Origin of the sequence: Anaerotignum lactatifermentans (assembly GCF_016902535.1) — a bacterium.
In the GTDB taxonomy this organism is placed as follows: domain Bacteria; phylum Bacillota; class Clostridia; order Lachnospirales; family Anaerotignaceae; genus Anaerotignum; species Anaerotignum lactatifermentans_A.
In genome coordinates this window covers 57,672-115,342 of the sequence record NZ_JACSNY010000006.1, presented here as the reverse complement: position 1 = coordinate 115,342, position 57,671 = coordinate 57,672, and the positions used below count along the sequence as shown (strand labels likewise).

At 50.4% G+C, this 57,671-nt stretch carries 53 protein-coding genes and 1 pseudogene (1 of these 54 only partly in view); 33 read left to right on the top strand and 21 right to left on the bottom strand.

Annotated features, from left to right (window positions below; translation table 11 throughout):
- Window positions 1-150: 150 nt before the first annotated feature.
- The 6 genes from H9X84_RS06535 to H9X84_RS06510 form a co-directional block, all read right to left on the bottom strand.
- Complete coding sequence (locus H9X84_RS06535) at window positions 151-2,694, bottom strand: CheR family methyltransferase (protein WP_205133506.1); 2,544 nt, start codon at window positions 2,692-2,694, stop codon at window positions 151-153.
- A 20-nt stretch (window positions 2,695-2,714) separates the two neighbouring features.
- Window positions 2,715-6,812 carry an EAL domain-containing protein gene (locus H9X84_RS06530; RefSeq protein WP_205133505.1) on the bottom strand — a complete coding sequence of 1,366 codons (4,098 nt, stop codon included), beginning with the start codon at window positions 6,810-6,812 and terminating at the stop codon, window positions 2,715-2,717.
- A 625-nt stretch (window positions 6,813-7,437) separates the two neighbouring features.
- Window positions 7,438-7,797, bottom strand: a complete 360-nt coding sequence (locus H9X84_RS06525; protein WP_205133504.1) for a NifB/NifX family molybdenum-iron cluster-binding protein — start codon at window positions 7,795-7,797, stop codon at window positions 7,438-7,440.
- Window positions 7,798-7,821: 24 nt separating this feature from the next.
- Complete coding sequence (locus H9X84_RS06520) at window positions 7,822-8,691, bottom strand: 4Fe-4S binding protein (RefSeq protein ID WP_205133503.1); 870 nt, start codon at window positions 8,689-8,691, stop codon at window positions 7,822-7,824.
- Window positions 8,688-9,527, bottom strand: a complete 840-nt coding sequence (locus H9X84_RS06515; RefSeq protein ID WP_205133502.1) for a 4Fe-4S binding protein — start codon at window positions 9,525-9,527, stop codon at window positions 8,688-8,690. The genes H9X84_RS06520 and H9X84_RS06515 overlap by 4 nt, the downstream gene beginning before the upstream one ends.
- Window positions 9,524-9,880, bottom strand: a complete 357-nt coding sequence (locus tag H9X84_RS06510) for a NifB/NifX family molybdenum-iron cluster-binding protein (RefSeq protein ID WP_205133501.1) — start codon at window positions 9,878-9,880, stop codon at window positions 9,524-9,526. The genes H9X84_RS06515 and H9X84_RS06510 overlap by 4 nt, the downstream gene beginning before the upstream one ends.
- Window positions 9,881-10,326: 446 nt before the next feature.
- Between H9X84_RS06510 and H9X84_RS13285 the strand changes: the two are divergent.
- The 8 genes and pseudogenes from H9X84_RS13285 to H9X84_RS06470 all read left to right on the top strand — a co-directional run.
- Window positions 10,327-11,262: pseudogene (locus tag H9X84_RS13285) on the top strand (collagen-like protein); the annotation flags it as partial.
- Between the two features lie 172 nt (window positions 11,263-11,434).
- Complete coding sequence (gene thiS, locus H9X84_RS06500; RefSeq protein ID WP_205133499.1) at window positions 11,435-11,629, top strand: sulfur carrier protein ThiS; 195 nt, start codon at window positions 11,435-11,437, stop codon at window positions 11,627-11,629.
- Between the two features lies 1 nt (window position 11,630).
- Window positions 11,631-12,275, top strand: coding sequence for a sulfur carrier protein ThiS adenylyltransferase ThiF (gene thiF / locus H9X84_RS06495; protein ID WP_205133498.1), 645 nt, complete (start codon window positions 11,631-11,633; stop codon window positions 12,273-12,275).
- Between the two features lie 21 nt (window positions 12,276-12,296).
- On the top strand, window positions 12,297-13,061 hold the full coding sequence (locus tag H9X84_RS06490) for a thiazole synthase (protein ID WP_205133497.1): 765 nt from the start codon (window positions 12,297-12,299) through the stop codon (window positions 13,059-13,061).
- Window positions 13,062-13,076: 15 nt separating this feature from the next.
- Window positions 13,077-14,336 carry a 2-iminoacetate synthase ThiH gene (gene thiH / locus H9X84_RS06485; protein ID WP_334298062.1) on the top strand — a complete coding sequence of 420 codons (1,260 nt, stop codon included), beginning with the start codon at window positions 13,077-13,079 and terminating at the stop codon, window positions 14,334-14,336.
- Window positions 14,329-14,880 carry a thiamine phosphate synthase gene (locus H9X84_RS06480; RefSeq protein ID WP_205133495.1) on the top strand — a complete coding sequence of 184 codons (552 nt, stop codon included), beginning with the start codon at window positions 14,329-14,331 and terminating at the stop codon, window positions 14,878-14,880. The genes thiH and H9X84_RS06480 overlap by 8 nt, the downstream gene beginning before the upstream one ends.
- Before the next feature lie 156 nt (window positions 14,881-15,036).
- A complete protein-coding gene (locus H9X84_RS06475; RefSeq protein ID WP_205133494.1) occupies window positions 15,037-16,956 on the top strand; it encodes a YgiQ family radical SAM protein in 1,920 nt (639 codons plus the stop codon).
- A 70-nt stretch (window positions 16,957-17,026) separates the two neighbouring features.
- On the top strand, window positions 17,027-18,748 hold the full coding sequence (locus H9X84_RS06470; RefSeq protein WP_330612288.1) for a B12-binding domain-containing radical SAM protein: 1,722 nt from the start codon (window positions 17,027-17,029) through the stop codon (window positions 18,746-18,748).
- 48 nt (window positions 18,749-18,796) lie between these two features.
- Here H9X84_RS06470 and H9X84_RS06465 read toward each other — a convergent pair whose 3' ends face one another.
- A complete protein-coding gene (locus H9X84_RS06465) occupies window positions 18,797-19,294 on the bottom strand; it encodes a hypothetical protein (protein ID WP_205133492.1) in 498 nt (165 codons plus the stop codon).
- Entirely contained in the window at window positions 19,294-19,686 is a 393-nt protein-coding gene (locus tag H9X84_RS06460; RefSeq protein ID WP_205133491.1) for a DUF4430 domain-containing protein, read from the bottom strand. The genes H9X84_RS06465 and H9X84_RS06460 overlap by 1 nt, the downstream gene beginning before the upstream one ends.
- Before the next feature lie 543 nt (window positions 19,687-20,229).
- Here H9X84_RS06460 and sdaAB point away from each other — a divergent pair.
- From sdaAB to H9X84_RS06370, 18 genes are all read left to right on the top strand, one after another.
- Complete coding sequence (gene sdaAB / locus H9X84_RS06455) at window positions 20,230-20,892, top strand: L-serine ammonia-lyase, iron-sulfur-dependent subunit beta (protein WP_205133490.1); 663 nt, start codon at window positions 20,230-20,232, stop codon at window positions 20,890-20,892.
- 13 nt (window positions 20,893-20,905) lie between these two features.
- On the top strand, window positions 20,906-21,799 hold the full coding sequence (gene sdaAA / locus H9X84_RS06450; protein WP_205133489.1) for an L-serine ammonia-lyase, iron-sulfur-dependent, subunit alpha: 894 nt from the start codon (window positions 20,906-20,908) through the stop codon (window positions 21,797-21,799).
- Window positions 21,800-21,903: 104 nt separating this feature from the next.
- Window positions 21,904-23,133: a serine/threonine transporter SstT gene (gene sstT, locus H9X84_RS06445; protein WP_205133488.1), complete on the top strand. Its 1,230-nt coding sequence runs from the start codon at window positions 21,904-21,906 to the stop codon at window positions 23,131-23,133.
- Between the two features lie 151 nt (window positions 23,134-23,284).
- A complete protein-coding gene (locus tag H9X84_RS06440; protein WP_205133487.1) occupies window positions 23,285-23,575 on the top strand; it encodes a putative quinol monooxygenase in 291 nt (96 codons plus the stop codon).
- Window positions 23,576-23,601: 26 nt separating this feature from the next.
- Window positions 23,602-24,084, top strand: coding sequence for a DUF402 domain-containing protein (locus H9X84_RS06435; RefSeq protein ID WP_205133486.1), 483 nt, complete (start codon window positions 23,602-23,604; stop codon window positions 24,082-24,084).
- Window positions 24,081-24,770, top strand: a complete 690-nt coding sequence (gene radC / locus H9X84_RS06430; protein ID WP_205133485.1) for a RadC family protein — start codon at window positions 24,081-24,083, stop codon at window positions 24,768-24,770. The genes H9X84_RS06435 and radC overlap by 4 nt, the downstream gene beginning before the upstream one ends.
- Before the next feature lie 15 nt (window positions 24,771-24,785).
- Window positions 24,786-25,007 (top strand): PspC domain-containing protein, encoded by a 222-nt coding sequence (locus tag H9X84_RS06425; protein ID WP_330612286.1) that lies wholly within the window; start codon window positions 24,786-24,788, stop codon window positions 25,005-25,007.
- A gap of 27 nt (window positions 25,008-25,034) precedes the next feature.
- Window positions 25,035-26,036, top strand: coding sequence for a tryptophan--tRNA ligase (gene trpS / locus H9X84_RS06420; RefSeq protein ID WP_330612285.1), 1,002 nt, complete (start codon window positions 25,035-25,037; stop codon window positions 26,034-26,036).
- A 205-nt stretch (window positions 26,037-26,241) separates the two neighbouring features.
- On the top strand, window positions 26,242-26,823 hold the full coding sequence (locus tag H9X84_RS06415) for a TetR/AcrR family transcriptional regulator C-terminal domain-containing protein (protein ID WP_205133483.1): 582 nt from the start codon (window positions 26,242-26,244) through the stop codon (window positions 26,821-26,823).
- Between the two features lie 148 nt (window positions 26,824-26,971).
- Window positions 26,972-27,538, top strand: coding sequence for a hypothetical protein (locus H9X84_RS06410; protein WP_205133482.1), 567 nt, complete (start codon window positions 26,972-26,974; stop codon window positions 27,536-27,538).
- 12 nt (window positions 27,539-27,550) lie between these two features.
- Window positions 27,551-28,951 (top strand): radical SAM protein, encoded by a 1,401-nt coding sequence (locus tag H9X84_RS06405; protein ID WP_205133481.1) that lies wholly within the window; start codon window positions 27,551-27,553, stop codon window positions 28,949-28,951.
- A 212-nt stretch (window positions 28,952-29,163) separates the two neighbouring features.
- Window positions 29,164-29,475, top strand: coding sequence for a YbjQ family protein (locus tag H9X84_RS06400; RefSeq protein ID WP_205133480.1), 312 nt, complete (start codon window positions 29,164-29,166; stop codon window positions 29,473-29,475).
- Window positions 29,476-29,568: 93 nt separating this feature from the next.
- Complete coding sequence (locus tag H9X84_RS06395) at window positions 29,569-30,225, top strand: hypothetical protein (protein WP_205133479.1); 657 nt, start codon at window positions 29,569-29,571, stop codon at window positions 30,223-30,225.
- A 197-nt stretch (window positions 30,226-30,422) separates the two neighbouring features.
- Window positions 30,423-31,334, top strand: coding sequence for a CorA family divalent cation transporter (locus tag H9X84_RS06390; RefSeq protein ID WP_205133478.1), 912 nt, complete (start codon window positions 30,423-30,425; stop codon window positions 31,332-31,334).
- Between the two features lie 383 nt (window positions 31,335-31,717).
- Window positions 31,718-33,625, top strand: a complete 1,908-nt coding sequence (gene thrS, locus H9X84_RS06385) for a threonine--tRNA ligase (RefSeq protein WP_205133477.1) — start codon at window positions 31,718-31,720, stop codon at window positions 33,623-33,625.
- Window positions 33,626-33,795: 170 nt separating this feature from the next.
- Window positions 33,796-34,053, top strand: coding sequence for a hypothetical protein (locus H9X84_RS06380; protein WP_205133476.1), 258 nt, complete (start codon window positions 33,796-33,798; stop codon window positions 34,051-34,053).
- Between the two features lie 18 nt (window positions 34,054-34,071).
- A complete protein-coding gene (locus H9X84_RS06375; protein ID WP_205133475.1) occupies window positions 34,072-34,326 on the top strand; it encodes a phage holin in 255 nt (84 codons plus the stop codon).
- A 1-nt stretch (window position 34,327) separates the two neighbouring features.
- Window positions 34,328-35,092, top strand: a complete 765-nt coding sequence (locus H9X84_RS06370; protein WP_205133474.1) for an N-acetylmuramoyl-L-alanine amidase family protein — start codon at window positions 34,328-34,330, stop codon at window positions 35,090-35,092.
- A gap of 120 nt (window positions 35,093-35,212) precedes the next feature.
- Here H9X84_RS06370 and H9X84_RS06365 read toward each other — a convergent pair whose 3' ends face one another.
- The 3 genes from H9X84_RS06365 to H9X84_RS06355 all read right to left on the bottom strand — a co-directional run bounded on the left by H9X84_RS06365 (window position 35,213) and on the right by H9X84_RS06355 (window position 38,058).
- Window positions 35,213-35,638: a Fur family transcriptional regulator gene (locus H9X84_RS06365; protein ID WP_205133473.1), complete on the bottom strand. Its 426-nt coding sequence runs from the start codon at window positions 35,636-35,638 to the stop codon at window positions 35,213-35,215.
- A gap of 63 nt (window positions 35,639-35,701) precedes the next feature.
- Window positions 35,702-36,799 carry a pyridoxal phosphate-dependent aminotransferase gene (locus H9X84_RS06360; protein ID WP_205133472.1) on the bottom strand — a complete coding sequence of 366 codons (1,098 nt, stop codon included), beginning with the start codon at window positions 36,797-36,799 and terminating at the stop codon, window positions 35,702-35,704.
- A 107-nt stretch (window positions 36,800-36,906) separates the two neighbouring features.
- Entirely contained in the window at window positions 36,907-38,058 is a 1,152-nt protein-coding gene (locus H9X84_RS06355) for a hypothetical protein (protein ID WP_205133471.1), read from the bottom strand.
- A 345-nt stretch (window positions 38,059-38,403) separates the two neighbouring features.
- Here H9X84_RS06355 and nth point away from each other — a divergent pair, with 345 nt between their 5' ends.
- Together nth and H9X84_RS06345 are read left to right on the top strand one after the other, a co-directional pair.
- A complete protein-coding gene (gene nth, locus H9X84_RS06350) occupies window positions 38,404-39,051 on the top strand; it encodes an endonuclease III (RefSeq protein ID WP_205133470.1) in 648 nt (215 codons plus the stop codon).
- Between the two features lie 151 nt (window positions 39,052-39,202).
- Window positions 39,203-40,054 (top strand): DUF6612 family protein, encoded by an 852-nt coding sequence (locus tag H9X84_RS06345; protein ID WP_205133469.1) that lies wholly within the window; start codon window positions 39,203-39,205, stop codon window positions 40,052-40,054.
- A 165-nt stretch (window positions 40,055-40,219) separates the two neighbouring features.
- On the opposite strand, the gene H9X84_RS06340 is transcribed toward H9X84_RS06345, so the two are convergent.
- On the bottom strand, window positions 40,220-40,735 hold the full coding sequence (locus tag H9X84_RS06340) for a GNAT family N-acetyltransferase (protein ID WP_205133468.1): 516 nt from the start codon (window positions 40,733-40,735) through the stop codon (window positions 40,220-40,222).
- A gap of 225 nt (window positions 40,736-40,960) precedes the next feature.
- Here H9X84_RS06340 and H9X84_RS06335 point away from each other — a divergent pair, with 225 nt between their 5' ends.
- The 3 genes from H9X84_RS06335 to H9X84_RS06325 all read left to right on the top strand — a co-directional run bounded on the left by H9X84_RS06335 (window position 40,961) and on the right by H9X84_RS06325 (window position 45,714).
- A complete protein-coding gene (locus H9X84_RS06335) occupies window positions 40,961-42,484 on the top strand; it encodes a glutamate synthase-related protein (protein WP_243423581.1) in 1,524 nt (507 codons plus the stop codon).
- 154 nt (window positions 42,485-42,638) lie between these two features.
- Window positions 42,639-45,008, top strand: coding sequence for an endonuclease MutS2 (locus H9X84_RS06330; protein ID WP_205133467.1), 2,370 nt, complete (start codon window positions 42,639-42,641; stop codon window positions 45,006-45,008).
- Between the two features lie 16 nt (window positions 45,009-45,024).
- On the top strand, window positions 45,025-45,714 hold the full coding sequence (locus H9X84_RS06325) for a response regulator transcription factor (protein WP_205133466.1): 690 nt from the start codon (window positions 45,025-45,027) through the stop codon (window positions 45,712-45,714).
- Window positions 45,715-45,761: 47 nt separating this feature from the next.
- Here the strand turns inward: H9X84_RS06325 and H9X84_RS06320 are convergent, their stop codons facing one another.
- Entirely contained in the window at window positions 45,762-46,115 is a 354-nt protein-coding gene (locus H9X84_RS06320; RefSeq protein ID WP_205133465.1) for a hypothetical protein, read from the bottom strand.
- A 147-nt stretch (window positions 46,116-46,262) separates the two neighbouring features.
- On the opposite strand from H9X84_RS06320, the gene H9X84_RS06315 reads away from it, so the two are divergent.
- Together H9X84_RS06315 and H9X84_RS06310 are read left to right on the top strand one after the other, a co-directional pair.
- The gene (locus H9X84_RS06315) at window positions 46,263-47,681 is read left to right on the top strand and encodes a sensor histidine kinase (RefSeq protein WP_205133464.1); all 1,419 of its coding nucleotides are present in this window, start codon (window positions 46,263-46,265) and stop codon (window positions 47,679-47,681) included.
- A gap of 24 nt (window positions 47,682-47,705) precedes the next feature.
- Window positions 47,706-48,908 (top strand): MalY/PatB family protein, encoded by a 1,203-nt coding sequence (locus H9X84_RS06310; RefSeq protein WP_205133463.1) that lies wholly within the window; start codon window positions 47,706-47,708, stop codon window positions 48,906-48,908.
- A 141-nt stretch (window positions 48,909-49,049) separates the two neighbouring features.
- Here H9X84_RS06310 and H9X84_RS06305 read toward each other — a convergent pair whose 3' ends face one another.
- From H9X84_RS06305 to H9X84_RS06270, 8 genes are all read right to left on the bottom strand, one after another.
- Window positions 49,050-49,475, bottom strand: coding sequence for an aspartate carbamoyltransferase regulatory subunit (locus H9X84_RS06305; protein ID WP_205133462.1), 426 nt, complete (start codon window positions 49,473-49,475; stop codon window positions 49,050-49,052).
- Window positions 49,475-50,392, bottom strand: coding sequence for an aspartate carbamoyltransferase (pyrB, locus tag H9X84_RS06300; RefSeq protein WP_205133461.1), 918 nt, complete (start codon window positions 50,390-50,392; stop codon window positions 49,475-49,477). The genes H9X84_RS06305 and pyrB overlap by 1 nt, the downstream gene beginning before the upstream one ends.
- A complete protein-coding gene (gene pyrE, locus H9X84_RS06295) occupies window positions 50,389-51,036 on the bottom strand; it encodes an orotate phosphoribosyltransferase (RefSeq protein WP_330612284.1) in 648 nt (215 codons plus the stop codon). Before pyrE ends, pyrB begins: the two co-directional genes overlap by 4 nt.
- Window positions 51,036-51,743 (bottom strand): orotidine-5'-phosphate decarboxylase, encoded by a 708-nt coding sequence (gene pyrF, locus H9X84_RS06290; protein WP_205133460.1) that lies wholly within the window; start codon window positions 51,741-51,743, stop codon window positions 51,036-51,038. Before pyrF ends, pyrE begins: the two co-directional genes overlap by 1 nt.
- Window positions 51,740-52,654: a dihydroorotate dehydrogenase gene (locus H9X84_RS06285; protein ID WP_205133459.1), complete on the bottom strand. Its 915-nt coding sequence runs from the start codon at window positions 52,652-52,654 to the stop codon at window positions 51,740-51,742. Before H9X84_RS06285 ends, pyrF begins: the two co-directional genes overlap by 4 nt.
- Window positions 52,648-53,382 carry a dihydroorotate dehydrogenase electron transfer subunit gene (locus H9X84_RS06280; RefSeq protein ID WP_330612283.1) on the bottom strand — a complete coding sequence of 245 codons (735 nt, stop codon included), beginning with the start codon at window positions 53,380-53,382 and terminating at the stop codon, window positions 52,648-52,650. Before H9X84_RS06280 ends, H9X84_RS06285 begins: the two co-directional genes overlap by 7 nt.
- 17 nt (window positions 53,383-53,399) lie before the next feature.
- Window positions 53,400-56,573 carry a carbamoyl-phosphate synthase large subunit gene (gene carB, locus H9X84_RS06275; RefSeq protein WP_205133458.1) on the bottom strand — a complete coding sequence of 1,058 codons (3,174 nt, stop codon included), beginning with the start codon at window positions 56,571-56,573 and terminating at the stop codon, window positions 53,400-53,402.
- Between the two features lie 61 nt (window positions 56,574-56,634).
- A protein-coding gene (locus H9X84_RS06270) for a dihydroorotase (protein ID WP_243423579.1) crosses the window boundary here: on the bottom strand, window positions 56,635-57,671 show its 3' portion. 232 nt of this gene lie beyond the right edge of the window; the window shows 1,037 of its 1,269 coding nt (coding positions 233-1,269); its start codon lies beyond the right edge, outside the window — the gene reads right to left on this strand; the stop codon is at window positions 56,635-56,637.

The window sequence follows — 57,671 nt, the reverse complement described above, 5'->3', positions numbered from 1 at the left end:
TATAAAAAAGCGGTGTGTGAAAGCAGGTTCCCCATAAGAAAACGGCTCCAGTAAAAAATGCCGGAATCCTTGTAATAAAAAGGATTCCGGCATTTTTTGTTCTCTTCTGAAGATGGGGCTGACGCACCGCGTCCTATTTTTTATAGGATTTTATTTGTTTTTTGGTGCTGTGCCCAGACTGTCAATGATGGTAATGACCAGACCGCGGATGCTGTTTTCCGTGGTGCGGTAAGGGGCGATACGCAGTGTATAGCACCGGCCGTTGAGAGCCGTTACTTCCCGGTCGATGGAAACAAGATCCTTCAGTACTGTATTGGCGTCCCGCTCGATTTCCTCATCAGGGAAGCTATGGGCGAAAATCTGGATGGGCCGGCCAATATCGTGTTCCATCAGCTGGAATTCCCGTCCCACGTATTCGGTAAATTTACGGATATTCAGCTTGCTGTCTACAAAAAGGATGCCGATCATTGTGGAAGACAGGAAGTTAGACAGGTCGTTTGTCATCATAGTCAGCTCGTCCAGCTTCAGCTGATGCTCTGTATTGACGGTATAAAGCTCTTCGTTGACGGACTGCAGTTCTTCTGTGGAGCTTTGCAGTTCTTCATTTGCTGTCAGCAGTTCTTCGTTGGCGGCCTGCAATTCGCCGTTGACGGTTTCCAGACGCTGGATGGTAGCGCGCAGGTCTCTCTGGGATACCTGGAATTCCCGTTCCAGATCGGCGATACGCCGGGCGGCGGTGGCGTCGATCTCATATTTTTCTGTAATGCCTTCCGTTTCCGGATGCCGCCGCTCCAGGAACAGTACCGCTGTCAGTGTGCTTTCCTCGCCGGGGGCGGCGGGGATGGGCTGAACCATCAGATCAATGATTTTCCGACCGGAAGGACAGTCTACGGCAATATCCGTATAGGTCACTGGGATTTTTTCCACATGGCACCGGCTCAGCGCCGTAGAGGCTACCAGCGTCAGATCCTTATTGAGCATACTGAAGAAATTCAGGGTTGCCTTTCCGGGAGCCAGGGTAAAGTAATCGGCATAATTTCCGAAGAAATGGACTACACAATCATTTTCATCCAGTACAACGGATGCCGGCAGAAAGGCTTCCAGGAATTTGGTGTAGGCGATTTCCTTATTCCGGTCTTCCTGGGGACTGCCCATGGAATAGGAACTGCGCATGGAAATAGCCTGAATATTAGGGATATTGAAGGTGGGCGGCGTCAGATCCTCCACCTTGCCCTCGCCTTTGTGAAGATATATTTTTTCCGGTCCGCAGATGGGTTTGAATAAATTAGCGTATTCGCTGGCAGTTTCGCTTTTCCCTAAAAAGAGATAGCCGTTGTTTTTCAAAGCGGAGTGGAAAATAGCAAATAATCCCCGGCGCAGTACCGGCTGGAAATAGATCATCACGTTTCGGCAGCTAATCATATCCAGCTTGCCAAAGGGGGGATCGGAGAACATATTGTGGGGAGCAAATACGATCATCCTGCGGATCTGTTTGGAGATATGGTATTGATCGTTCTGCTTGATAAAGAACCGGGAAAGACGGTCCGGTGTAATATCATCAATAATATTTTCCGAATAGATGCCTTTGCTGGCCTGCTCGATGGCACGGCTATCCACGTCTGTGGCAAAGATCTTGATATCCCGCTTTACCTGAAGCTCTTCCAGTGCTTCCTGGAAGAGAATGGCGATGGAGTAAGCCTCTTCCCCGGTGGAACAGCCAACGCTCCATACCCGGATGGGCTCATCCTCCCGGGTGCGTTCGATGATTTTGTAAATCGCGTTGTATTTCAGTTTTTCAAAGAAAGGCGCGTCACGGAAAAAGTTTGTTACGCCGATCAGGATCTCTTTGATGAGGATATTGACCTCGTCATTGTTATTTCCCAGCAATCTGGCAAACTCCGCCAGTGTAGCGGTATGAGTGACCAGCATCCGCCGCTCAATGCGCCGCAGAATGGTGGAACGCTTGTAATAGGTAAAGTCAATTCCGCTGGCGTTTTTCAATATGATGTAAATATGGGAGAGGGTTTCTTCTTCGGAGAAGATTGCCTCTTCGTCAGCGGGACCGTCGATTCTGGGTGTGCGCAGCAGCAGGGGAGTCTGGGAAAAATTGAGAATCTCATCCGCCGCTTCCTCGGGAGAGAGGATGAAGTCCGCCAGTCCCGTCTGGATGACGCTTTTGGGCATACCATCGAACTTGGCTGTATCCGGGTCCTGAGCAATGACCAGACCACCGTATTCCTTGACCGCTTTGACACCATTGGTTCCGTCGGAACCGGTACCGGAAAGCACAGCGACGATGGCATGCTCCCGTTTTTCTTTGGCCAGAGAAGTAAAGAACATATCAATAGGATGATTTAGGCTGCCGGCGGCATAGTCCGCCAGAATCAGCTTTCCATCCTGTATGGTCATAAATTTTTTGGGAGGGATCAGATAAACCGTATCCGCCTCTACCTGCATTTCATTGGCGGCCTGTATTACAGCCATTTCCGTATGCTTGCCCAGAATATCCGCCATAAGGCTTTTGTAGTTGGGAGACAGATGCTGAACGACTACAAAAGACAGCCCGCTGTGATTAGGCATACAGCTGAAAAACTGCTGCAGCGCTTCCACACCGCCGGCAGAGGCGCCGATACCAATAATCAGCGGCTCCTGGGTTCGTTTTTTTTCGTTCTGGGGTTCTTTTTCCTTTGTCATAGATAAGCCTCCTAACCAAATCAAATGCCGCGATCCTTTTGGATGGGGCGGAGATATTTTTCTTCAAATTGCTGCACCGGCATGGGCCGGTCAAAGAAAAAGCCCTGGGCACAGGCACAGCCCGCGTCAGTCAAAATGGAGATCTGGGCCTGTGTTTCCACACCTTCGGCCACACAAAGCATATTGCTGCTGTGGCAGATATCTACCAGGTCTCTGACCAGCATCCGGCCGCGGGGGTTATCCGCCAGCTGAGAGATCAGGCTGCGGTCCAGTTTTACGCAATCGAATTTTACGTTAGTAAAGATAGAAAGATTAGAGTATGCGGAACCGAAGTCATCCAAGGCAAAACGGATGCCAAGCTCACGGAAGCGGTCTATGATATCCGACAGAGACTGGCTTTCCACGTTGATCCCGTGTTCTGTGACTTCCAGTTCCAGCAGATCCTGCGGCAGCTGGGTGTACCGGCTCTGGATAGCCAGCACAGAGGCCAGAACGGTAGGATCGAAAAGGGTGAAGCGGGAAAAATTGACGGAGATCCGTGTGGCGGGACGTCCTTCTCTTCTCCAGCGGTCCATGGTGGATAGTGTCTGATTCAGTACGAAAAGATCCAGCGCGCGGATATCGCCGTTTTTCTCCATTTCCCCGATAAAGCGGTCCGGGGTAATCAGATTGCCCGCTTCATCCAGTCCACGCACCAGCGCTTCCGCTCCCAGGAGCTCACCTGTAATCATATGAATCTTAGGCTGGAGAAAAATAGTAAAGCGGCCCAGGCGCACCGCGTCCGCTACGTTTTCCAGCCCTTCCTGAAGAAGGGCCGAGCGCAGCTTTGGCGTGTCTTCCACAGGCGCGCAGCGCATAATGGCCCGTGCTTCGTTGACCAGCGTCTTTCCGTCGAAGATGCCGTCAGACCAACTGTGTCCGATCCGCAGATCCTTGGGATAACGCCGCTGCAAAGCGGAGCGCAGACGGGTGCAACGACCGAGGAAGACCTGTCTGGTAATATCCGGGCACAGGGCTACAAATTCCGCGTCCCAGGTACGGAAAATAAAGGAATGACCAAAGATATCCGCCAGCGTTTTGGAAACGTACCACAGCAATTTGCTGCCATATTCAAATCCCTGGGTGCTGTTGATGGAGGACAAATTAGGAATGTCCAGACAAATGGCGCCCAAAGAACTATAACTGTCTGAATTCAGGGAGTAGATCACATTCATATACGCCTGCAGATTAGGCATTTCGCTTAAAAATACACTGGAAGCGTCTCCCGGTATCTGTATCCTTGTATGGAAGCGATTCTGTTCTCCTACGATGTAAGGGATCAGGGTGGTGAACAGTGCGGCATCCATAGGATGTACTTTAGGATTTTCAATACATAAAAAGCCGATTACCACATCCTTTTCCAAAAAAGGAAGAACTGTAAAATGCCATTCATTCAAAGTGGAAGAGGCGTTTCTGGATGAAAGCGGCGTGCTTCTGGTAAGGAAAAGCGGCAGACGCTCCTCCAGACACCGTTTTAAAATAGGAAAACGTTCCACAAGCATGCCGGAAACAGCCTGTTGGATACTGGGCTTTCTGGGGCTGGTCCATTCAAAGGGCATCGTAACTACATGGCGGTTTTCCGCCAGTGCCAGAACATAGACCCGATCCGCCTGATAGTAGTTGCCAATATAATTCAGGACACTGTGGATAGAGGATTCCAAAGAGTTAGAGGTAAGCATGGCGGAAACACATTGCAGGGCCACATCCTTTTCCGGTTCGGAAAGGGGGCGGTCCATTTCTGTCCGTCCCAGAGTTACCTGATCGTCTTTGGAGGAGAATTGAAGCTCATTCCATCCCCAGTCGTCATTTTCCTGAGAAAATGTGACTGTATCCGATGCCATATTATGCCAAAGCTGGCAAAGCTGAATTGCCTGTGTTACCATAGCGGGATAGTCTGCTTTTTCCATGGAGGCGCAGACGATGCCTGCGACAAAGCGCATGGACCGCAGATCCTCTTTGTCTGCCAGAGCCATACGTACGAAGGAGAACGCATCCTCCAGCTGCTGTTTTATGATTTCCGGAGAAGTCATAGCCGGGAAAAATACCAGCAGCTGAGATCGGCTGTACTGCCCGACGATACAGGCAGGACCCAATGCGGAGGAAAGGGCCACCGTCAGGTCATGACGCAGCTGATTCATGGCGGAGCCGTGTTCTGTGTAAAGCTGCTCCATTCCGCCCAGCTGGATCATTGCCATGGCGCAGGGATAGGTTCCGCCTTTGCGGATTTGAAATTCGATCATGGCCCGGGTCGTAGCCCGGTCATACAAACCGGTGATCTGGTCATATACCGGATTGATCCCCAGCTCTGTTTCCCAGTGGTTGCGCTGGTCGTACTGCATAAGGCAGGCAAATAAATAGATGTCATGGGTCAGGGGGTCCTGAAACAGATGGATGATGTGATTTACCCAGCGGATATTGCCGCCGCCGTCTATCCTTCTGTATTTCAGACTGATCCACTGCTCCTTCTGGCCATACAGGGCGATGAGCTGTTCTTTGTTAAAAAATCGGGACAGCGCCTGTTTGTCATCACTGCGGAAAATCTTTTCTTCGCCTTTACGCAGAAGATCGCTGCAGTTGTGTTCCATTGCCTGTGCCGTAAGGTCTTTTCCCTCCAGCCAGAATTCCTGGACCGTATCCATGGTCAGATTAGCCTGTAATCCTGAGATCATATAAGGAGATAAGGCGGCGGGAAAGAAGAGGGACAGGTTTGTTTTGGGTTCCTGACCGGCGAATTCCGTGGGCAGTTTTTCGATGATGCCGACAGCTTTTACAGCCCGGCCCGCGTCATCATAGAGCATACGGTAGGAAAGGGCTGCCCATCCATAACAGTCCGTATCCTGATACTGTAAAATAAAATTGCCATAGCCCTGTGTTCTGCCGTTGAGCAAATCCTCCGCGAATTCCTGAAAACGAGGTACGGAGTTGGGATGAACCACGCCGTTGGTGATAAGAAAATCAGGGAAGGGCTCCTGCATGACCTGGGAGGGATCGTCTGCGTGGAAGTATCCAAAGAGCGTTACGGTGCGGGAAGTCAAATTTACCTCCCACATTCCCTGGGTCGTCTGTTCAAAAGCGCTTTGCAGCCGTTCGTTGACAGCCTGCAGTCGCTGTTCGTTTTCTTTGAAACTGGAGATATCCGTTGCCGTGACCAGCAAAACGGGATAGGGATTGTTATAGTCGATTTTTGTGGCGCGAACATGCCACCACAGCCATGTTTCGCCGTCAGCGGAAACACGGTTGGTATATTCCGTGGAAATGTTTTTCATAACTCCGTCGCGCAGCGCCTGCTCCAGAGCCACCCAGTCATCGGGATGCACCAGAGAAGAAAGGGGCTGGGGCAGAAGATAATTCTGGGGGTCTGCGCCCAAAATCCGGCAGAAGCTGGGACTGACATATATCAGCTGGGGTGCTTCGCCCATTTCCACCAAAGCTACACCGCTGTCCATATGCTCCAGCAGACTGCTGAGGGAAATGGTATTGACAGGAAGGTGATCCTCTGCGGCACTTGCGGAGACTGTGGCGCCGTATTTGATAAAAAAGCAGTTTTTTCCATTTTTTTTGGCTTTATACAGAGCCAGGTCCGCCGATTGATAGAGATTGTCAAAATGCAGACCGCTGCCGGAAGCAATATATCCTCCTACACTGGCCGTCAGAGTGACACTGGGGGTGCCGCCCAATACCATCTGCATCTGCTCGCAGATCTCCTGCGCTTTTTTGCGGACCAGTTTTTCAGAGAATTGACCAGACAAAAAAACAATAAATTCATCGCCGCCCAGACGGCCAACAATATCCTTGGCCCGAAACAGACTGGAAAGAATCCGCGCGGAGCGGCGAATGGCCTCATCGCCGGCCTGATGTCCCAATGTGTCATTGACCTGTTTGAAATTATCCATATCAATGATAAACAACGCGCAGACGTCGCCTTGTTTCATGCTGCTGAGTCTTTGCTGGATATATGTTTCCATGGTGCCGCGATTCAGAAGGCCGGAAAGCGCGTCTTTGGATGCCCTCTCCCGAAGCTCTTCAAACTGGTGCCGCAGAGCAGGGGAGATGGGTTTTATCTGATTGTTCTCTGTCATAGATTGTTTCCCTCCCCAGTGGATCAATGGTTTTTCCGGCTATGCCCCTGATGACGCTGATGCTGTCGAACCGGAAAAAATGTGTATGCGCCGCGGCAAACGGCAGAAAATTTTTTTGGCACAAAAAGAAAAAGCCGCATCCCCAAAAAAGAAGAATCGAGGGAGGCCGTTTCCGGTGTCCTTGTTTTTCTGTACTGAGCGCATTCTGTTTTTTGCCGCGCGTCAAATTTTGGCGATAAAAATACATCTATAATATAGCATTGTATTTGGAAAAAAACAAGAGTTTGCGGGTACATTGAGAATATTTATTCATTCTGAAAAAACATGGAAAACAGAAGAAAAGAGCCGGAACGGAAGCGGTGAAGTATTGTATCCCGTATACAGGATAACGGAGAAATACAGGAATGAAACAGAAGAGATACTTTTTTCAACAAAGAGAATGTACGTTTCCGGAAGGATATGCCGGATAATTTTTGGTATAATCATGTAGTTTTTTTGGTTTTTCATGTGAAAACGGCGGGATTGACCCACAAAGACAGGCATAGGAAGGGTATTACAAAGAGAAAAAGAAAACCGAAGGGATACCCGGAAAGGGAAACCCCTTCGGTTTTTGTTGCTGAAAGAATCAGTGGTTGCCGCATTCCCCCGCGTGCTGGTGCTCATGGCAAACAGAACCGGTGGAATGAAGTTCCCCTTTCAGATAGCTTTCCACAGCGGTTTTTGCGTTGCCTTCCGCGCCGACGATGACTTCAATATTTCTTTCGTTGAAGATTTCAATGGCGCCGCCGCCCATTCCGCCGGCAATAATGACATTTACGCCCATATCGCCCAGGAAATTTGGCAGGAAGCCGGGTCTGTGGCCGGGATTGGCAACGACGGTTTCCGCAAGGATGGAGTTCTGATCTGTGTCGTAGATACGGAAGGCCTCACAATGACCGAAATGGCCCGCTACTTCTGTACCCATGGATGCTACTGCGATTTTCATATGACATTCTCCTTTTTTGATATATTATGGTTGGATGTCCAAAAGGGACATGGTTTTGCGATAAACTTCATAAAGCGCGTCTCTGGCGGGGCAGTCTATTTCCGACAGAGGAAGGCCTTCATTGATGGCTCTGGATGCGCTGGGGTCATAGGGAACCCGCCCCAGGAAGGGGATTTCTTCTTCCTGACAGTAGGCTTCGATCTCCGCCGTTTTTTCCGGGCTGAGATCATACTTATTGACGCAGACTGCTGTTTTGGCCCGGAAAATAGAGGCCGTCTCCACAATGCGCTTTAAGTCGTGGAGTCCCGACAGGGATGGCTCCGTTACGATCAGTACCAGATCCACGCCGCTGATGGAAGAGATGACAGGACAGCCGATCCCCGGCGAGCCATCGATAATGGCCAGTTCCGCGGGAGGCGCCGCCTCTGTCATGGCGGATTTCACAGCGGAAACCAGTTTTCCGGAATTTCCTCTGCCCATTTTCAGCTTGGCGCTGGAAAATACGGGATTGCCATCGTAGAGAAACAGAGAACCGGCTTTGTCCTCTTTCAGACTGGCTGCCCCATAAGGACAAACCGCGGTGCAGACACCGCAGCCCTCGCAGGCATATTCGTCGGCCTGATAAACGCCGTCTGTTTCATGGATGGCATGGAACCGGCAGGCGTCGGCGCAGATGCCGCAGCCCAGACATTTTTGGGGGTCGATCCATGCCTTTTCAGAGCCGTAATAATCGGAAACGGCAGGGTTTCCCTCCACATGGGAAACAAGATGGAGATTGGGGGCGTCCACATCACAGTCAGCAAAGACCTGCGCCTGGGAAAATCGGATAAAGGAAGCGGTGGTAGTGGTTTTTCCGGTGCCGCCTTTTCCGCTGAGAATCAGTAATTTTTTCATAAACTGTCTTCACCGCCGATCTTTTTGAGTATATTCTGGAAGGTTTGTTTCAGTGTTTCATTTTCCCGCACGGCGATTTTTCCTTCCGCGCCCAGCGCCGCCAGTTCCTCTGAGAAAGGAAAAACGTGAAGCAGAGGGATATTTTCTTTTTTACAGAAATCCTCCAGCGGAGGATAAGGCCCGTCAGCTTTGTTGAGGATGACGCCGCAGGGCTTTTTCAGCAGCCGCACCAATTCATAGACCATCTGGAAATTGTGGAATCCAAAGGCCGTAGGCTCCGCCACAAAAACGGCATAGTCCGCGGCGGAAACGCTTTCCATGACGGAACAGCTGCTGCCGGGAGGACAGTCGATGACTGTCAGGTCCTCATTTTCATAGCCTTTGCGCAGGGCCTCCCGGATCACGGGTACTGCGGAGGCTTCTCCCATATTCAATATCCCCGTCACAACGGCAACATTTTCGCTGGCGCCCGTCTCAATGACGCCTACGGACCGTTTTTCCTCTGAAACGGCCTGCTGGGGGCAGACCAGGGCGCAGCCGCCGCAGGAATGGCAGACATCCGGGAAGATCATGGGTTTTTCCTTGATATAAACGAGAGCGTGGAAGCGGCAGAACTCCACACATTTTTTGCAGCCGTCACATTTACTCCCGTCAAAGACGGGCAGCAGGGTATGTACCTCTGCGGAGGAAACTTGCTGGGGCCGGAAAAATAACCTGCCGTTGGGTTCCTCTACATCGCAGTCGATATAGACGGCTTTTTTCGCCGCGGCGGCCAGATTGACGGAAACAAAGGTTTTTCCGGTGCCGCCTTTGCCGCTTAATACTGCCAGCCTCATGCTTTTCCGTGGAAACCGGCGTGAAAATGGCTCAATGGCTCCAGTTTCCCCTCCGCATAGGCAGCCAGATTTGTCTCTGCGTCAGTGCCCTGTGCCTCATAAATGGACATTTCAGCGGCCTGCAGCACTTCGGCGGCGTTTTGACCGCAGCGAATGGTAATGAGGACATTGACTTTGTGGTCCACCAAAAACTGAGCAGCTTTCAGCCCTGCGCCGCCTTGAGCCTGCGCGGCAGGGTTTTCGCAGATCTCCTGCTTTTTAGTTTCCGTGTCATAAAAAAGGACATAGGGCGCTCTGCCGAAGGAGACGCAGACATCCTTTTTATTTTCGTCCAAAGGGACAGCAATCATCATGGAAATTCCTCCTTTAGGGGCACATTCCTAAGAAAATAACGATTATGGAATCCTGTAACCAAGCGGATGCAGGCAGCACAATTTTTATTGGAATCGTTTTCTTAGAAAGACAGCCATCACAGCCCCCTTTAGAAATCAAGAGATCAAAAATACAGTTGTTTTCTTATGGGGAGTCTGCTTTACAGTTGATATTATTTTTGGCATATGCCATTTATTTCTAAGGTGAGTATACCTCTGTTATCGACATATGTCAATAATCACGGGGGGAAGTTCCTGTTTTGTTTCAGGAACAGGAAAGGGAATGAAAATATGGAAAAAACAGTGCCGTTGGCCATGCCGGAGGCATAGTATGGAAAGAGAAATGTGTCAGAAAGGCGGGATGGTTCATGTATCCCAAAGAATCAGGATATCCATTTCCGCCGGTGTGCAGGCCATTCCCGCCGCCCTGCTGCGTGCGGATCTGCTGTCCGGCAGGCGTGACAGGAGCCAGAGGGCCTACGGGGGCAGAGGGCCCTGCCGGTACCACTGGCCCTACAGGACCAACAGGAAACACCGGTCCGGATGGAGCAGCGGGACCGGCGGGAAGTACAGGCGCAACAGGTGCCACGGGGCCCAATGGAGAAAAAGGGCCTCTGGGAGATACCGGCCCTACGGGAGCAACGGGAGCGACAGGGGCAACGGGGCCTCCCGGCCCGGCAGGACCGGGGGCAGGGGCGACCGGTCCTACCGGAGCCGACGGAAGTACAGGAGCGACAGGCGCCACCGGTGCTACGGGAATGACCGGGCCAACAGGTGCCACCGGCCCCACAGGAATAACCGGCGCAACAGGTGCCACCGGCCCCACGGGAATCACAGGGCCTACGGGTGACGCCGGCCCTGCGGGAGCCACTGGCCCTACGGGGGCAGATGGTCCAGCTGGGCCGACAGGGGCCACGGGAGCGGACGGCGCCGCGGGTCCTACGGGACCTACGGGCGCGCTTCCGGAGGAATCCTTTGCTTCCTTCGCAAATCTTCAGTTTGTATTGAACAGCGGCCAGCAGGTTCCCGCGTATCCGGATGTGTCGGATACCACAGGCCAGATCGTTCCGCTGGATTTGTACAGAATCTCCTTTGCCCCCGGATATTATCTGATTTCCTTTAAGGTCTCCGGTATTTTCTCTTCGCCCAATTATATGCAGGTGACGCCCTATTATAATGGCGCGCCTCATTTGGAGACGGGGATCTACTTTGCCACCAATGCCAATGGTTCCAGCGCAGTAGGTTCTTCTTTCCTGATTTTGAATACGCCGGACGGAACGGAGTTTTTCCTTACCTATAACGGTTCCGGAAGATTGACGGACTGCGCGGTGAACCTGACGGCGCTGAAACTGGTACGGGACTGAGGAGGACGGCCGCTGTCTGTTTTCGGACAGCGGCTTGACATTTTTATGCAAAAGGGATATACTGTACCCATGAGTGAGCGCGAAGAGCGTCACGAAGGGGCACACCACCTCGGGTGTGATCTTTCGTGACGCTCTTTTTTGTTTTCACAGAAAATCAGGAGGTGAGACGGACATGGTGACCATCAATGGCGAACAGGTAAATGCCGCAGGGAAAACCGTAGCGGAGTATCTGGAGGAAGCGGGATACAAGACGGCTTATGTGGCGGTGGAGCGGAATCGTGAGATTGTTCCCCGGGCCACTTACGGCGAGGTCCTGCTGGAGGACGGCGATGTAGTGGAAATCGTGCGTTTTGTAGGAGGTGGCTGAGATGCGGCCCACGAGGGAAGAAATGGAGGCGGCCTTTGACGCTCGCTTTCCAAAGGAATTTCATCAGGCGGTGGCATCGGCCCGGGTGGCGGTGGCCGGTCTGGGAGGACTGGGTTCCCATATTGCCGTGATGCTGGCTCGTTCCGGCGTGGGGCATCTGTTTTTGGTGGATTTCGACCGAGTGGAGATCACCAATCTGAACCGGCAGGCCTATGGCATTTCCCATCTGGGACAGCCCAAAACACAGGCGCTGACAGCCCTCCTGCGGGAGATACAGCCCTACCTGGAGATTCAGACATGGAATGGTATGGTGACGGAGGAAAACGCGGCGGAACTGTTCGGCGGTTATCCCATTGTTTGTGAGGCCTTCGACCGGCCGGAAAACAAGGCGATGCTGGTCAATACGCTGCTGTGCCAATGCCCTGATACCGTTATTGTTTCCGGCAACGGCATGGCGGGCTATGGTGACGCCAACGAGATCCATACCCGGAAGATCATGGACAGGCTGTATGTCTGCGGTGACGGCAAAACAGATGTAGGCAGAGGCATGGGGCTGATGGCACCCAGAGTGGCGGTCTGCGCCGGGATGCAGGCAAATCAGGTGCTGCGGCTCATTGCCGCACAGGCAGGAATTAAAGAGGATTAAAAGAATATGGAGGATGAGAACATGGAAGACAAATTGATATTAGGCGGACACGAATTTCACAGCCGGTTTATTCTGGGCTCCGGCAAGTATAACCTGGGGCTCATCAAGGCGGCCGTAGAGGAAGGCGGCGCAGAGATCATTACACTGGCCCTGCGCAGAGCCAACACGAAAAAAGAAGAGAATATTTTGGACTTTATCCCCAAGGGCGTAACGCTGCTGCCCAATACCTCCGGTGCCAGAAACGCAGAGGAAGCGGTACGGATCGCCAGACTGAGCCGGGAAATGGGCTGCGGGGATTTCGTGAAGGTAGAGATTATGCATGACTCCAAATATCTGCTGCCCGATAACTATGAGACAGTGAAATGTACGGAAATTCTGGCTAAGGAAGGCTTTATCGTACTGCCTTATATGTATCCCGACCTGAATGTGGCAAGAGACTTGCAGAATGCCGGGGCGGCTGCGGTGATGCCTTTGGCTTCTCCCATTGGCAGCAATAAAGGCCTTGCCACCAAGGAATTTATCCAGATCCTCATTGACGAGATCGACCTGCCGATTATCGTAGACGCCGGCATCGGTAAGCCCTCTCAGGCCTGCGAGGCCATGGAAATGGGCGCGGCGGCCATTATGGCAAATACTGCCATTGCCACAGCGGGGGATGTGCCTGCCATGGCAAGAGCCTTCCGTCAGGCCATTGAGGCGGGCAGAACGGCGTATGTGACAGGAATGGGCCCTGTGCTGGCCAGAGGCGGCAGCGCTTCCGACCCGCTGACAGGATTTTTGAGATAAGGAGGGATACCCATGATTGATGAGGAAAGTCAGGTTTATTTTATCGACAGTGACCAGCTGCCGCCGGAGGTGCTGGAACGGAAGCATCAGCTGGAAAACGATCCTTCCATCCGTTCTGACCATATGAAATATATGGCGGGCATGGAAATCATTGATTCCGATATCAAGGATATCGTACTGCGGGAATTTGCCGCCTATGATTACAATAAATATACCGCCGATGATGTGCGGCTGGCTCTCAGCCATGAGCGGGTGAGCATAGAGGACTTCAAGGCGCTCCTGTCCCCCGCGGCGGCGCCTTTTCTGGAGGAAATGGCAAGAAAGGCCGAGGAAGAGACCAAAAAGCATTTTGGCAACACCGTTTACATTTTTACACCCATTTATATCGCCAACTACTGCCAGAACTACTGCATTTACTGCGGCTTTAACTGCTACAACAACATCCGGCGCAAAAAGCTGACCTTTGAGGAGATCGAAAAGGAAATGCAGGTCATTGCCTCTACGGGTATGGAAGAGATCCTGATTTTAACAGGGGAGAGCCGGAAATATTCTGATATCCAGTATATTGGGGAAGCGGTGAAGATCGCCCGGAAATATTTCCGTAATATCGGCATTGAGATTTATCCCGTCAATACAGACGAGTATAAATACCTCCATGAATGCGGTGTGGACTATGTGACTGTATTCCAGGAGACTTATAATCCGGAGCATTATGAAAAACTGCACCTGCTGGGTCATAAACGGATCTGGCCCTACCGCTTTGACGCACAGGAACGGGCACTGCGGGCCGGGATGCGCGGCGCAGGCTTTTCCGCCCTGCTGGGGCTGGACGATTTCCGGAAGGACGCTTTGGCGACGGCCCTCCATGTATACCTGCTTCAGCGCAGATACCCCCATGCGGAGTTGAGTCTCAGCTGTCCCAGACTGCGGCCCATTATCAACAACGATAAAATCAATCCCAAAGATGTGGGCGAGCGGGAGCTTTGCCAGATTCTCTGCGCTTACCGTCTGTTCTTGCCCTATGTGGGCATTACGGTTTCCAGCCGGGAATCTGTATCCTTCCGCAACGGCATCACCAAGATTTGCGCCACAAAGGTATCTGCCGGGGTATCCACCGGGATCGGCGATCACGAGGCGAAATACAGCGGCAGCGAGGACAGCAACGTAGGCGACGAGCAGTTCGAGATCGATGACAGCCGCAGCTTTGCCCAGATGTACGAGGATTTGGAAAAAGGCGGCCTCCAGCCTGTGCTGAATGAATACCTGTATGTTTGAGCATATGATTGCGGTCACCAACAGGAAACTGGTGACGGGAGATTTTCTGGAACAGATCCGTCGGGTCTGCCGCAAAAGGCCCAAGGCGGTGGTACTGCGTGAAAAAGACCTTTCTCTGGAGGAATATATCCGTCTGGCGGAGCAGGTGCGGAAGGTATGCGAGGAGGAAAAGGTGCCTCTGTATCTGCACGGCTTTGAGCAGGCGGCAAAGGCATTGGGCATCCGGCGGCTGCATCTGCCGCTGGAGAGCCTGCGGATGCTGAAAAATCCGGCGGAGTGGGAGATATTAGGAACCTCCTGCCACAGCGTAGAACAAATGGAGGAGGCTGTGGCTCTGGGCGCGACCTATCTTTTTCTGGGAAATATTTTTGAGACGGACTGCAAGCCGGGGCTGCCGGGGAAGGGGCTGGAACTGCTGAAAGAAGTATGTGAAAAGTGCCCGGTGCCTGTGTATGCCATCGGCGGCGTGACAATGGAACGGATGGAGGAGATCCTGAAGGCCGGCGCTGCCGGCGGGTGTATGATGTCCGGCTTTATGAAATGAGAAACAGATTTATGGAGAAAACAGCTTTATGGAGGGGCATAAGGCTGTTTTTCTTTTTGTGGGGAAAATCTTCCCGCCTTGCCAGAGGCGGCCTTTCCCGGTATAATGTGTCTTAGAGAAAGAATCCGCGAGAGAAGACAGAAGGGAGAGGCGGACATGGCGTTTTTGCCGGTAACGAAAGAGGAAATGCTGGAAAGAGGCTGGGAACAGCCGGATTTTGTATATATTTGCGGGGATGCCTATGTGGATCATCCCTCTTTTGGCGCGGCCATCATCTGCCGGGTGCTGGAAAGTCACGGGTTCAAGGTGTGCTTTCTGGCACAGCCCGACTGGCGGAGCACAGAGGATTTCTGCCGCTTCGGGGAGCCCAGACTGGCTTTTCTGGTCAGCGCCGGGAATATTGATTCTATGGTGAATCATTATACGGTGGCGAAAAAACGGCGGCAGAAGGACAATTATTCTCCCGGCGGCCAGATGGGACTGCGGCCGGATCGGGCTACCATTGTCTATTGCAACAAGCTGCGGGAGGTTTATAAAAAGACCCCCATCATCATTGGCGGCATTGAGGCCAGCCTGCGCCGGCTGAGCCATTATGACTACTGGGACAATAAGGTGCGCCGTTCTATCCTGCTGGACAGCGGGGCGGACCTTCTGCTCTACGGCATGGGTGAGCATCAGATTGTGGAAATGGCGGAGGCTCTGGACAGCGGTATTCCTGTTTCGGAGCTGACCTTCCTGCGGGGTTCCGTGTACAAAACGAAGGATATTTCCAGAGCCTACGATTATATTATGCTGCCGCCTTTTCGTGAGGTAAAAGCGGATAAAATGAAGTATGCTGACAGCTTTTTGATACAGTACCAGAATACGGATGCTGTCATCGGAAAAACGCTGATCGAGGAATATGATGAGTGGAATGTAGTGCAGACCCCGCCTTCTGCGCCGCTGCGGATGGCGGAGCTGGATCGAACCTATGCGCTGCCCTATGAACGGACCTACCATCCCATGTATGAGGAAAAGGGCGGAATTCCGGCCATTGAGGAAGTAAAATTCAGTCTGGTCAGCAACCGGGGATGCTTTGGCAACTGCAATTTCTGCGCCCTTGCCTTCCATCAAGGACGGGTCGTAACGGCGAGAAGCCATCGCTCTTTGGTAACGGAGGCGGAAAAGATTACCCATGATCCCAATTTTAAGGGGTATATCCATGACGTTGGCGGGCCGACGGCCAACTTCCGCCAGCCGGCCTGCAAAAAACAGCTGGAGCATGGGGCCTGCAGGGACAAGCAGTGTTTATGGCCCACCAAGTGCCAGAATCTGGAGGTGGATCATAAGGATTATGTGCAGCTGCTGCGGAAAATCCGGGAGATTCCACGGGTGAAAAAAGTATTTATCCGTTCCGGCATCCGGTACGACTATCTGATTTATGATAAAGACGAGACTTTTTTCCGGGAACTGTGCAAGTACCATATCAGCGGCCAGCTGAAGGTGGCGCCGGAGCATGTTTCCGAAAAGGTGCTGGCGAAAATGGGCAAGCCCGGCGGGGATGTGTACCGCCGGTTTGTAAAACGATACGAGGAAATCAATCGGCAGCTGGGCATGGACCAGTATCTGGTGCCCTATCTGATGAGCAGCCATCCGGGCAGTGACTTGCAGGCGGCCATTGAGCTGGCGGAATATCTGCGGGACATTCACCACATGCCGGAGCAGGTGCAGGACTTCTATCCCACACCGGGGACTCTTTCCACGGCCATGTATTATACCGGCATCGACCCCAGAACGAAGGAAAAGGTCTATGTGCCCAAAACACCCCATGAGAAGGCGATGCAGCGGGCGCTGATGCAGTACCGTCTGCCTCAGAATTATGATTTGGTGCGGGAGGCGCTGCGTCTGGCTCACAGAGAGGATCTCATCGGCTTTGACAGCCATTGTCTGATCCGTCCCAGACAAATGGGGCAGAAATCGGCGGGAAAAGCGGGCGGCGGGAAACGTCCTCAACCGGGAAGAAAGCCGGAAAAGCAGACGAAAGCCCCTGCGGGAAAGAAAAAGACCATCCGGAATGTGCATAAAAAGAAAAGCTGACAAAAAAGCCGGTGTTTTTCCTATCAGAAAGGCCGGCTTTCCGGCTGTCAGAGAGAAAAGAGGGCGGAATGTGAAAAAGATCTTGCTTGCGGCGCTGAATGCCAAATATATTCACTCTAATCTGGCACTGCGCTATTTATCTAAATTTCAGGACAATGAAAAACATCATCATATTGTGACTATGGAATTCACCATTAACCAGCGGGTGGATTTTATTGCGGAGGAGATTTTCCGGCAAAAGCCGGATGTGGTCCTGTTTTCCTGCTATATCTGGAATGTGGAGGAGCTGAAAGAGATTTGTCCTATCCTAAAGAAGATTCTGCCGGACTGCGTTATTGGCTTCGGCGGCCCGGAGGTCAGCTATGACAGCAAGGATTTCCTGCGGCAGAACCCTGCGGTGGATCTGGTGATGCGGGGAGAGGGCGAGCAGGTGTTTACGGAGCTTTTGGACTGGTTCGACGGCGGCGGGCCGAAAGACCTGGAGGAGATCCGGGGGCTGACCTTCCGGCAGGGAGAGCGCATCCTTTCCACACCGCCCCAGCCGCCGCTGGATCTGGCACTGCTGCCCTTTCCCTATGCGCCGGATCTTTCTGATATGGAAAACCAGATCATTTATTATGAAACTTCCCGGGGATGTCCCTATCAATGCGGCTACTGCCTCTCTTCCGTAGAGCAGGGGGTACGCTTTGTGCCATTGGAAAAGGCGCTGCCGGATTTGCAGAAATTTCTGGATGCGAAGGTGCGTCAGGTGAAATTCATTGACCGGACTTTTAACTGTAAGAAGAGCCATGCCATGGCCATCTGGAGTTATCTCCATGAACATGACAACGGCATCACCAATTTCCATTTTGAGATCACGGCGGATCTGCTGGATCAGGAGACCATCGACTTTTTGAAGCGGGTGCGCAGGGGACTCTTCCAGTTTGAGATCGGCGTACAGACCACCAATCCCAGAACCATGGAGGCCATCCGCCGGAATGTGGATTTTGAGGTGTTGTCGGAGCGGGTGCGGCAGATCAAGGCAGGGGAAAATATTCACCAGCATTTGGATTTGATTGCCGGGCTGCCCTTTGAGGATTACGCCTCCTTTGGACGCTCCTTCAATGATGTATACGCCCTGGCGCCGGAACAGCTGCAGCTGGGTTTTTTAAAACTGCTGAAAGGGTCCATGCTTCATCAGAAACGGGAGGAGTACGGCATTATCACCCATGATACGGCGCCCTATGAGGTGCTGGAAACGGACGCACTGCCTTTCGTGGATACTCTGCGTTTAAAGTATGTGGAGGAAATGGTGGAGACCTATTACAACAGCGGCCGGTTCCTTCATTCGCTGGAGTATCTGGTGCCCCTGTTTGAAAGTCCCTTCGCTTTTTACGAGGCTTTGGCGGAGAAATGGGTGGCAGAGAAGAAACATTATATTTCTCTTTCAAAATTTGCGCTCTGTGATTTTTTATGGGATTTTTCCATGAAAAAGGAAGAAACTGACGCAGAGGAGCTGCGGGAACGGATGCGTTTTGATTTTATGCTCCATGAACGGCCCAATCGTCTGCCGGATTGTCTGAAAACAGAGGCGGATTATCAATGGAGGGAAAAGATACTTTCTTTTTATGGATCAAAGGAAAAAATGGAAAAATATCTGCCTCATTACGCCGGCGGGAAAAAGCAGGCGGCAGGGCAGACGCATCTGGCTGTAATGAATGAAAAAACAGCGGTGCTTTTCGATTATGGAAGAAAGGATCTTCTGGGGAATGCGGCGGTGCAGATTCTGCCCATAGAAGTGCTGGAAGGATAAAGAAAAAGCAGGTACCAATCTGATACAGAAGAATGGTATCTGCTTTTTTTATGCCGCGGAAAAGAAACGGGCCAAAAGCGCGCGCAGAGGTCGGTAGAGGATCAGTGTCAGAACAAAATTTCCCGCGCAGTGGACCAGATCAAAGCCAAGTCCGGAGACCCAGTAGGAAAATGCCGCCGCCCATCCGCCTGCCGCCAGATAAGGCAGGGCGCAGAGAGCGCCGAAGGCCAGGCCGAAAAATCCGGATAGGATGGCCCAGAAAAGCGCGGAGTCGTTTTTTCGGAAGAAATAGACCAGGGCCGCCAGAATGCTCCATACATAGAGATAGCTGAACCACCAGATGCCAAAGCCGTAAAGAAAGCCCTCCAGAAAGACAAAGCAGTAAATGACCAGGAATACCTTTCGTCCCAGACAAAGGGTATAGAGCAGGATCAGCAGACTCACCAGCTCAATATTGGGCAGGAAAGACAGCAGAACCTGGCCCAGGAAAAGAAAGGCCGTCATCAGTCCCATCTGTGTCAGCCGCAGGATTGGTTTGCCGTTCATCAGTAGCCTTCTTTCAAAGTCAGTTCGTACTGGTCACCGTCAGAAACAGGGGCTTCATCGGCGGAAGTGGAGATCATTTCCCCTTCTTTTGTAATACACCACCACTGCTCCTTCGTTTCATCGGCGGTTTCCCCGTCTACAGTGGTGATGAAGGTGCCGTAAGGGCCTTCTGTGCCGCTGGCCAGCTGCTGTTCTTCCAGAACCTGCCCCAGGTATTGGGCATCTGTGGTGTAATCAAAGGTTTTTTCGCTGCCGTCTCCATGGATGACGATGACAGACAAGGCTTTTTGGCCCTCTGTGGTCTCTGGACGGCTCTGGGTATACAGGACCGCCGCCAGAATACACAGGATTACCAGAACAACGCCTGCCAGATAAGTTTTTTTCCGATTCATATGAAGCGCCTCCTTTGCATAAAACATATGGTATTATCTTAGGAAATGGTGAAATTTTTGTCAAGGTTTTTGACAGAAAATAGGTCAGGAATTGTGGAAAAAGGGCCGATCAGTTCCTCCTAAGCGTGGGACATAAAACGACCAGAAAACGGCGAGATTTCGGAAAAAAACGGCAAATTGGCGTCCCAAAATGAGAAATCAAAAAGATGCCGGAGAGAAAAATAATTTTTTATGAGAAATGCTAAAGGCAGTCGATTTTTGGAGGGTGGTTTATTAAAATAAGATGAAAATGAGCTGAATGGAGGAATGAAGTTGTGGAAGATTACCAATGAAAATTGGGAAATTCAGGGGAAGATTTGCATAGTGTCCATGTATAGAGGACAAATGTCCTGATTTTTACAAATTGTGTCCTTGCCAAGCAAACTTTTTTCGAAATTCTATTGACTTTGTAGAATTTTATCATATATAATTGTGTTGCTAAAAGATTAAGAATTTCCAAAGAAATCTTAAGATGTATGCAGACAATGAAATGGGAGGGTTTGTATGTTACAAGCATTTGACATTATCGGCCCCGTAATGATTGGTCCATCCAGTTCCCACACAGCTGGCGCGGTTCGCATCGGCAAGTATGCCCGCTCCATTCTGGGCAAGGAGCCTGTAAAGGCGCATATCCGTTTCAGCGGTTCCTTTGCCAAGACCTATAAGGGTCACGGAACAGACAAGGCTGTGATTGCAGGAATTCTGGGGATGGATACAGACGACGCACGAATCCGTATCAGCATGGATATCGCGAAGGAAAAAGGGCTGGACTTCACATTCGAAGAGGCTGATATTGACGGCGCACACCCCAATACCGCGGAGATCACTTTGACAGACGCGCAAGGGAATACAGCTCTGGTACAGGGCGCATCCATCGGCGGCGGCAATATCATCATCAATAAAATCAACGGTACTGAGGTAGAGATCAATGGGAAATCCGATACACTGGTGATTCCTCATCGTGATGTACCCGGTATGATCGCGGTGGTTACCAATGTCCTGGCGGACAAAGGCGTAAACATCCATGGCTTCTCTCTTTGCAGAGACCATAAGGGCGGCACAGCCGTTATGACCATTGAGATCGACGGTGATATCAACGATTCCGTACAGGATGCCATTCTGGAAAATGAACACATTTTCTCCTGTACGATTCTGAAAGCAATTTAATAGAAGGAGAGAGGTGAGAAAGATGTTTAAATATGATTCCATAGCAGATCTGGTAGCTGCGGCAAAGCAGTCCAATGAGCCTCTTTCCAAGATCGTTCTGCGGGAGCAGGCGGAAGCGGCGGAAACAACAGAAGACGCCCTTTACGCTGCCATGGCAAAATCTCTGGCGGTTATGCGTGAATCCGTTCAGGAGGGCCTGGACCCCGACAAACGTTCTGCAAGCGGCTTGACAGGCGGCGACGCTTTTAAAATGATGCGCGCGGTGGAAGAAAACAGAAACATCTGCGGCAAGATCTTTGGTACAGCCATGACAAAAGCGCTGGCGGTATCTCAGACAAACGCCTGCATGGGTAAGATCGTAGCGGCTCCTACGGCCGGCTCCTGCGGTATCCTGCCTTCTGCGCTTCTGACTATCGCGGAAAGCAGAAATATCAGCGACCACGATCTGGTAATGGCTCTGTTTACAGCATCCGCTGTGGGTATGGTTATTGCCAATAACGCAAGCATTGCCGGCGCTCAGGGCGGATGTCAGGCAGAATGCGGCGCGGCAAGCGCTATGGCGGCAGCCGCACTGGTTGAGGTTTGCGGCGGTACACCGGATATGTGTGAACATGCCTGTGCCATCGCACTGAAAAACATTCTGGGTCTGGTATGCGATCCCGTTGCGGGATTGGTAGAGATCCCCTGCATCAAGAGAAACGCGGCAGGCGTTGCAAACGCCTTCGTGGCTGCGGAACTGGCTCTGGCCGGTATCGAAAGCGCGATCCCCGCGGATGAGGTTATCATCGCCATGAAGAAAATCGGCGACGCTATGTCCTCTACACTGAAGGAGACGGCAGAGGGCGGTCTGGCGGTAACTCCTACAGGCAAAAAGCTTTGTGAAAAAGTATTTGGATGCTGCCAGTAAAACTGGAGGCAAGCAATACTTTCCAATAATTTATTTTAATTTTCGTACAACCCCGAAACAAAAACTTCATACGGAAATAATTATTTTATAGGAGAATCATAATCATGACAAACATTCTTAGTAAATGGAATAGCATTAGCTTAGTAAAACGTATTATTTGCGGTTTGATCATCGGTGCGATCCTGGGTGTTGCAGTTCCCCAGGCAACAGGTATCAGCATTCTGGGTACTCTGTTTGTAAACGCTCTGAAAGCAGTCGCTCCCATCCTGGTATTCTTCCTGGTTATCGCTGCTCTGGCTTGCGGTAACGAAGACGGCGGCAAAACCATGGGGCGTGTTGTTGTTCTGTATCTGGTAGGTACATTCCTGGCTGCAGTAGTAGCGGTTATCGCTTGCCACTTCATCCATGTAACACTGCCTCTGGACGGCGCTGCAGCAGCAGAAGGCTATGAAGCTGCCGGCGGTATCGGCGAAGTATTCACAAACCTGCTGATGAACGTTGTAGCGAACCCCTTCGGTTCCATCATTAACGCAAACTACATTGGTATTCTGGCATGGGCTGTTGTATTTGGTCTGGCTCTGAAAGTAGCTGGCGAAACAACAAAGAAAGCTCTGAGCGATTTCTCTGACGCTGTTTCTCAGGCAGTTAGATGGGTAATCAGCTTTGCTCCTTTCGGTATCCTGGGTCTGGTATTTTCCACAGTATCCACAAACGGTCTGGGTATCTTCACAGAATACGGTAAACTGCTGGGTATCCTGGTTGGCTGTATGGCATTCGTAGCTCTGATCCTGAACCCCATCATCGTGTTCACACAGATCAGACAGAACCCTTACAGACTGGTATTCAAATGCCTGAAGGATTCCTTTATCACAGCATTCTTCACAAGAAGCTCCGCTGCGAACATCCCTGTTAACATGGCACTGTGCAAATCCCTGGGTCTGGATGAAGACAACTACTCCATCTCCATCCCTCTGGGCGCTACAATCAACATGGCTGGTGCTGCCATCACAATTACAGTTATGACTCTGGCTTGCGTAAACACAGTAGGTATCGAAGTACCTCTGGCTATGAAGGTCTTCCTGAGCTTCGTAGCAGCGATCTCCGCATGCGGTGCTTCCGGTGTTGCTGGTGGTTCCCTGCTGCTGATCCCTCTGGCTTGCTCCCTGTTCGGTATTTCCAACGACGTGGCAATGCAGGTTGTAGGTATCGGTTTCATCATCGGCGTTGTTCAGGACTCCTGCGAGACAGGTCTGAACTCCTCCACAGACGCGCTGTTTACAGCAGCTGCTGAATTCCATGATTGGAAAAAAGAAGGCAAACCCATTACTTGGTAATCAACAAATTCAATGTAACATAGAGGTTGTACGAAAAGTCCTGCCGGCTCAGCCGGCAGGGCTTATTTTTTTTTGTATTCTACGCCCCTCGCCTTGTATTTTCCCTGGAAATTCATTATAATGAAATAGACTTTTTTGAGGAGGTGCGAATATGCTGTTGGTACTTGCGAAAAATATTCTTCGGGACGGCTGCCGGGAGGAATTTCTGGCTGTGGCGAAGCTTCTGGTGGAAGGCACACGAAAGGAAGCGGGCTGTCTGGCCTATGATCTGGCGGCGGATCAGGAAAATGAAAATGTCTATTATTTCGTAGAGAAATACGTGGACGCGGCGGCATTTGCGGCTCATCGCGCCAGCGAGCATTTTCAGGCCTATGTGCCCCGGCTGAACGATTATCGTACCGGGCCTTCTCAGGTAACGGTCTGCGAAGTGGAACCATTTTAACAGGTAAAAGAAAAAGGAGCGAGCTTATGAAGCCGGCAATGTTATACAGACAGAGATATATCCCCTTTGAGACCATTCCCCTGAAGGACGACGAGATTTTGTTTGCGGATGATAAGATTATCATAACCAGATGGAAGGTGTTTCGTCCAAAGGCAAAATTCAGTAATGGTGTTTCCTGCTATTTCCTTTCGGAAGGATATAAGGTAAGCAAGTTCCTGAATGATGCGGGAGAACTGGTTTATTACTACTGCGATATCATTGAGACGACCTACCGTCAGGAAGAAAACGCCTACGTGTTTACGGATCTACTGGCGGATGTCATTGTATACCCCGATGGATTTGTGGAGGTAGTGGATCTGGCGGAGCTGGCGGATGCCCTGGAGGAGGGAATGATTACCGCGGATGTGGTCAAAAGTTCCCTGCGGCGGGTAGAAAAACTGCTCCAGATCATTTATGGCGGCAACTTCTCCGAGCTGACCAAATATCTGGAACCAGAGGTTACGCCATGAGAGAGGAGAATCTCCATAAGGGCCATAGAGAACGGATGCGCCAGCGGTATCTGACCGAGGGCGGCGAGGGATTTGCCGACCATGAGCTGTTGGAGATGCTGCTGTATGGGGCGGTGCCCCGGGGAGACACCAACGCGCTGGCTCATAAAATGATCGCTGAATTTGGCAGTCTGACTGCTTTGCTGGAAGCAGACCCGGTGGAGATCGCCCGGCGTTGCGGCGTGAAGGAGAGTACGGCAGTCCTCATCAGCCTGCAAAAGGAGCTGATGCGGCGGCGAAATCAGGAGAAATGGAAGGAACATCCCGCTCTGGATTCTGTACGAAAAGCCGGCGCCTATGCGCTGGACCTGATGGGAGATTATCATTATGAGCGGTTTTACGTGGCTTGTCTGGACAGCAGAAAACGTTTGATCCGTACCTGTTTCATTTCGGAGGGAACGGTAGATGAGTCTGTGGTCCATCCCAGGGTGGTGGTAGAGACCGTATTGAAATATCAGGCGTCCTCTGTGATTTTGATGCATAACCATCCGGGCGGAACCATGAAGCCGTCCTTTTCCGATTTGGAGCTGACCACAAAGCTGTGCCGTATCCTGCGGGAAATCGGCATTGAGGTGGCGGATCATATCATTGTTTCGGAAAACGCTTATTTCAGCTTTTTGGAGCATAACTATCTGAAAGAGACCTAAAGGGGGGTTTTGTTGATGAAAAAATTATATCGTTCTACAACGGACGTAAAAATCTGTGGTGTCTGTGCCGGGATCGCGGAGTATTTCGGCATCGACGCAACGCTGGTTCGTCTGATCTGGGTACTGGGTTCCCTGTTTACCGCTATTTTTATCGGTCTGGTGGCTTATTTGGCCTGCGTATTCATTATCCCGACAGATGACGGCTATGTGGACGCGGAATACAGAGAAAAGAAATGATCCGGGAAAGAAAGAGAGGAATGTAACGTGGAAGAAAGAAAGAGAATATTCAGCGGAATGCAGCCTTCCGGTCTCATTACGCTGGGAAACTATCTGGGTGCTTTGAAAAACTGGACCAATCTCCAGGATGATTATGACTGCCTGTACTGTATCGTAGACGAGCATGCCATTACGGTACGTCAGGACCCCGCAAAGCTGCGCAAGCAGGCGAGAGATCTGCTGACCCAGTATCTGGCGGTGGGTATTGATCCCAAGAAAAATATCATTTATTATCAGTCTCATGTTTCTCAGCACGCGGAGCTGGCTTGGATTCTGAATTGCTTTACCTATATGGGAGAGCTGAACAGAATGACCCAGTTCAAGGATAAGGCGGCAAAACATGCCGATAATATCAATGCGGGTCTGTTTACTTACCCCGTACTGATGGCGGCGGATATCCTGCTGTACCAGACAGATCTGGTGCCCGTTGGCGAGGACCAGAGACAGCATCTGGAAATCACCAGAGACATCGCTGTTCGTTTCAACAGCATTTACGGCGATACCTTTAAGGTGCCGGAGGCTTATATTGGCAAAGTAGGCGCAAGAATTATGGCTTTGCAGGACCCTACAAAGAAAATGTCCAAGTCTGACGAAAACAAAAATAATACCATTGCGTTGATGGATGAGCCCGCTGTTATTATGAATAAAGTGAAACGGGCAGTGACGGACTCCGATAACGAAGTACGCTTCGATGAAAGCAAGCCCGGCATTTCCAATCTGCTGGGAATCTACTGTGCATGCACAGGAAAGACCATTGCGGAGGCGGAAAAAGAATTTGACGGCGTTGGCTACGGTGTATTTAAAACAGCAGTCGGTGAGGCAGTTGTGGCAAATCTGGAGCCAATCCAGCAGAAAGTTAAGGATCTGGAGAAAAATAAGGATTATCTGGACGAAATCATCAAAGACGGCGCCCAGAGAGCAGGCCGTCTGGCGGAAAGAACATTGACAAAGGTACAGAAGAGAGTGGGATTCCCGCCTAAGATCCGCTAAGATTTTATTGAAAAGAAATATGATAAAGCGTGAAATGAACCGTACAAATGTGGCAATTCACGCTTTTTCTTTTGGAAAATCACAGGAAAACAGGGAAAAACATTCGATAGAAATATCATGAAATGTGTAATGAATGGGTTTGATTTTTTATGGGGAATGATTTATACTTGTTAACATAGGCGATTCTATGGGGGGAGGGCGTTCCATGCACCAGAAAACGCAGGCGACCAGAGAAAGTCTGGCGGAAAGTCTGAAAAAGCTCATGGCGGAGCATAGCTTCGAGCGGATTACCATAAAAGATATTACGGATGGGGCGGGATTTATCCGGCCTACTTTTTACAATCATTTCAAGGATAAGTATGATCTGGTGGAGTGGATTTTTCAGGAGGAAGTGATCCTGCCCACGAAACAGCTGTTCCAGATGGGAATGTTCCGGGAAGGCATCCGGCTGATGCTGGTGACCATGGAGAAGGAAAAGGACTTTTATCTGCGGGCGGCAAAGATTAAAGGCCAGAATTCCTTCCGCCGGATTGTTTTCGAGTCTATCAGCGGACTGATTTTTGAGATTCTCAGCCGCAGAGCCGCACAGGGAAAGCAGGAGCAGACAACGGACTCCAGGCTGTTTTCGCCGGAGATTCTGGCGGAGTATTACGCCAACGCCGAGACCTTTTTGCTGCTCAAATGGATAGAGCATGGTATGCGCGCTTCCGCGGAGGAGATGGAAAAAGTACATTCTCTGCTGATTTCTTTTTCCTTCGAGGATGTAATCCGGGAGATTTCCCAGTGACAAAAAACACCATATGTGCTAATTAGAACGACAAATGCCTCTGTTTGTTTGAAAAGCCCGACAAAGAGGAAAGACTGCATCTTAACGGATACAGTCTTTTTTTTATAATGAAAATCAGAAAGAACAACAAAGGAAAAGAGGTGGCGAAATGGGTACGGGAGAGATCCTGCTGGTTTCTCTTGGACTGGTACTGCATCTGTTTGAAATGACGGTAAAGGCCGGAGCCACACAGGCGGCCATGCGGCGCAGAAAAATCCTGTTTTTTGGCTGTATCTTTGCTTTAGTGGAGCTGGCACTGGTGGCGGCTGGATTTGTGGTCATGTGGTTTCTGGAGAGAGTGCTTCCCCTGGAAATCCAGCGGGGGCTGCCTATGGCGGGCAGCTTTATCCTGTTGTTTCTGCTGGGGGTCTATGAATTTTCTCAGTTTCGCCGAAAGGATGATTTTGAGGAATCCAGAGGAGAAGGTCTTCAGGCGAAAAAATGCGTGGCCGACGGCATTCGGATGGGTCTGCTGGCATTTGTGGTAGGTCTGGGCGGATATTATATTTATCCTGGTAAGGCGGTGAGTGTGGCAGGCATCTGGCTGGCGCTGTGTCTGACGGCATTTGCGGGACTGGGATATGGATATTGGTATGGTTGGAAGGGCAGAGGCCTCAGTGCTGTCTGCGGCTGTGTTTTTATGGCGGCGGCGCTGGGAGTGGCGTTTGCAGGATAGGAGGAAGAAGAAATGGCATTATCGGTAAAGGAAAAACTGGAACGTGCAGCGATTGGAAAGGCCGTAGACGGCGTGCTGCATTATGTGAATCAGGATAGAGAGAAAAATCTGTTGAAGCTGGTGGACCTGGTGGAATCTCTGGCAGGCGGAATGTTCCGGAAGGAAAGCTTTGACGGGGCCAGAGCATTGATTCAGGAGCCTGACGGAAAATGGATGGGGTATGTGAATAAGCTGCTGGATGAACTGCATCCCAATGTAATCCGGACCACGGCTTTGAATCTGGGCTATCAGGCAGCCTACCGGGGGACCAAGACCACCCGGCAGAAAAGAGAAGAGTTACAGTGTAATGTGCCCTGGCTGATTCTGATGGACCCGACCAGTGCCTGCAATCTGAAATGCACTGGCTGCTGGGCGGCGGAATACGGCCATCAGCTGAGCCTGTCCTATGAGCTGCTGAGCGATATTGTAAAGCAAGGGAAGGAGCTGGGGATTTATTTCTATATGTTCACGGGCGGCGAGCCGCTGGTGCGGAAAAAAGATCTGATCCGCCTATGCAGAGAACATTCGGAATGTTATTTCAACGCCTTTACCAATGGTACGCTGGTAGATGAGGAATTTTGTCGGGAAATGCAGGAGGTAGGAAATCTTTCCCTGAATTTGAGTCTGGAGGGCTTTGAGGAGGTCAATGACGGCAGAAGAGGCAAGGGAACCTATGAGAAGGTACTGCGCGCCATGGATCTGCTGAAAGAATATGGTCTGCTTTTCGGTACTTCCATCTGCTATACCAGAGCCAATATCGAGACAGTAACCAGTGACGAATTTCTGGATCTGCTCATTGACCATGGCTGCCGGTACAGCTGGTATTTCCATTATATGCCCGTAGGCAATGACGCGGCAGTGGAACTGATTCCCACAGTGGAACAGCGCAAATATATCTTCCATCGCCTCAGAGAGGTGCGGGCGAAAGAAGGAGGCAAGCCTATCTTTGTTATGGACTTCCAGAACGACGGCGAGTATGTTGGCGGATGTATCGCCGGCGGCAGAAACTATTTCCATATTAACGCCAACGGGGATGTGGAGCCCTGTGTCTTTATCCATTATTCCAACGTGAATATCAAGGACTGTACTTTGGTGGAAGCTTTGAAGAGCCCTATTTTCATGGCTTACCGGGATCATCAGCCTTTTAACGGCAATCATCTGCGGCCTTGCCCTATGCTGGAAAATCCGGAATTTTTGCAGCAGATGGTACGAGAGACAGGGGCAAAATCTACGGATTTGCAGTCTCCGGAATCGGCGGAGCATCTGTGCGGGAAGTGCGCCGCTTACGCCCAGGCGTGGAAGCCGGAATCGGAGAAGCTGTGGGAGAGTACGCCACATAAGACACCCCTGTATTCCAATTACAAAAAGAAATAAGCTTTGCAGAAAATGGGATTTTTCCGAAGGGAAAAGTCCTGTTTTTTCTTCTGTAGCTATGTTTGCCATAGAGCGGCAAAAAAAGGGGAAAGGATAGAAATTCCCTGCCCCGCATCATGTTTTTTACATTTTTATTGAGATTGTTAGGATTGCATTGACAAAAAAACTTACTTTGATATGATGAAGAAAAAAGAAAAAAAGGGGGAAACCATATGTTTATGACAACAACGGAAACCATTCCTGGAAGAGAAATAGAACTTTTAGGGATGGTAAAGGGTGCGACCATTCAGAGCAAAAATATCGGCAGAGACATCGGTGCCGGGCTGAAATCCATTGTAGGCGGCGAGCTGAAAGGCTATACGGAAATGATGGAAGAAGCCAGAGATATGGCGGTAAAGCGCATGATTCAGGAGGCGGAAAAGCTGGGAGCGGACGCTATTGTCTGCGTGCGGTTTTCTACCAGTGCCATCATGCCGGGAGCGGCGGAGGTCATGGCCTTTGGCACAGCGGTAAGATATAAATAAGAGGATATACAGGCGCCGGAGGCAGAGCAGGCCATTTCCGGCGTATTGTTTTCCGGAAAAAGCGAATTTGGGACATAGAAACGGAGGAAGCACATGGGGGAACTGTACGAAAAAAAGGAAAGGACATACCATGAGGTACTGCCGGATCTGGAGGAGAGAAAGGAAATGGCGGCCTATCTGGGTCGATGGGTCTGGTATCTGTTTTGGCTGGTGATTCCAGGTTTGATAGCAGGTCTGATGAACTCCAGTTTGGTATCCTCTTCCACCGTACGGATGGCAGGCGATGTACTGACTATCTGTACTGGTGTGGTCTACGGTGTAATTTTGCTTGTTATGGGAAAGAAGGAAGGGCAGTATACATTTGCCGGGATCAGTTATATGGTAGCTATGATAGTCACCGTTCTGGGCGAACTGATAGGAGAAAGCGTCATAGCGGCGCTGTTGTATCTGGTAGTAGTGTCCGCTCTTACAGTCTATACGGAGTATAAGGAATTTTATGGACATAGTACCGTGCTGGGGAACTATGATTTTGCTTTTTCCGAAAAATGGAAGAACTTATGGAAATGGTATCTGGGTTGTAATGTGGTGATTGTGGGATCTACATTTTTGCTGCTGGTAGGATCTATTGTGACTTTGCTGGCGGCGCTCCTTCTTCTGGGCGGAACGATCGCTCTGCTGGTGGCCAGCATTATAAAGCTGGTATATCTGTACCGCATGGCAAAGCTGCTGCGGAATTTCTCCGGGGAATGACAGAGAGAAACTGCCTTAAGGATATCATAATAAACATCGCTGGAATCTTTGCGGCATAAAGGATTCCGGCGATTTTTTTTTGAAGGGAATGTTTTTTATGAAATTGGCTAATGCGGTTCTCTTTTATGCAGACAGGAAAACTGCCTTTGTATTTTCTGTGTGTTCGGGGTATAATGAGGCAGAAGGAGGGATATGTCATGTACATGATCGTGGAAGAAGGCGGCTATCGCATGGAAAAGAAAGTGCCGGAGGCGGCATGTGAGATCATCGGTGTGTTTTCCTATGACGAGATGCGGGAGGCGGCGGCACAATGGGGCATCTCCCTGCTTTTGTTGGAGGAGGCCAGAAAATTCGGCTTTGCCAAGTATGACAGCTTTGAAAATTTTGACTGCATCAGTCTGGAGATGCAGAATTATCATAATATCCCCATTAGCCATGGCAGTGTGGTGATCTATCTGGAAAAGGGGAAGGCCTGCTTTTTTACCTCCAGAAAAGAGCGGGTACTGAAAATTCTGCGGGAAAACGCCGAGAGCCTGGGGGAAAAGATTTCCTGGAACCGGCTTTTGTATCTGTTTTTTGAAGCCCAGACGAAAGAGGAGGAGATTGCCTTTGACGCCATGGAAAAGCAGATCCTGCATCTGGAGCAGTCGCTCATTACTTCGGAACGGCGCAATTATGTCAATGAGATCATCCATCTGCGCAAAAACCTGATGATGATGAAACGATATTATGAGCAGTTTTTGAATGTACTGGATGTGATGATGGAAAACGAGAACGGCATTTTTGACGGAAAGACCCTCCGCTCTTTTAAAATGCTTTCCAGAAGAACGGAACGAAGCTATCAGAATATACTGAATCTGCGGGAATATGTGACCCAGGTACGGGAATCCTACGAGGCGGAGGTGGACATCAGCCTGAATACCACCATGAAGATTTTTACAGTAGTTACTACCATTTTCCTGCCGCTGACTCTTATCGCCGGCTGGTACGGCATGAATTTCCAGATGCCGGAATATGGCTGGAAACATGGATATGTCATGGTCATTGTGCTGTCGATTCTGTTTATTCTTCTGGGGATTGCTTTTTTTAAGAAAAAGAAATGGTTTTAAGAAAAACGAGGGTACTGCATTTTGACGAAAAAAAGTTGCCGTATTTTTGTAAAAACAGTTGACACCCTCGTTTTGTGTGCTATAATCTCTTTATAAGCGTTGACGAGGACAGTAGTCCTTTTCAGACGGCCAGAGAAGAGCGCCTTGGCTGGAAGCGTTCCGCGTTTGAAAAGTGTATGAAGACCACCTCTGAGCGGCCCTAATCCGGCACGGTGACTCCGTTATCGTCAAAAATGAGTGGTTTTATGAAACAATAAGGGTGGAACCGCGGGAGAATATACTCTCGTCCCTTTTCCGTAACAGGAAAGTGGACGGGATTTTTTTATTGCAAAAAAATCGCACTTTCCGAAATCAAAGAAAAAATGGTAAAGGAGAGATTTTGTATGAAAATCGTATTGAAGGACAATGTGGTAAAAGAATTTGATCAGCCCGTATCCGTGATGGAGATCGCCAAATCCATCAGTGAGGGTCTGGCAAGAAACGCATGCGCGGGTATTGTCAACGGCGAAGTAAAAGACCTGCGTTATGTGGTAGACGGTGACGCGGAAGTAAGCATCTGCACATTTGAGGATGAGGAAGGTAAGCTGGCGTTCCGTCATACAGCATCCCATATTCTGGCGCAGGCCGTGAAGAGACTGTACCCTGAAGCAAAGCTGGCCATCGGTCCCGCTATTTCTGACGGCTTCTATTATGACTTCGACAGAGAAAAGGCCTTCACACAGGAAGAACTGGAAGCGCTGGAAGCAGAAATGAAAAAAATCGCAAAAGAGGATATCGCCATTGAGCGTTTTGAACTGCCTCGTGCGGAAGCCATCAAATATATGGAAGACAGAGAAGAACCATACAAGGTAGAGCTGATTCAGGATCTGCCGGAGGACGCTGTGATTTCCTTCTATAAACAGGGTGACTTTACAGACCTGTGCGCAGGCCCTCACCTGATGAGCACAAAGGCTGTAAAAGCCATCAAGCTGACATCCGTAGCAGGCGCTTACTGGAGAGGCAGCGAAAAGAACAAAATGCTGTCCCGTATCTATGGTACAGCATATCCCAAGGCATCCGAGCTGGAAGCATACCTGACCATGATGGAAGAAGCGAAAAAACGTGACCACAGAAAACTGGGTAAAGAACTGAAGCTCTTCGCTATGATGGATGAAGGCCCTGGTTTCCCCTTCTTCCTGCCCAATGGTATGGTGCTGAAAAACACACTGCTGGATTACTGGAGACAGATCCACAAAGAAGCAGGCTATGTAGAGGTTTCCACACCTATTATCCTTAACAGAGACCTGTGGTACAGAAGCGGCCACTGGGAACACTACAAAGACAATATGTATACAACCGTTATTGACGATGAGGACTATGCGGTAAAACCCATGAACTGCCCCGGCGGTATGTTGATCTATAAGCAGGATATGCACTCTTACAGAGACCTGCCCATCCGTATGGGTGAGATCGGTCTGGTACACAGACATGAAAAATCCGGTGCGCTCCATGGTCTGATGCGTGTACGTTGCTTCAATCAGGATGACGCGCATATCTTTATGACACCGGAACAGATCAAAGACGAAATCAGCGGCGTTATCCGCCTGATTGACGGTGTTTATAAACTCTTCGGCTTCAAATACCATATCGAACTGTCCACAAGACCTGAGGACAGCATGGGCTCCGATGAAGATTGGGAAATCGCAACAGATGGTCTGCGCAACGCTCTGGAAGAAAACCATATCCAGTATACGGTTAACGAAGGCGATGGCGCGTTCTATGGTCCTAAGATCGACTTCCATCTGGAAGACTCCATCGGCAGAACATGGCAGTGCGGTACCATCCAGCTGGATATGCAGATGCCTGAAAGATTCGAACTGGAATACACAGCGGCTGACGGCAGCAAGAAACGTCCCGTTATGATCCACCGTGTATGCTTCGGTTCCATCGAACGTTTCATCGGTATCCTGATCGAGCACTTCGCAGGTCAGTTCCCTACATGGCTGGCGCCTGTACAGGTAAAGGTACTGCCTATCTCCGAAAAATATGCTGATTACGCAAAACAGGTATCCGACGCTTTGGACGCAGCGGGTATTCGTGTACAGACAGATTACAGAGCGGAAAAGATCGGTTACAAGATCAGAGAAGCAAGAAACGAAAGAGTGCCTTATATGATCGTTGTTGGGGAAAAGGATCAGGAAGTAAACAAAGTTTCCCTGCGCTCCAGAAAGAACGGCGAAGAAGGTCAGGTTGATCTGGCAGACGTCATCGCAAGAATCCAGAAGGAAACAAAGGAAAGATCTTTGGACTAATCAGGAAATCCTGAAAACGGCCCAAAAGCAATACAGAAACATAGCGGTATTTCGCAAAAAAAGCGAAATACCGCTTTTTTTGCGCCTGAAATTCGGGGGATGGCAAAACTTGAGACTTTCTGAGACTGTTTTTTCTGTATGCTGTGGATGTCCGGGGAAAGGAGGAGAAGATGGAGATAGAAGTGGGGTTGTTTTTTACGGCGTTAGGCGGTGTCATTGGTTTTCTGGGCTGGATGGCTGGCCGTGACAGGACATTAAGCAAAGACGCGGAATGGCGGGGCGGCGTCAATGCCAAGCTGGATATGATTTTACAGATGCAGCAGCGCATCCAGCAGATGGAACACGCGCAGAAGGGGCTGGAGAGCCGCCTGAGCGCTTTGGAGAACAGTGTAAAAAGCGCCCATCACAGATTGGACGAGTTGACATAGTATGAAAGGGGGAGAGAAATGAAGATCAACTGGAAAGCACGAATGAAAAATCCCTATTTTTGGGTAGGACTGGCTGCCGTAGTGATGACGGCGGTGGGTGTCAGCCCGGAAACCTTTACCAGCTGGGAGATCCTGCGTCAGCAGCTGGGGGAGCTGCTGGGCAATCCCTTCCTGCTGGGAACGGCCCTGCTGGCGGTGCTGGGGGTATTGACAGATACCAGCACAAAAGGGCTTAGTGATGAAAAGCAGAACAAGCAGAAAGAGGGGGAATGAGATGTATTTAATCGCATTGGATGACGGACATGGCAGGGGAACGGCAGGGAAACGGACCCCGTTGTTTGCCGACGGTTCCTATATGGAGGAAAACGCATATAATAAAGCAGTAGTGCAGCTGCTGGAGGAACTGCTGCGCGTCCGTGGATTTGCGGTGCTTCTGGCAGCGCCGGAGGATGATGATACACCGCTGGAAACCAGAGTCAAACGAGCCAATGACGCGGGAGCGGATGTGTATGTATCCATCCATGCCAACGCCTACGGAAATGACTGGAACAGCGCCAACGGCGTGGAAAGCTGGGTCTATGATAAGGCGGACCAGAAAACCATAAAGATGGCCGAAGCCATCCACAGGGAAGTGATTGATGCTCTGGGCCGGAAGGATCGGGGGATTAAGAAAAGCGGTGATCTTTATGTGCTGCGTAAGACCAAAATGCCGGCGATCCTCATTGAGGGCGGTTTTATGACCAACCCGGAGGAGGCAGAACTGCTGCGAAGCGACAGCTACCGGCGGAAAACAGCGGAAGGAATCTGCCGGGGGCTTTGTGCCTATTACGGGGTATCCTATGACGTTGACGAAAAAAAGGAAAAGAAGGAGGAAGAAGTTATGCGCTATCAGAAAATCGAGGATCTGCCCTATGGCAAGGAGATTATGAAAAAGCTGGTGGAAGAAGGTGTCATCAGCGGCGATGAAAATGGGAATCTGAATCTGACGGAAGATATGGTCCGTATTTTTATGATTCTGGACAGAAAAGAGCTGCTGTAAAGAATCCAGCAGACCTCCTTTAAAATGGAACTGTGTTCGTGAAAAGGGAGTGGGCGGCAGAGAAATGCCGCCTGCTCTTTTGGCATAAAAACGGCATGGGTGAAAAACACCCATGCCGTTTTAGTTTTCTTCTTCTGTCAGCGCCTTTTGGCAAAGGGGGCAGATGCCGCTGAATTCCAGCGTGTGCCCGGTAATGCGGAAGCCTGTTTTTTGTTCCAGGTCTTCCTCCAGCTCCCGCAGAGGGCAGGAATCTACGGGAATGGTTTTTTTACAGACCGTACATACCAGACGGTGATGATGGTCGTGATGCTCTAACGCATAGTAAGCTTTTTTGTCCTTCCGCTGTGTTTTGCTGAGGATGCCCTTTTCGGTCAGGGTATTCAGGGTGCGGTAAACGGTAGAGAGGTTCATGGCCAGAAGCGGTGTTGCCTTTTCGTGTACTTCTTCCGCCGTCATGGCGCGGTTTTCCTGCTGGAGGATAGACAAAAGCAGCTGACGTTTTTTCGTCGCTTTCAGATCCGCGCTTTTCAGTAAGCTTTCTTCCATGTGCTACCCCCCTTTCTTCCTCTCATGATAGTATAGGAAAAGGACTTTGTCAACGAAGGGGGATCATTTTGCGTCGATCTCTTCCAGTGCGCGGATAACGGCAGGCATATCCTCTTCGGCGGGAACGCGGAAACGGATGGAGTTTTTGCCCAGAGTATAGAAATCGTCGCCGGAGATGACAAGGATTCTGCGTTTCGCGAATTCCTCCGCTAGATCCACATTAGGATCATCGTGGGTCAGCAGGCAGATGGAAACAGTATCGCAGGTCTCCGCGATGGAGATATGCTTCCAGGGGCGGAACAGCTGTTTTTTCAGTTCCGCTGTTTTGCTGCGCAGGATGTTCAGGAAATCTTCGTCCGCGATGGTCTTAGCGGCGATACTCCGGGAAAATTCGCTCATGGCGTAAGGATTTGTGATATTGGCCATGGGCGCAACCAGTTCTTCCGGCAGGATCACATAGCCGGCGCGCAGACCAGCCAGACCAAAGCCTTTGGAGAAGGTCTTTACCAGAATCAGGTTATCGTACTTTTCGCAGAGGGAAGCGGCGGAGTTTTCCTTGGGCATATAATCGCCGTAGGCTTCGTCCACAATAACGGCAGTGTTGTATTTCTGGGCCGCTGTCAGGATTTTTTCGATTTCGGACAGAGGAATTACCTGGCCGGTGGGATTGTTGGGGTTATCCAGATAAATGAGCTTATGCGCCGGTTTCAAAGCGGCGATCAGGTCCTCCGCACAGAAACGGTAATTGTTTTCCTTTTTCAGAGGCACACCTTCAAATGTGGCGCCGTACATTTTTACATCGGTTTCATATTCAGAGAACTGGGGCACATAGCCCAGAACGGCGTCGCCCTGTTCCAGGAACAGACGGTTGATAAGATACAGACCGCCCACAGATCCGTCGCAGAGGAGGATCTGACGGAAGGAAGGGGACATATAGCCTTTCCAGTAGTTCTGGATACTTTCCTTTACGGCAACGGAATGGGGATAGGGCCGCATCATTTCAAAGGACAGCTCCTGAAAAGCCGCCTGTGCCGCAGGGGGAACCATAACCGTATTGATGCCTTCGCCGCAGTCGATGTCATAGGGCAGAGGACCTGCGGATTCAATGGCATAGCTGACTTTTGTATTGGCCGCGATGGCGGAATGGATACGTAATTTCATAGATAAAACCTCCTGAAAATTTGAATTTAAGACAAACAGAACGGGAAAACAAGAAGATGCTGTGGTCTCGTTTTCCCGCCTGTGGTTGATTTGTTTATGGCCGGATGTTAGTTCTTTTTGGGAACTTCACCGTTTTTGATTACCTTATACAGACCTACTGTCAGCAGAGGCAGCAGATATACCAGAATGAAGCCGTAAGCGATTGCGGAGTAACCCATGCTGATCAGGTTGATGATACCGATCTTGGAGAACAGGATCGCAACGATCAGGATGCCTGCTGTAATCAGACCTCTCATCTTAGGAGACAAAGGCTCTTTGTTGGATTCTTCCATGCTGTGGTCCAGTCTTTCCAGCAGTGCGTGAATCATGCCGGTAGCAGTCTCGATCAGTGTCCAGCCGGCAACAACACCGAATACCAGTACAGGAATGGGGCTGTCGGATACGGACTGGAGCATTACCAGCCAGGGTACGGACGCGCCGATGATGTTTTCATCGGGGTAGTAGCCCATAACTGCAAAGTAGGTCAGGAACCAGGGAACAGTCATCAGCAGCGCACCGATGATACCGGAGATGACTGCCTCGCTTCTCTTTGTCTGTGCCCGCAGGGTAAAGAGGCCGGCGGGGATAGCGGACAGGTTGTAGGAAGAATAAATGATACCGGTCCACATAGCCAGAGGGATGGTAGCGCCCTCTACAAAGCTGGTGTCACTGTTAGCGAATACGGCGGAGATATTGTCCTTATTGGCGGTGATAACCATGATGGTAAAGATGATGTAGGCCGCGTAAAGGGCGATGGTGCCGTATGTTTCAAATTTCGCGATAAATGCGCTGCCGAAGAAATTCAGGAAGGCAACGATAACAATCAGGATGACAACGCCTACCATATAATTCAGACCGATGGTCTGCTGTAAGATCTCACCGGTAGCAGATGCCATGATGGAAATGATCAAAAACAGCAGGATGACATACAGAAAATCGTAAATGGGCCATGCCTTGCCAATGATCTGTTTCAAGATGGATTTGTAGTCATAGATACGATAGATGCGGGCCAGTTCAAAGGTCAGCACCGCGATGACGGCGAAGGTCAGGAAGGTAAATACACCGGATACCCATCCAATCGCGCCGAATTTGCCGCCGTACTCGATGATTTCACGCCCTGTCGCGTAGCCGCCGCCCATCAAAACGGACTGCAGCACGATCCCCGGAAGAAGTACCTTCATGAAGCCGGAGGTGCGGAAATCTGTGTTTTTTGATGCCATAAATACCACTCCTCTTTTGTGTGAATAAATATAAATAGAAATTTAATAATAGCGAATATCATTATACAACTTTTTTAAGGAAAGTCAAGAAATGGAAGGAAAATGCATGGTATACAATATTGAAAACCATGCGGAAAAAAAGTTTCTTTTTTTTCTTTGACATGATAAAATGAAAAAAATCGTAAAAAGGCTCTGTAGATTTTAGAATAAGAAGGAGAGGACCTGTCTCTTTTTCCCGTCAGACAGGTGCTTTTCTTTGAAAAAGAGCGTTATGGGAAATATTTCCCGGGAAAAGGGATTGTTTTTTGGGAAATACTCCTCTTTTGGGGAAAGGAGAAGAAGAAAATGACGAAAAAAGAAAAAGTGGCGGTGGTTCTGGATCTGCTGCTGGAGCATTATGGTCCTACCAAGTGTTATCTGAATCATGAAAATCCCTGGCAGCTTTTGATTGCTACCATGCTGTCGGCGCAGTGTACCGATGATCGGGTGAATTTGGTTACAAAGGATCTTTTTCAGAAATATACCTCGATTAAGGATTTCGCGGAAGCGGATCTGGCGGAACTGGAACGGGAGATTCATTCCACCGGGTTTTATCATAATAAAGCGAAGAATATCATTGCCTGCTGCCAGAAACTGCTGGCGGAGTACGAAGGGGAAGTGCCTTCCGATCTGGACGCCCTGACTTCCTTGGCGGGCGTTGGCAGAAAAACAGCCAATGTGGTTCGGGGAAACTGGTACGGTATTCCCAGTGTAGTGGTGGATACTCATGTAAAACGGGTGTCTAATTTGCTGGGGCTGACGAAAAACCAGGACCCGGTCAAGATTGAATTTGACCTGATGAAGATTGTGCCAAAAGAAAAATGGATCGACATCAATACCCAGATGATCGCCCACGGCAGAAAGATCTGTATTGCCCGCAGACCAAAATGCGGCGAATGTTTTCTGTTTCCATACTGTACCGGCGGCCAGAAACTGGCAAAAGAGACAAAGTAAATTTTTCTAAGATTTTATTAAGCTTTTCATAATAATTCTGTATTGTGTTGCGAAAGGTGATAAACGGATGATATAATCCTACCAGAAACATAGTCTTTATTGTTTCTGATGATCACATAAAAAATAAAAATAAACAGGAAGAGGGGATCACATGACATTACGGAAAAAATTATTTGCAGGTTTCTTGGCGGGTGCCATGGCACTGACGATGGCAGGCTGCGGCAGCACATCAGCGAATACATCTGCTGACACATCAGGCGTGGAGGCACTGCTGCAAAAGGCGGAGGAAACCATGGCCGGCGTGACCAGTATGAGTTCTCAGATGGATATGGTGATCGATATGACGCTGGAGGATGAAACTTTCTCCACAGCCACCACAGCCAACATTGAGGGTTTTTATGACCCTGTCAAAATGAAAATGGACATGACATTAAGCATCAACGGAGAAGAGATCCAGAATTATGGCATGTATGTGCTGCAGGACGGCGATACACTGACTTCCTACATGGATCTGGGCGGCGCATGGTATGCGCAGCCGGTTGATCTGGGCAGCATTTCCCAGTACGATGCGCAGCAGAACATGAATCTGTATCTGGAAAATCTGCAGACCTTCAGCGAAGCGGGCACTGAAGAAGTCAACGGAAAGAGCGCAACGATTATCGCAGGCGTACTGACTGGCGATTCCATGAAGGAAGCCATCGCAAGCTCCGGTATTGAAAGCATGTCCGGTGAATTTGGCATGACAGAAGAAGAACTGAACAATCTTTTTGAAAGTCTGGGCGATATGCCGGTAAGACTGTGGATCACAGATGACGGTTATGTTGTGAAATACGAACTGGATATGACCGAAATGATGGCAAGTCTGATGAGCTCCATGGGCACCGAAGATACTGGCGGCATTGCCTTTACAAAAACAATGGTCTCCATGACTTGTGACAATTTCAACGCTGTGGAAGATTTTGTGATCCCCGCGGATGCGTTGGCGGCAGAGTCTCTGGCATAAAAAAGAGAGGGGCTTCCGATGTCAGGGACATCTTTATAAGAAAACAAAGAAAGCTGAAATCCTTATGAAAAGGATTTCAGCTTTTTTACTTTGACTGAGCTTTTTTGGGTAAGTTTTCTTGTGCAGACAGCAGCAGCAATTCTCCTTAAGAAAGATAATGTCTTCTTAAGGGGAATTTGCGTTTACCGGAAGGGTTTTTTCATATAAATGGGACAATGGATGTACCATAAGATATTCCTCTTCGGTTTCCTTCTGTGTTTGAAAGCCCAGCCGGCCATAAAGCCGGACGGCAGGATTGGTTTTCTGAACGGATAAAGAGACCTGTTCATAGCCTTTCTTTTGAAGGAGGGAGAGCATTTCGTTCATAAGCGCGGTACCAATGCCCCTTCCTCGGAATTCCGGCAGAAGGGAAATGGCCAGAGAAGGTGTATGCTGGTCCACATGGCCGTAATCCTCCATGATGCGGGCCCAGACCAGGCCGACGACCTGACCGTCATGTTCCGCTGCCAGTGCATAGTCGTGTGGGCGGCCAAAGCCGGTGATATAAACCTGCAGTTCCGGCAGATCCACCACAGAACGGGGCGGCGGTTCCGCTCCTTCCGGCAGGAAAATGGCGTGATAGAGAAAATCCGGCAGAAGGCAATCTTCTTCTTTATTTAGCGCACGAATGATACAATCCATAGAAGCCTCCTTTTTTGGCGTTTTTTTAATACAGTAGTTATGATAGCAGAAACAGGAGGAAAGAAACAAGAGAGATTCGTCATTTTTGTGATATATTGCATAGTAAAACGATATATTTTATTTAATTTGGATAGCCGATTTTTTTTTGTTTGTATAAATTGACAGTAGGAATTGTATGTGATACGATACATTCAAGGAGTTTTGTATAAAAAGGAGGTCTTGTGTATGTCTTATAGTCCGTTATTAGGTTCCGCTTTTAATCGCACTAAGCTGCGTGATCCCGCCCATCCCTGTACCTTTTCCGGCATGTGCTCCATGTGTATGGCCGACTGTGTAGGTACCTGTGAGATCGGCATTTCCGCTGTGCGCGGCGCTGATGCCGTATATCCCACCACCACCGGCGACAATCAGGTGGCTTCTGAAAAAAAATATCCTATTGATTATTCTCATTTTAATATCAATGGCCGTGTCTTTGGCGCCGTAGGGGCGGAGGCAGATTCCGACAAGGCAACCATTTATCATGTAAATCTGGAGACACAGATCGGGACGCTCCATCCTGTCAAACTGAAACTGCCCATTATTCTGCCCGCGTTGATTAAACTGAACTGGCAGGATTATTTCGGCGGCGCGGCCATGGCCGGCGTTCTGACGGTCATTGGGGAAGGCTCTGTGACGAAAGACCCGACACTGCGGCTGGAAAACGGCAAAGTGGTTCACTGTCCGAAACTGCGGGAATTTCTGGACGCGTTTCGGAAATATGACCGGGGCTATGGCCAGATCATTTTGCAGGTGAACGTAGATGATGACCGCATCGGTGTGCCGGAATACGCCATCAAAGAATGTGGCTGTGAAGCCATTGAGTTTAAATTTGGTCAGTCCGCCAAGGGAACACAGCCCGTCAACCGTCTGGCGACGCTGGAGGATGCCTTAAAGGCCCAGCAAAACGGCCTGCTGGTAATCCCTGATCCTTCCGATCCGGAGGTGCAGAAAAAGTACCAGGCTGGATTTGGCGAAAACTTCCGTTCCTATGGCAGACTGCCTATGTGGGATCTGGAGTATCTGGGCAAGAGAATCGAAGAACTGCGTCAGATGGGTCTGAAAAATGTATACTTCAAGATGGCAGGCTACGACTATGCCGATCTGGAGCACGTTCTGCGGATTGCTTCCGAGTTGCAGGTGGATCTGGTTACATTTGACGGCGCAGGCGGTGGTTCCGGTTACAGCCCCTGCAAAATGATGAATGAATGGTGCCTGCCTCCCGTCGTAATGGAAAGCTATTTGGTAGAGATTCTCCAGAGACTGGAAAAAGAAGGCCTGTCTCTGCCGCATGTGGCTCTGACCGGCGGCTTTACCATGGAGGATCAGGTATATAAGGCTCTGGCCTTTGGCGCGCCCTACATCAACCTCATCGGTATCTGCCGCGGCTCCATGGCGGCGGCCATGAGCGCCAAAAAGGTGGGCGAATTGCTGAAAGAGGGCAAACTGCCTGTGGAATTGCAGCGCTTCGGCTCCACTGTGGATGAATTGTTCCCTGATCTGCGGGAACTGCGCAATATTTACGGGGAAGAAGCAAATAACTTCTCCACCGGCGCCATCGGTGTATATTCCTATCTGAACCGGATCGCCTTCGGTTTGAAGCATTTCGCGGCCCTGAACCGGAAATTCTCTCTGGAATATATTGACCGCAGCGATATTTTCCCGCTGACCAGAGACGCCAAGGATCTGCTGGACGGGAAATGGATGAAATGATTTTGTAAAGCCATAAAGACCCCTGGGGAGCGTACCGCTCTCCGGGGATTTTTTATATTACAAAAATATGAAATTTCGGAAAAACAGGCGGAATTTGTTCCTGTTTATGGTATACTAAAATGTAATGAAAAAATCTAAAAGACGAGGTAGTTACATGAACGAAAAAACACTCCATACACTGGAATACGATAAAATGATACAAAAACTGACTTACTACGCCGTTTCCCCCATGGCAAAGGAGTTGGCGCAGAATCTGACGCCCTCCGTTTCCCTTTCGGAGATCGCGCTGCGCCAGCAGGAGACAACAGAGGCTGTGAGCATGGTACTGCGCAAGGGCAGCCCTTCCTTTGGCGGTTTTCGGGAGGTGCGCCCCCAGCTGAAACGAGCCTCCATGGGCGGTATCCTGTCTATCCCGGAGTTAATGCACATCGGGGAGTTTCTTTATGTCTGCCGGAAGGCGAAAAATTACGCCAAAAACGAAAACAAGGCAGAGACCTATGAGCGGCTGGATGAGTATTTTGAGCTGCTGACACTGCTGCCCCAGCTGGAAAATGAAATCAACCGCTGTATTGTTTCGGAAACAGAAATTGCCGACGACGCCAGCGCCGGCCTGAAATCCGTCCGCAAGGAAATCAAGATTTCCAACGACCGGGTGAAGGATCATCTGAACAGCGTCATTTCCTCCTCCGCATACCGGAATATGCTCCAGGACTATGTGGTCACTATCCGAAACGACCGCTACTGTGTGCCGGTCAAGAGTGAATACAGAAGTGTGTTCCCTGGCATGATTCATGACCAGTCCAATACAGGTTCTACGTTGTTTATGGAGCCTTTGAGCGTAGTGCAGTTGAACAATAAGATTAAGGAATTACAGGCAAAGGAAAAAGAGGAAATCGAAAAGATCCTTATTTCCCTGTCCTTGATGGTAACACAAAACGAAGCGGTGCTGGGCGCTGATCTGGAACTGCTGACCCAGCTGGATTTTATTTTTGCCAAGGCGCAGCTTTCTCTGTCCATGGATGGGACACAGCCGCTGTTTAATACAAAGGGCTATGTGAATATCCGCAAGGCCAGACATCCGCTGCTGGATGCCAAAACGGCGGTACCCATTGATCTGTATTTGGGGAAAGACTTTACTACGCTGCTGATTACAGGGCCGAATACCGGCGGTAAGACGGTTGCTTTGAAAACACTGGGGCTCTTTTCCCTGATGGGGCAGGCGGGTCTGCATATCCCGGCGGGGGACCATTCCCAGCTGGCGGTGTTTGAGGAGGTTTTTGCCGATATTGGCGACGAACAGAGCATTGAGCAGAGTTTGAGTACCTTTTCCGCCCATATGACCAATGTGGTACGGATTCTGGACGAAGTGACAGACAATTCTCTGGTGCTGTTCGATGAACTGGGCGCGGGCACAGACCCCACAGAGGGGGCCGCTCTGGCTATGGCTATCATACAGTACCTTCATCAGCGGGGCATCCGCACGGCGGTTACTACCCATTACAGTGAATTGAAGGTATACGCCCTTTCCACGGAAGGGGTAGAAAATGCCTGCTGTGAGTTCGATGTGGAAACGCTGCGGCCTACGTACCGGCTGCTTATTGGGATTCCCGGCAAGAGCAACGCCTTTGCTATTTCCAAGCGTTTGGGATTGCAGGATCATATCATTGATAGCGCCAGAGAGTTTATTTCCCATGAGGACGCCCGTTTTGAGGATGTTATTACGGATCTGGAAATCAGCAAAAAGAGCGTGGTGTTCGAGCAGGAGCGGGCGGAACAGTACCGCAAAGAGGCGGAAAGCCTGAAAAAAGAAGTGGAACGCCAGAGAGAAAAGACAAGAGAACAGAAGGAAAAAATCCTCCAGAAGGCAAGAGAGGAAGCCAAACAGATCTATGCCCAGGCAAAGGAGGAAGCCGATGCCATCATCAAGGAAATGAACCGGGAGGCAAAACAGAAAAACCAGCAGAAGGCCCTGGAAAACAGAGCCAAGCTGAAAGAAAAGCTCTCCAGCGTCCAGGAGGACTTCCTGAAATCCAAGAAGGTAAAGCCTACCCACAGACCGCCGGAAAAACTCCAGGCGGGGGATCGGGTTTATGTCATTTCCTTCGACCAGAACGGTGTGGCCTTGTCCGCGCCGGATAAAAATAAAGAGGTCATGGTGCAGATGGGTGCCATGAAGGCCAAGATTCCTTTGGCGGAGCTGATGCTGGATGATACCCCTCAGCCGAAAGAGCAAAAGCAGCGGCCTGTCAACGTCAAAGCAAAGAACAAAAAAAGCCAGTTTATCTCCGCCGAGATCGACTGCCGGGGACAGCTGGTGGACGAGGCGCTGGCCAATATTGACAAATATATCGATGACGCGTATTTATCAGGACTGAAACAGATTGTCATTATCCACGGCAAGGGCACCGGCGCTCTGCGGGCAGGGGTACAGCAGTATCTGCGTACCAATCCCCATGTAAAGAGTCAGCGCCCGGGTACTTTTGGGGAAGGCGAAGCCGGGGTAACGGTTGTGGAACTGAAATAAAAAAGGAGAGAGTTCTATGAGTGAAAAGCAGAAGATACTGGTAGTGGACGACGACCGTCATATCGCGGAGCTGATCTCCCTCTACCTGATGAAGGACGGATATGATTCCAAAGAAGTATATGACGGCAGAGAAGCCCTGACGGAGTTTGACAGCTATCTGCCGGATCTGGTACTGCTGGATCTGATGCTGCCCGGTATGGACGGCTATCAGGTCTGCACGGAGCTGCGGAAAAAAAGCAAGGTCCCTGTTATTATGCTGACGGCCAAAGGGGAAACCTTTGATAAGGTGCTGGGGCTGGAGCTGGGGGCGGACGATTATATCGTCAAGCCCTTCGATCCCAAGGAACTGATTGCCCGGGTCAAGGCGGTTCTGCGCCGGTATGAGGCGGGGGCAGGTCAGGAGGATGAGAATATCCTCCACTTTCCGGATCTGGAGATCAATCTGGGCAATTACACAGTTACATATCACGGAAAAAATATGGATTTCCCGCCCAAGGAGTTTGAGCTGCTGTCCTTTCTGGCGCAGCATCCTAACCGGGTTTTTACGAGAGAACAGCTGCTGGATCGGATCTGGGGCTATGAGTATGTAGGTGATACCCGGACTGTAGACGTCCATGTAAAGCGTATCCGGGAGAAAATGAACCGGGAGGACGAATGGGGGATTCGTACCGTTTGGAGCGTAGGTTATAAATTCGGGCAGAAATAAAAAAGAAAGCCTCATTTTTGAGGCTTTCTCTGAAGCAACAGTCGAAATCAAAGGCCGTTATTTTCTTCTGCTTTGTCAGAAGCATCCGCTTCCTGTACCGGCACAGCTTCCGCAGGAGCTGAAGAAGGGACTTCCGTTTCTTCCGGTGGCGGGCTGTCGGTTAAAGCGGCGGCAGCCTGTTCCCGTTCCGCTTTTTTGCGGGCCATTTCCATCTCGCGCATTTTTACTTTGCGGATATTGGTAATGCGCAGCATGACGCAGAGGATATAGAGGAACAGCAGCAGATGATGGAAGCTGTTCATCTCTTTCCAGGGGATGTAAAAAAGCAGAAAGATCGCTGCCACAAACAGGATCAGATCTGTGGTACTTCTTTGTTTTCTCTGGGTAGGACGTTTATTCATAAGTTTCGTTTGCGGGCGGATGGTCCCGCAGCTCCTTTCCTGTAAGATCAAACCAATTTTGGTTTACCAGCCCATTATATCATAGGGAAGGAAAAGCGTCAAAGACTAATGAAAACAGGCACTTTACTTTTTTTGGAGGAATCTGGAATGCGAATCAAATCCATTGCCACAAAACAGTTTTTGCTGTATGTAGGCACCCTGACCGTCTGTCTGATGATTATGGGAGCCTCTCTTTCCGTGGCTTATACGAGACATTATATGAATGGAGTAAAGGACGAGCTCATCGAGCAGGGCAGGAAGATTTCCAGCGCCATTTCCAAAGCCTATGTGACAGGAGAAGTGGGCAATCTGGCCTACGAGATGCAGGTATTGGAGGATTATATGGGCGCCGGTGTACTGCTGATGAATGATGAGGGCGTCATTGTACTGACTTCGCCTGGTATGGACAAAACACTTCTGGGTCAGGTGCTGGCCTATGAGGAACTGGTAGAAGGTGTGCGGGAGGGAAATATCGTTTCTCTGCAAACAGGGTCCTCCACCGTCTTTGGTACGCCTATGATGGTGGTGGGCTATCCCATTTCCACGGGCAGCCTTGCGGGCATCTTTATGTGCCGTTCTTTGCCGGAAATCGAGCTGTCTCTCCATGAAATGTACCGTTCCGGTCTGGTGAGCCTGCTGCTGGCGTTCATGGTGTCCATTCTGGTGAGCATCGTTACATCCAGAAGGATGACAGAGCCCATGATGGAAATGAATAAAGCGGCGAAGGTGATCGCCGGAGGAAATTTTGAGCAAAGAGTGGAGATCTACAGTGAAGATGAACTGGGCCAGCTGGCGGAGAGCTTTAACCATATGGCGGAAAGTCTCCAGAACACGGAAACTACCCGCCGGAATTTTATCGCCAATATTTCTCACGACCTGCGTTCTCCCTTAACCAGTATCCAGGGATTTTTGACGGCCATGCTGGACGGCACTATCCCGCCGGAAAGACAGGAGCATTATTTGCAGATCGTGCTGGAGGAAACACAGCGTCTTTCCCGTCTGGCGGAAGGCGTAGTGGAAATGAGCCGGGCCCAGAGCGCCAAGATCATACTGGAAGAAACGGATTTTGATATCAATGAGCTGATCCGGGAAAACAGCGCCATTCTGGAGCCGCAGATGCAGGAGAAAAACCTTTCCCTGCAGGTAAGTCTGGCGGAAAAGGTATCTATGGTACGGGCGGACCGTGACAAGATTTCCCGCGTGATCCGCAATCTGATGGGCAATGCTGTGAAGTTTTCCAATGCTGACGGCGTCATCGAAGTAGAAACCACATTGTCGGGAAAAAACAAAATCCTTGTTTCTGTGCAGGACCACGGCGCGGGTATCAGCGAGGAGGATCAGAAATATATCTTTGACCGGTTCTATAAGGCTGATGCCACCAGGAATCAGGACAAGACCGGCATGGGGCTGGGGCTTTCCATTGTGCGGGAATTCCTTCAGGCCCATGGAGAGACCATTGCCGTCAAAAGCAAAGAAGGCGAAGGCAGTAAATTTGTATTTTCTCTGCGTTTAGCAGATAAAAAATAAAAAAAGATACAAAGGAGGATGTCTATGAAGTACAATTTTGACGAGGTCATTGACAGAACACACAGCAATTCCATGAATACGGACGGCTGGCGGGAATATATTTTCCACGCGCCCAGAGACGCGAAATTCCCGTATCCTGATGATGCCTATGTGCGGATGTGGATCGCCGATATGGAATTTGCCACACCGCCCTGCATCATTGACGCCATGAAGGAACGACTGGACAAGCGGATCTTTGGCTATACGAAAGTATTTGATCCGGCATATTTCGAGGCTTTTTCCGCGTGGTGCCGGAATCGGTATGAATGGGAAATCAAGAAAGAGGAGCTGGTGACATCTCCCGGCATTATCCCTGCGCTGTTTGAACTGACGGGATATATCTGCCAGCCGGATGAAAAGGTACTGATCCTCACACCGTCCTACGCTTATTTTAAGCATGCGGTAGATTTTAACCACAGAGAGCTGGTTTGCTCTGACCTGATTAACACAGACGGTTACTATACCATGGACTTTGCGGATATTGAGAAAAAAGCGGCAGACCCTAAAGTAAAACTTTGTATCTTCTGCAACCCCCACAACCCCAGCGGACGCATCTGGACGGAGGAGGAACTGCAGACTTTCGGCGAGATCTGCCTGAAAAACAATGTCATGATTATTTCTGACGAGATCCACTGCGACCTGATCCGTACAGGCCTGCGCCATACGCCTCTGGCAAAGCTGTTCCCGGACAGCGACCAGATTATTACCTGCATGGCGCCCAGCAAGACCTTCAATATGGCGGGGCTGATGTTCTCCAATGTATTGATCCCTCATGCAGAAACCATGAAGGTATGGAAAGCAAGACATTATGACTTTGAAAATCCTCTGTCCATCGCGGCGGCACAGGCGGCATATGAAAAAGGCGGCGAATGGCTGGCGGAACTGAAGCTGTATCTGGACGATAATTTCCGCTTTACAAAGGAATATCTGGCGGAGCACCTGCTGGAGGCGAAATTCCGTATTTCCGAGGCCACTTATCTGGGCTGGGTAGACATTGGCGCTTATGTGGAAAAGGGCACAGACCTGCCTCTGCTGTTTGCCAATGAGGCCGGTGTACTGCTGGAAGGCGGCGATATGTTCGTACAGAACTCCGATACGTATATCCGCCTGAACCTGGCCTGCCCCAGAGCGGGACTGGCAGAGGGCCTGCGCCGGATCTGCTATCTGCTCAATAAAAAGAAAAAATAAACAGAATAAAATCATATGGAAACATGGGCTTTCCTGAAAAAAACATGAGTGTTTTTGGAAAGTGGCTGATTTTCTAAAAAAGAATCGCCGGAATTCTCTGCCTTTGGCAAGGATTCCGGCGATTTTTATGAAGATTTCATTTTAGAATTTCTTTTTTGCTTCGCTTTCGCAGTAGATACAGCGATAGATCCGGCGCTCCCGGTCTGTCAGCTTGAAGATATGCTTGATCTCCTGCTCCACGGAGGTGATGCACCGGGGATTTTTGCAGGTGATAACATCGCAGATCTGCTCTGGCAGTTCCGGATGGAATTTATCTACCTTCTGACCGTTTTTGATGATGCTGATGGTGATGTTAGGGTCCATATAGCCCAGCACCCCCAGGTCGATGTCCAGCACCTGGTCAATTTTAATAATATCTTTTCTGCCCATTTTCTGGCTCACAACATTGCGCAGCAGAGCCACAGAGCAGTCCAGCTCTTCCAGATGGAGGAAGTGATAAATCTCCAGGCTCTTGCCGGCGGTGATATGGTCGATTACGATGCCGTTTTGAATCTCGTCGATATGCATTATACTTCCACCCCCAGTAATTTCAGAATCAGTGCCATACGGATATATTTGCCGTTCTGTGCCTGTTTGAAATAGCAGGCGCGGCTGTCCTCGTCCACGTTTGTGGCGATTTCATTGACTCTGGGCAGGGGATGAAGGATGCACAGATCCTCTTTGGCGTTTTTCAGCTTGTCCAGTGTCAGGATATAGCTGTCTTTCAGACGGATATAGTCCGCCTCGTTGAAGAAACGCTCCCGCTGTACTCTTGTCATGTAAAGGATGTCCAGCTTGGGCATCACTGCCTCCAGATCCTGGGTCTCCTCAAAGGACATATTTTTCTTTTCCAGTACATCATGGATGATATACTCCGGCAGACGCAGCTCTTCGGGAGAGATCAGCACGAAATGGATGCCGGTGTAGCGGGACAGGGCATGGATCAGGGAATGTACTGTCCGCCCGAATTTCAGGTCACCGCAGAGCCCAACGGTCAGGTTGTCGAAACGGCCCTTTTCTCTCTGGATGGTCAGCAGGTCCGTCAGTGTCTGGGTAGGGTGGTTGTGGCCGCCGTCCCCGGCGTTGATGATGGGAACGGGGGAGTGCATTGCCGCTACCATGGGCGCGCCTTCCTTAGGATGGCGCATGGCGATGATGTCCGCGTAACAGCCCACCACTCTTACGGTATCGGATACGCTTTCGCCTTTGGAGGCAGAGCTGCTGTTGGCTTGGGAAAAGCCAAGTACCGTGCCGCCCAGCTCCAGCATAGCCGCCTCAAAGCTAAGGCGTGTTCTGGTGGAAGGCTCAAAAAACAGAGTGGCCAGTTTTTTTCTATGGCAGGCTTCGCAGTATTTATCGGGGTTTGCGATAATGTCGTTGGCAGTGGCTACCAGCGCGTCGATTTCTTCTACGGTCAGATCTGTAATATCAATTAAGTTTCTCATTTGTTATCAGTCCTCCAGCTTTCATCACTGGGATTGTTGCGGAAAGCGATGAGTCTGGCGATATCGGATTCCTTGATGTAGCCTTCTTCTGCGGCTACTTCCGCTACGGCGTCAAAATTGGACAGGCTCACGTTTTTCACATTGGCCTCCGCCATTCTGTCCAGACCTTTCTGCATACCATAGGTGAAGATACTGACAATGCCCAGCACTTCCGCTCCTGCTTCCCGCAGAACGTTTACTACTTCGATGGCACTGCCGCCGGTGGAGATCAGGTCTTCCACTACAACGACCTTCTGGCCTTTTTCCAGCTTGCCTTCGATCTGGTTATGTCTGCCGTGGTCCTTCTGGCCGGAGCGTACATAGCCCATGGGCAGGCCCATAATATGGCCTACGATAGCGGCATGAGCGATGCCGGCAGTGCTGGTGCCCATGAGAACCTCACAGTCGGGATATTCCGCCTTGATGGTTTCCGCCAGGGCGTTTTCCACACGGGTTCTTACTTCAGGCGCCGTCAGTGTCAGACGGTTGTCACAGTAAATGGGGCTTTTGATGCCGCTGGCCCAGGTAAAGGGTTCTTCGGGGCGCAGGAAAACGGCGCCGATGGACAATAAATCTTTTGCGATCTGTTTTTTCATATCTGTCATTATTTTTCGCCTCCTAAAAATTCAGCAACACATCTTCTGTAAGCAGCAACAGGGTCTTCTGCCTGTGTAATGGGACGGCCCACAACAATATAGTCGGAGCCGATTTCTCTTGCTTTCGCGGGAGTGGTGATCCGCACCTGATCGCCCTTGTCTCCGTCCGCAAAACGTACGCCGGGGGTAACCGTCAGGAATTCCTGGCCGCAGACCTCTTTTACCATGCCTGCCTCCAGAGGGGAGCAGACAACGCCGTCCAGACCGGCCAGCTTGGTATTTGCCGCATAGTGCATAACCACTTCGTTCAGAGGACGGTCGATGAGCAGATCATTCTGCATCCGTTCCTCGCTGGTGGAGGTCAGCTGTGTTACGGCAATGAGCAGGGGACGTGTGCCGTCGGGACGGGTCAGACCCTCCAGCGCCGCTTCCATCATGGCGATGGTGCCGCCTGCGTGTACGTTGCACATATCCACATCCAGATTGGACAGTACGGACATGGCTTTCTTTACGGTGTTGGGGATGTCATGGAGTTTCAGATCCAAAAAGATTTTGTGGCCTCTTGCCTTGATTTCTCTGACAATGGCAGGGCCTTCTGCGTAAAACAGCTCCATGCCGATTTTCAAAAAGGGTTTTTCCTCTGTGAAACGGTCCAAAAAGGCGTACAGATCCTCTTTGCTGTTAAAGTCACAGGCAATGATAACGTCTTTGCTCATTTGCGGGCACCTCCTATAATGTCGTTTAAGTCTGTAATGCCGTAGCGTTCCATGACGCGGGGCAGATCTTCGATAATATTTTTGCAGGCAAAGGGCTCTACCAGATTGGCGGCGCCTACCTGTACGGCCGTAGCGCCTGCCAGCATCATTTCAATGACGTCCTCCGCCGAGGAAACGCCGCCCATGCCGATGACGGGCACCTTCACAGCCTCCGCTACCTGGTATACCATGCGGACAGCGATGGGGAAGATGGCTTTGCCGGAAAATCCCCCCATTTTGTTGGCGATGACGGGGCGCTTCGTTTTCAGGTCGATGCGCATACCCATCATGGTGTTGATAAGGCTGATGCCGTCAGCGCCGGTGTCCTCGCAGGCTTTGGCGATGGAAACAATGTCGGTGACGTTGGGGCTTAATTTGATGTAAACAGGTTTGGTAGTGACAGCCTTAACGGCTCTGGTCACTTCTGCCGCCGCTTCCGGGCTGGTGCCGAAGGACATACCGCCGTGATGTACGTTAGGGCAGCTGACATTGACTTCAATGATGCCGACCTGTTCTTCTTTATCAATGCGTTCACAGCAGTAGGCGTATTCCTCTACGGAGAAACCGCTGATATTGGCGATAACCGGCTTGTGGAAGCATTTTTTCAGCTTGGGCAGTTCCTCGGAAATGACTTTGTCGATGCCGGGGTTCTGCAGGCCTACGGAGTTAATCATGCCGGAAGGACATTCCGCGATCCGGGGCGTAGGGTTGCCGAAGCGGGGCTCTTTTGTAGTGCCTTTAAAGGAAAAGGAACCCAGAATATTGATATCGTACAGTTCCGCGAATTCATAGCCATAGCCAAAGGTGCCGCTGGCGGGGATCACGGGATTATCCAGCGTAAGGCCGCTGAGGGTGACTTTTGTATTTACCACTTGATCTCCTCCTTTTCCAGTACGGGGCCGTCTTTGCAGATCCGTTTCGTGCCGTATTTTGTCTCGCAGCTGCATCCCATGCAGGCGCCGAAGCCGCAGCCCATCCGTTCCTCGAAACTGAGCTGACCGCTGGTGACGGTTACGTCAGAAAGGGCTTTCAGCATGGGTTCGGGACCGCAGGTATAGAAATAAGTATAGTCATCCAATGTTTTCACAACATCTGTTACAAAACCTTTGGTGCCCAGAGAGCCATCCGCCGTAGCTACATGGACGGGGATGCCAAGGGCCTTGAATTCCTCAATGTAGAAGGCTTCATCCTTTGTATTGAAGCCCAGGATTACAGAAGGCTTTTTGCCTTCCTCCAAAAGGTCTTTTGCCAGACGGTACATGGGAGGCACACCAACGCCACCGCCGATGAGCAGAGGCTTCTGGCCGCTTTTGGCGGTGTCATAGCCGTTGCCCAGACCAGTGAGGATATCCAGTGTTTTGCCGGCGGGCAGGGTAGAAAGATATTCGGTGCCTTTGCCTACCACTTTGTACAGTATGGTAATGGTTTTTTCATCATAATCGCAGACGGAAATGGGACGGCGCAGGAAAAAACCGTCCAGCTTGATATTGATAAACTGTCCCGGTGCGGTAATGGCGGAGGTATCCCCCGCCAGAACCATTTTCAGGACCTGATCCGTCAGATGCTGATTGATCTTAATGGTATAAATAGACTGCTTCACAACGTACCTCCTGAAAATCACGCGTCAATGGTAGAAATGCAGAGGGTGGTCTCTTCCAGTACATCCAGCAGTACGCGGACAGTATCCAGCGCGGTGAACATGGTGACGTTGTTTTCCACAGCGCACTGGCGGATTTCCCAGCCGTCGTTGTTCTGCTGGTCGGAATTGATGTCTCTGGTGTTGATGACATAGGTTACATAGCCGTGGCGGATGGATTCAATGATCTCATCACTGCCGTCACTGATTTTGCCTCTGATTCTGGTACGGATGCCGTGTTCTTTCAAAAATTCGGCGGTACCTTTGGTTGCTTCGATATTGAAGCCCAGCTCGTAGAACCGGCGGATCAAAGGCAGGGCCTCTTCTTTGTCCTTATCGGCAATGGTAGCGAATACAGTGCCGTAGTTGAGGATATGCATGCCGGAAGCCTGGAGTGCTTTGTACAGCGCGCGGTTCAGCTTGTTGTCATAGCCGATGGCCTCCCCAGTGGATTTCATTTCAGGGGACAGGTAGGTGTCCATGCCGTGGAGCTTGGAGAAGGAGAAGGCGGGAACCTTTACATACCATCTCTGTTTTTCGTCGGGATAGATGCCGAAAATGCCCTGTTCTTTCAGTGTCTTGCCCAGGATGACCAGGGTAGCGATGTCCGCCAGAGAGTAGCCTGTCGCCTTGGACAGGAAGGGTACGGTTCTGGAGGATCTGGGGTTTACTTCGATGACATAAACGTCATCCTTTTTATCTACGATAAACTGGATGTTGAACAGGCCGCGGATGCCGATGCCCAGACCCAGCTTTTTGGTGTATTCCAGAATTTTGCCCTTTGCCTTTGCGGATACGCTGAAGGTAGGGTATACGCTGATGGAGTCGCCGGAGTGTACGCCGGTACGCTCTACATGTTCCATGATGCCGGGAACGAATACGTCGTAGCCGTCGCAGACAGCGTCTACTTCCAGTTCCTTGCCTTCGATATATTTGTCAACCAGTACCGGCTGATCCTCGTTGATCTGTACGGCGGTTTTCAGATAAGTCCGCAGGGATTCTTCGTTGGCAACGATCTGCATAGCGCGGCCGCCCAGAACGTAGCTGGGGCGAACCAGTACAGGATAACCGATTTCTTCCGCTGCTTTTACGCCGTCCTCGATATTGGTTACGGCACGGCCCTTGGGCTGAGGGATTTCCAGTTCTTCCATGATTTTTTCAAAGGAATCTCTGTTTTCCGCTCTTTCAATGGCCGCCACGTCGGTACCGATGATTTTAACGCCCCGTTCCATCAAAGGCTGCGCCAGATTGATGGCTGTCTGGCCGCCCAGAGATGCGATAACGCCCAGAGGCTGCTCCATTTCCACGATATTCATAACATCCTCTACGGTCAGAGGCTCAAAATACAGCTTGTCGCTGGTGGTGTAGTCGGTAGAAACGGTTTCCGGGTTGTTGTTGATGATAATGGATTCATAGCCGTACTGCTTGATGGTGGTAACGGCATGTACGGTGGAGTAGTCGAATTCTACGCCCTGACCGATACGGATGGGGCCGCTGCCCAGTACAATGATTTTCTTTTTGTCGCTGAGGCGGGATTCGTTGCCCTCACCGTAAGTGGAGTAGAAGTAAGGGATATAGCCGCCGCAGCCGCTGGTTTCGATCATTTTGTAAACAGGGAAGAGGTTCATTTCCTTTCTCAGGTTGTAGACCTCAACCTCTTTCCAGTTCCACAGTCTTGCGATAAATTTATCGGAGAAGCCCATTTTCTTGGCAGTGGACAGGATTTCTTTATTGCCCACGTTTTCAGCCAGAACTTTTTCGTAGTCTACGATATTTTTCAATACTTCCAGGAAGTATTTTGTGATCTGTGTGGCGTCGAAGATGTCATCCAGAGAAACACCGTTGCGGATCAGCTGGGCGATGGCATAGATCCGGTCATCGGGGCTCTTTGCGATATAGGCCAGCAGTTCTTCGTTGGAGGTGTTGTCGAATTTTGCCATATGAATGTGGCAGACGCCGATTTCCAGAGAGCGAACGGATTTGAGCAGACATTCTTCGATGGTTCTGCCGATGCCCATAACTTCGCCGGTGGCCTTCATCTGTGTGCCCAGTGTATTTGCTGCTGTTGCAAATTTGTCGAAGGGGAACCGAGGCATTTTTGCAACGATATAATCCAAAGCGGGTTCAAAGTTTGCGTTTGTTTCGGAAATCTGAATTTCTTCCAGAGTCATGCCTACCGCGATTTTCGCTGTAACTCTGGCAATGGGGTAGCCGCTGGCCTTGGATGCCAGTGCGGAGGAACGGGAAACACGGGGATTTACCTCGATCAGATAGTATTTGGAGGAATTAGGGTCCAGCGCGAACTGTACGTTGCAGCCGCCTTCGATCTTCAGAGCGCGGATGATCTTCAGAGCGCTGTCACGCAGCATATTGAAGTCGGCGTCATTCAGTGTCAGGATGGGAGCCACAACGATGGAGTCACCGGTGTGTACGCCTACGGGGTCCACGTTTTCCATGCCGCAGATGGTGATGGCGTGGTCTGTGCCGTCACGCATTACTTCAAATTCGATTTCTTTGTAGCCTTTTACGCTTTTTTCTACCAATACCTGGTGTACGGGAGAGAGCTTCAGGGCGTTCTCCATGATTTCTACCAGTTCTGTTTCGTTATTGGCAAAGCCGCCGCCGGTACCGCCCAGTGTGAAGGCGGGACGCAGTACTACGGGGTAGCCGATTTCCTCCGCCGCTTTGATGGCTTCTTCAACGGAGTATGTGATGATGGAAGGAATTACAGGTTCGCCGATTTCCTGACAGAGTTCCTTGAACAGTTCTCTGTCCTCAGCCCGTTCGATACTTTCGCAGCTTGTCCCCAGCAGTTCTACCTGACATTCCCGCAGAATGCCTTTCTTTTCCAGCTGCATGGCCAGGTTCAGACCGGTCTGACCGCCGATGCCGGGCACGATAGCGTCGGGACGTTCATAGCGCAGGATCTTTGCCACATATTCCAGTGTCAGGGGTTCCATGTATACCTTATCGGCAATGGTGGTGTCTGTCATGATGGTAGCGGGGTTGGAGTTTACCAGTACTACCTCATATCCCTCTTCCTTCAGCGCAAGGCAAGCCTGTGTGCCTGCGTAGTCAAATTCGGCAGCCTGTCCAATGACAATAGGGCCGGAGCCGATAATCAGGATTTTTTTCAGGTCGGTTCTTTTCGCCATTTTGTAATTCCTCCTTAGATATATAGTAAAGTTACGGGTTGTCTTGTTTTAGGGGCTGTTCTCAAGCCTTGTCCTCCTGCCATACAATATTGCCGTGGTACATGGTCATTTTGCATTTGCCCCAGACATTCCATCCGGCAAAAGGGGTGCTTCTGCCTTTGGACAGGAAGGTCTCCGGGTCGATGGTGTAGGACTCATTCAGGTTGTAAACCGTCAGATCGGCGGGCATTCCCTCTGCCAGAGGGCTTCCGATGCCGAAGCGGCGGGATGGATTGGTATGCATCAGATGGATCAGCTGTTCTAATGTAAGAACACCTTTTTTCACCAGTTCTGTATAAAGGATGGGGAAAGCGGTTTCCAGGCCTACAATGCCCATCATACTGCCGGCCAGACCCTTGCTTTTTTCCTCAGCGGAGTGGGGAGCGTGGTCTGTGGCGATCATGTCGATGGTGCCGTCCTGAATGCCTTCCAGAAGAGCGGCCTGGTCCTCCTTGCTGCGCAGAGGAGGGTTCATTTTGAAGCGGCCGTCCTCCTGCAGATCCATATCGGTCAGAACAAGGTAATGAGGGCCTGTCTCACAGGAGACGGGCAGGCCTTCTTTTTTTGCCTGACGGATCAGCTCCACACTTTCTTTTGTGGAGATGTGGCAGACATGGTAGTCACAGCCGGTCTCCCGTACCAGCGCCAGATCCCGCTCGATCTGCTTCCATTCGCTTTCGGAGCAGATGCCCTTGTGGCCGTGGAGTGCGGCATACTGGCCGTCATGGATGTAGCCGCCCCGCAGCAGTTCGTTGACTTCGCAGTGGGCCGCTACCATTTTGCCCAGGGCATGGATCTTTGTCATGGCCTGACGCATCATATCGTCATTCTGTACCCCTCTGCCGTCATCGGAAAAGGCGCAGACATGGGGCGCCAGCGCGTCGAAGTCCGCCAGCTCCTGCCCCAGTTCCCCCTTTGTGATGGCGCCGTAGGGCAGTACCTGAATACAGGCTGTTTTTTCAATGGCCTCCAGCTGGGGCGCCAGCGTTTGGGCGGAATCGGGCACCGGCTTCAGATTGGGCATGGCGCAGATGGAGGTATATCCGCCGTGAGCCGCTG

Excerpts from the sequence above, each read along its gene's own strand:
- H9X84_RS06535 (WP_205133506.1), bottom strand. The coding sequence starts at position 2,694 with ATGACAAAGGAAAAAGAACCCCAGAACGAAAAAAAACGAACCCAGGAG.
- H9X84_RS06530 (WP_205133505.1), bottom strand. The coding sequence starts at position 6,812 with ATGACAGAGAACAATCAGATAAAACCCATCTCCCCTGCTCTGCGGCAC.
- H9X84_RS06525 (WP_205133504.1), bottom strand. The coding sequence starts at position 7,797 with ATGAAAATCGCAGTAGCATCCATGGGTACAGAAGTAGCGGGCCATTTC.
- H9X84_RS06520 (WP_205133503.1), bottom strand. The coding sequence starts at position 8,691 with ATGAAAAAATTACTGATTCTCAGCGGAAAAGGCGGCACCGGAAAAACC.
- H9X84_RS06515 (WP_205133502.1), bottom strand. The coding sequence starts at position 9,527 with ATGAGGCTGGCAGTATTAAGCGGCAAAGGCGGCACCGGAAAAACCTTT.
- H9X84_RS06510 (WP_205133501.1), bottom strand. The coding sequence starts at position 9,880 with ATGATGATTGCTGTCCCTTTGGACGAAAATAAAAAGGATGTCTGCGTC.
- thiS (WP_205133499.1), top strand. The coding sequence starts at position 11,435 with ATGGTGACCATCAATGGCGAACAGGTAAATGCCGCAGGGAAAACCGTA.
- thiF (WP_205133498.1), top strand. The coding sequence starts at position 11,631 with ATGCGGCCCACGAGGGAAGAAATGGAGGCGGCCTTTGACGCTCGCTTT.
- H9X84_RS06490 (WP_205133497.1), top strand. The coding sequence starts at position 12,297 with ATGGAAGACAAATTGATATTAGGCGGACACGAATTTCACAGCCGGTTT.
- H9X84_RS06480 (WP_205133495.1), top strand. The coding sequence starts at position 14,329 with ATGTTTGAGCATATGATTGCGGTCACCAACAGGAAACTGGTGACGGGA.
- H9X84_RS06475 (WP_205133494.1), top strand. The coding sequence starts at position 15,037 with ATGGCGTTTTTGCCGGTAACGAAAGAGGAAATGCTGGAAAGAGGCTGG.
- H9X84_RS06465 (WP_205133492.1), bottom strand. The coding sequence starts at position 19,294 with ATGAACGGCAAACCAATCCTGCGGCTGACACAGATGGGACTGATGACG.
- H9X84_RS06460 (WP_205133491.1), bottom strand. The coding sequence starts at position 19,686 with ATGAATCGGAAAAAAACTTATCTGGCAGGCGTTGTTCTGGTAATCCTG.
- sdaAB (WP_205133490.1), top strand. The coding sequence starts at position 20,230 with ATGTTACAAGCATTTGACATTATCGGCCCCGTAATGATTGGTCCATCC.
- sstT (WP_205133488.1), top strand. The coding sequence starts at position 21,904 with ATGACAAACATTCTTAGTAAATGGAATAGCATTAGCTTAGTAAAACGT.
- H9X84_RS06440 (WP_205133487.1), top strand. The coding sequence starts at position 23,285 with ATGCTGTTGGTACTTGCGAAAAATATTCTTCGGGACGGCTGCCGGGAG.
- H9X84_RS06435 (WP_205133486.1), top strand. The coding sequence starts at position 23,602 with ATGAAGCCGGCAATGTTATACAGACAGAGATATATCCCCTTTGAGACC.
- radC (WP_205133485.1), top strand. The coding sequence starts at position 24,081 with ATGAGAGAGGAGAATCTCCATAAGGGCCATAGAGAACGGATGCGCCAG.
- H9X84_RS06425 (WP_330612286.1), top strand. The coding sequence starts at position 24,786 with ATGAAAAAATTATATCGTTCTACAACGGACGTAAAAATCTGTGGTGTC.
- H9X84_RS06415 (WP_205133483.1), top strand. The coding sequence starts at position 26,242 with ATGCACCAGAAAACGCAGGCGACCAGAGAAAGTCTGGCGGAAAGTCTG.
- H9X84_RS06410 (WP_205133482.1), top strand. The coding sequence starts at position 26,972 with ATGGGTACGGGAGAGATCCTGCTGGTTTCTCTTGGACTGGTACTGCAT.
- H9X84_RS06405 (WP_205133481.1), top strand. The coding sequence starts at position 27,551 with ATGGCATTATCGGTAAAGGAAAAACTGGAACGTGCAGCGATTGGAAAG.
- H9X84_RS06400 (WP_205133480.1), top strand. The coding sequence starts at position 29,164 with ATGTTTATGACAACAACGGAAACCATTCCTGGAAGAGAAATAGAACTT.
- H9X84_RS06395 (WP_205133479.1), top strand. The coding sequence starts at position 29,569 with ATGGGGGAACTGTACGAAAAAAAGGAAAGGACATACCATGAGGTACTG.
- H9X84_RS06390 (WP_205133478.1), top strand. The coding sequence starts at position 30,423 with ATGTACATGATCGTGGAAGAAGGCGGCTATCGCATGGAAAAGAAAGTG.
- thrS (WP_205133477.1), top strand. The coding sequence starts at position 31,718 with ATGAAAATCGTATTGAAGGACAATGTGGTAAAAGAATTTGATCAGCCC.
- H9X84_RS06380 (WP_205133476.1), top strand. The coding sequence starts at position 33,796 with ATGGAGATAGAAGTGGGGTTGTTTTTTACGGCGTTAGGCGGTGTCATT.
- H9X84_RS06375 (WP_205133475.1), top strand. The coding sequence starts at position 34,072 with ATGAAGATCAACTGGAAAGCACGAATGAAAAATCCCTATTTTTGGGTA.
- H9X84_RS06370 (WP_205133474.1), top strand. The coding sequence starts at position 34,328 with ATGTATTTAATCGCATTGGATGACGGACATGGCAGGGGAACGGCAGGG.
- H9X84_RS06365 (WP_205133473.1), bottom strand. The coding sequence starts at position 35,638 with ATGGAAGAAAGCTTACTGAAAAGCGCGGATCTGAAAGCGACGAAAAAA.
- H9X84_RS06360 (WP_205133472.1), bottom strand. The coding sequence starts at position 36,799 with ATGAAATTACGTATCCATTCCGCCATCGCGGCCAATACAAAAGTCAGC.
- H9X84_RS06355 (WP_205133471.1), bottom strand. The coding sequence starts at position 38,058 with ATGGCATCAAAAAACACAGATTTCCGCACCTCCGGCTTCATGAAGGTA.
- nth (WP_205133470.1), top strand. The coding sequence starts at position 38,404 with ATGACGAAAAAAGAAAAAGTGGCGGTGGTTCTGGATCTGCTGCTGGAG.
- H9X84_RS06345 (WP_205133469.1), top strand. The coding sequence starts at position 39,203 with ATGACATTACGGAAAAAATTATTTGCAGGTTTCTTGGCGGGTGCCATG.
- H9X84_RS06340 (WP_205133468.1), bottom strand. The coding sequence starts at position 40,735 with ATGGATTGTATCATTCGTGCGCTAAATAAAGAAGAAGATTGCCTTCTG.
- H9X84_RS06335 (WP_243423581.1), top strand. The coding sequence starts at position 40,961 with ATGTCTTATAGTCCGTTATTAGGTTCCGCTTTTAATCGCACTAAGCTG.
- H9X84_RS06330 (WP_205133467.1), top strand. The coding sequence starts at position 42,639 with ATGAACGAAAAAACACTCCATACACTGGAATACGATAAAATGATACAA.
- H9X84_RS06325 (WP_205133466.1), top strand. The coding sequence starts at position 45,025 with ATGAGTGAAAAGCAGAAGATACTGGTAGTGGACGACGACCGTCATATC.
- H9X84_RS06320 (WP_205133465.1), bottom strand. The coding sequence starts at position 46,115 with ATGAATAAACGTCCTACCCAGAGAAAACAAAGAAGTACCACAGATCTG.
- H9X84_RS06315 (WP_205133464.1), top strand. The coding sequence starts at position 46,263 with ATGCGAATCAAATCCATTGCCACAAAACAGTTTTTGCTGTATGTAGGC.
- H9X84_RS06310 (WP_205133463.1), top strand. The coding sequence starts at position 47,706 with ATGAAGTACAATTTTGACGAGGTCATTGACAGAACACACAGCAATTCC.
- H9X84_RS06305 (WP_205133462.1), bottom strand. The coding sequence starts at position 49,475 with ATGCATATCGACGAGATTCAAAACGGCATCGTAATCGACCATATCACC.
- pyrB (WP_205133461.1), bottom strand. The coding sequence starts at position 50,392 with ATGAGAAACTTAATTGATATTACAGATCTGACCGTAGAAGAAATCGAC.
- pyrE (WP_330612284.1), bottom strand. The coding sequence starts at position 51,036 with ATGACAGATATGAAAAAACAGATCGCAAAAGATTTATTGTCCATCGGC.
- pyrF (WP_205133460.1), bottom strand. The coding sequence starts at position 51,743 with ATGAGCAAAGACGTTATCATTGCCTGTGACTTTAACAGCAAAGAGGAT.
- carB (WP_205133458.1), bottom strand. The coding sequence starts at position 56,573 with ATGGCGAAAAGAACCGACCTGAAAAAAATCCTGATTATCGGCTCCGGC.